Consider the following 57671-nt stretch of genomic DNA (forward strand, 5'->3'; position numbering starts at 1 on the left):
GGGGGGGAGGACGAGGCCGGTCTCCACGCCGAGCCGGTCGACGACCACCCCGGTGCCTGCGGAGGCGAGCGCCTGGCCGACGACGACGGCGGAGCCGAGCATCGTCATGGTGGTCGCCGATCGGCCGGCCGGGCTGAGCTGCGCGGCGAGGCTGTAGAGGGTGACCAGGGTCGGGCCGATGCCGAGCCCGAGGACCGCCAGGGCGACGACGAGGCCGGTGACCGACCGCGCGGACGCGAAGGCGATCGCGGCGGCGAGGAGCACCGTGCCGAAGATCAGCCAGCGGGCGCGGAGGGTGAACCGGACCGGGAGGGCGGCCGAGCCGAGCGCGAGCACGGCCGAGCCGATGCCCATGACGCCGTAGAGCAGGCCGGCGCGGTCGCCGTCGCCGTCGGCGGCGAGGAAGCCGGTGAGGCTCGTCAGCGTGGCACCGAAGAAGAGGCCGACGCCGAGCGTGCCGACGACGACGGTGGCGAGCGGGAGGCGGACGAGCTCGCGGACCGGGGCCTGGGGTGCTTGTGGCTGGTCGGTGGGCGGCTGGACCCGGCCGGTGGGGTGCAGGGCGAAGGCGGTGACGAAGACGAAGGTGAGGGCGGCGGCGCCGGCGATGGCCACCCACGGGGCGATGGCGCTGGCGAGGAGGCCGACGAGGAACGGGCCGACGATGAAGACGGTCTCGTCGGCGGCGGACTCGTAGGCCATGGTGCCGCTGAGCGTCTTCTCCTGGCGGTCCCGGTCGATGTGCCGCCGGATGAGGGCGACGAGCCGGGTGCGGGACATGGGCCCCACCTGAGGTGCCAAGGCCCCGAGAAATACGGACATGGTGAGAACGGTGGCGTCAGCGGCCGAACTAATGACGACGAGGGGAAAGACTCCCAACAAGACTGCGTGTATCAGCCCAAGGGGAACGAGCACCCGACGCTGTCCCAAGCGGTCGGCCGCGGCGCCGATGAGTGGTCCACCCAGCGCCGTACCGATGCCTGCTGCCGCAGAGTTGAGTCCGCCGAACGTGACCGATCCTCGTTCGACGACAACGAGCGTCAAGACACCAACAGTCACCATCGCGTAAGGCATGCGCGCCAGGAAGGTGGTGGGGAAGTACGTGGGTCCGGCGTACCGGAGGAGCGAGCTGTCGGTGCGGAACATGACCTCGGTGCATCTGCGGATCAGGCGTGCCGCCTTGATCCGCCGGCGAGGCCGACAGCAGGTAGATGCACGAGACGTCTCGGAACGGCTGTGGACTCTACCGGGAACGGTGCGCGGCCAGAGGCGGCTTGCCTGACACTTCTGAGAGGGCTGGCGGCTGCTGCTACTGCCGTGTCGCGAGGGATGAGACAAGCGCGAAGTCAGCCGAGCGGCACCCACGTAGTTCCGATACGCGCGCATACCGTCCCCGCCGTGGCTGACGACGCGCAGTACGAGTACACGTCCGTGCAGGCGATCCGGGGCACCGAGGCGAAGGTCATCGCGAAGTGGGTGAGGGACGGCTGGGAGGTCGACAGCCGGGACCAGGGATTGTTGCGGACCGCGCTGACCCTCCGTCGCGTGAAGCCGACGACGCTCGCCTCCCGCGCCTTGGCGGCCTTCCGCAGCCTGGAGCCGAAGGTGCAGCGGGGCGTCCTGGCGGGGACGGGTGCGTTCGTCGTGCTCGTGATCGCCGGCGGTGTCGTTGCCGGTATGCAGGCAGGGGGCGGCGTTCCTGCAGCGGCCGCGGTGGCGACCGACCCTGTCGCTGAGGCCGCGCCGAGCGAGAAGCCGTCGGAAGACGCTGCTCAGATGTCAGAAGCGACCACGGCGGCACCCGTCGCTACGTCACCCGCCGTCGAGGAGATTCTGACGGTGGAGAACAACGCTGATCTCGCAGCGCTGGTGGTGCTCACGGATCCGGGCGCAGCCGCCGTCGGGAAGTTTGCGGCCGAGTACCGGGGCCGGACCATCGAGTTCGACGGGAACATCGCCTACATGAACACCCATGGCGGTTACACGACGAGGTACGACCTGCTGATCGGCACCGGCGATTACAGCGAGACGACTTCGCCAGGGCCCAACTTCCAGTTCCAGGACGTCAACATCACCAACGACCTGCACCTCGCCGGTCCGAACATCCCGGACACCATCGGCATCGGAGACAACCTCCGCGTCGTTGCACGCGTCGGCGACTACAACGGCACGCAGGCGCTCCTCTTCCTCGAGCCGGTGCGCACCGAGGTGCGCTAATCGGAGCGGCGGTGACCGAGGCCGCCACACTTCGCGCGGTCACCCGACCGGGGGATCCGGATCCGGAACATGTCACTAGCGTCCGGTCTGATCCGCGTCGAGGCCGCCGGGGCGCCTCCACGGACGACGGAGGATGCAGGCGATGCAGCGACTCGACGGGCGGCTGGTGCTCAGCCCGACCGACCTCACCGCCCACCAGGAGTGCCGGCACCTGACCCGCCTCGACCTGGGCGTTGCCGCGGGGGAGTGGACCGCGCCGGCCGAGGCGACCGCGCCCGAGGTGCAGTTCGTCTTCGATCGGGGCCTGGAGCACGAGCGGAAGTACCTCGCGTCGCTGGTGGCCGCCGGTCTTTCCGTCACCGAGATCGCGGGCGGCTCCGGGCTCGAGGGACGACGGCGGGCGGAGGTCGAGACGGTCGAGGCGATGCGCAGCGGCGTCGACGTCGTCTACCAGGGGACGTTCTTCGACGGCGCCTGGGGCGGGCAGGCCGATTTCCTGCTGCGCGTCGAGACGCCGTCCCCGGTGTTCGGCGACTGGTCGTACGAGATCGCCGACACCAAGCTCGCCCGGAAGCTCAAGGTGGCGGCACTGCTGCAGATGGCCACCTACGCCGAGCGGCTGACGCTTCTGCAGGGGGTGCAGCCGGCATTCGTGCACGTGGTCACCGGCGACGGCGAGTCGCGGCCGTGGCGGCTGGTCGACGTCGCCGCGTACGCCCGGCGGGCGCGGGCCCGGCTGGAGGGCTTCGTCGCCGCGCCGCCGCAGACCGGGCCCTCGCCGATCAGCCACTGCGAGCAGTGCCGCTGGGCCGAGCGGTGCAACGCCGAGCTGCGGGAGTCCGACGACCTCGGCCTGGTCGCCGGCATGCGCGGCGACCATCGCGACGCGCTGCGGGCGGTCGGCATCCCGACGATGGCCGCACTGGCGGCTGCCTCACCGGAGCTGCTGCGGGAGTCGGGCATCGGCGTCGACGCGCGGGCCCGACTGCAGCAGCAGGCCGCCGAGCAGCTGAAGGAGAGGCAGTCCGGGCAGCCGTCGCGGACGCTGCTCCCGCCGGTCGACGGGCTCGGGCTGCTGCGGCTGCCGCCGCCGAGCCCCGGCGACCAGTACCTCGACTTCGAGGGCGACCCGTGGTTCGAGGACGGCACGGGGCTGGAGTACCTCGCCGGGCTCGGCGACCGGTCGGGTGCGTTCACCGCGCTGTGGGCGCACGACCGGCCGGCGGAGAAGCAGATGGTCGCCGAGCTGATCGACCGGCTGGTGGCCGCGGCTGCGAGCGACCCGGGCATGCACGTCTACCACTACGCGCCCTACGAGGTCACCGCGCTCAAGAAGCTGGCCGGCGGCTACGGCGTGCGCGAGGCGGAGCTCGACCAGCTGCTGCGCGAGGAGCGGTTCGTCGACCTCTATCCCGTCGTCCGGCAGTCGATGCGGATCAGCAAGGAGTCGTACTCGATCAAGAAGGTCGAGGCGTTGTACGGCCGGGAGCACGGGGGAGAGGTGGCCAGCGCGCTGGGCAGCGTCCTGGAGTACGAGGCCTGGCTGGCCGACGGCGACGACGCCCGGCTGGCCGCGATCGAGTCGTACAACAAGGACGACGTCGACTCCACGCGGGAGCTGCACGACTGGCTGGAGGCCCAGCGCGCGGAGCTCGAGGCAATGCACGGGGTGCTGCCGCGGCCGTCGTGGGTGACCGCCGAGCCGGACCCCGCGGTCACCGACGCGCAGGCCGCCGAGCTGGAGCTCGCCGACCGCTTGCACGACGCCGGGCACGGGCTGCTGGGCGACCTAGTCGGCTGGCACCGGCGCGAGGACAAGCCGGCCTGGTGGGAAGTCTTCCGGTTGCGGACGCTGGACCGAGAGGCGCTCATCGACGACGGCTCTGCGCTGGGCGGGCTGTCCTTCGAGCGGTACGTGGGTCCGGACAAGCGCAGCCACCTGTACGAGTACGCGTTCCCGGTGCAGGACACCAAGCTCTCGGTCGGCGACGAGGCGCTGGACGTGGACACCGCGAAGAAGGCCGGAACGGTGTTCGACCTCGACATCGCCACTTGTCGACTTGTCCTCAAGACGACGTCGGCCGAGCCGCCGCAGCCGCGCGGGCTGGGACCAGGCGGGCCGTTGAACACTCGCGGTCTCCGGGAGGCGATCGCGGCGACCGGCGACGACGTGCTGGCCGGCCGGGGCTGCCTGGGGCAGGCGCTGGTCGAGCGGCGCGTTCCCGCGGGAACCCCGCTGCGCGAGGGCGAGTCGACGACCGACGCCATCGTGCGGCTCGGGCTGGCGCTGGACGGCGAGGTGCTGGCCATCCAGGGCCCGCCCGGGAGCGGCAAGACGACGGCGGCGGCCGCGCTGATCCGGGCGCTGCTGGACGCCGGCAAGAAGGTCGGCGTCACGGCGACCTCCCACGCCGTCATCGGCAACCTGCTGAAGGCGGTCGGGCGGCCGGCGCTCCAGAAGTGCACCGAGGACCAGCACTGCGGCGCGGCCGGTGTGGCGTGGTCTGCGGACAACGACGTCGTCACGCGGGCGCTGGTGGACGGCGATGTGAACCTGGTGGGTGGAACGGCGTGGTTCTGGACGCGGGCCGACGTCGCCGAGGCCGTGGACGTGGACGTGCTGGTGGTCGACGAGGCCGGGCAGTTCTCGCTGGCCAATGCGGTGGCGGTGGCGCGGGGTGCGCGGTCGATGGTGCTGCTGGGCGACCCGCAGCAGCTCGCGCAGCCGTCGCAGGCGGTGCACCCGGGGGCGTCGGGTGCCTCGGCGCTGGAGCACCTGCTCGACGGGCAGGCGACCATCCCGGCCGACCGCGGCGTCTTCCTAGACCGGTCGTACCGGATGCACCCGGGCCTGACGGCGTTCGTGTCGGAGCTGGCCTACGAGGGCCGGCTGCGGTCGGCCGACGGTCGGGACCGGGTGGCGGTGCTGGGGGAGGGGCCGCTGTCGGGAAGTGGGATGCGGGTGCTGCCAGTGGCGCACGAGCGGACCTGCGCGGACAAGAGCCAGCAGGAGGCCGACGCCGTGGCGCGGCTGTGGCACTCGGTCCAGGGCTCGACGTGGCGGAACCACGAGGGGGAGGAGGCACCCATCGGGCCGACCGACGTGCTCGTGATGGCGCCGTACAACGCCCAGGTGGCGCTAATCAAGGCGGCGCTGCCGGACGGCGCTCGGGTCGGGACCGTGGACAAGTTCCAGGGCCAGGAGGCGCCGGTGGTCCTGTACTCGATGACGAGCAGCAGCGCTGACGATGCGCCGCGCGGTGTGTCGTTCCTGTACGACCTGCACCGGCTCAACGTGGCGATGTCGCGGGCGCAGGCGCTCGCGTGCGTGGTGCTGAGCCCGGAGCTGCTGGACGCGCCGGTGCGGACGCCGGACCAGCTGCGGAAGGTGAACGCGCTGTGCCGGCTGGTGGAGTCGGCGAGCGAGGTGGCGCTGAGCTGACCGCGTCGCGCGGGCCTGTGGGGCGCGTGGTCTGATGCGTGACAGAGGTTGGTGGCCGGCGTCAGGGCTTGGCCGCTCGGTTGGAAGGTGGGCTCGTGGCCGGATCCGGTGAAGTGCTGCTCGAGGTGGACGGCGGCGTCGCGATCGTGACGCTGAACGCTCCGGACCGGCGCAACGCGCTGACCCCTGGGATGGCCGACGAGCTGATCGCGACGTTCGACGAGGTGGACACCAAGTCCGAAGTCGGTGCGCTGGTCATCCGCGGCGTCGGCAAGTCCTTCTGCGCCGGCGGCGATGTCGCGACGCTGACGAACGCCGGCAAGGACCCGGCCGCGGCCGACGCCTACGAGGGCATGGGGAAGATCTACGACTCCTTCTACCGGCTGGGCCAGGTGCGCGTGCCCACCGTGGCGGCGGTGCGCGGTTCCGCGGTGGGCGCCGGCATGAACATGCTGCTGGCCGCCGACCTGCGGATCGTGGCCAAGGACGTGCGGCTGCTGGCCGGCTTCCTGCGGCGGGGGATGCACCCGGGCGGCGGGCACTTCGTCATCCTCTCCCGGCTGATCGGCCGCGAAGCCGCGGCGGCGATGGCGCTGTTCGGCGAGGAGATTAACGGCGACAAGGCCGTCGAGCTCGGGCTGGCCTGGGAGGCGCTGGATGACGCCGCGGTCGAGGACCGCGCGATCGAGCTGGCTCAGCGCGTCGCTGCCGACCCGGAGCTGGCGCGAGTGGCGGTCGGCAACTTCCGTAAGGAAGTCGTCAACGGAGCAATCCCCTGGGACGTTGCTATGCAGTCCGAGCGCCCCGCCCAGATGTGGTCGATGCGCCGCTCGGCTCAGTAGCCGGGCAGCCATCGACGCAGCTCGCCGTCCACCGCGACGGTGGCGTTCAGCGAGCAGAGGACGCCGACCAGCCCGGCGGCCACCCGCTGCAGCAGCAGGTAGTGCGGGGGGATCGACAGCTTCCGCTGGGTGCGCTGGGCGGCGGCGAGCGGGTCGGAGGCTCGCCGGGTCAGCTCCTGCAGCCAGCCGCGGGTGAACGTGTACCGCTGCGCAGCGGCTGCAGGTACGGGTCGAGCAGCGTGAGCAGGGCGGCCGGCGTCACGTCGTCCGGTCGCAGCAGGTGGGCCGAGGCGGCGATGCGGTGCAGTTCCGCGGCGTCGCCGTCCCGCCCGGCGGCGAGCAGCGGGCCGAACCGGGGCGGCCAGCCGCGCGGCATGGGCTGGTTCGACCCGAAGTCGAGGACGGCGAGCCGGCCGTCGTCCATCAGCCGGAAGTTGCCGGGGTGCGGGTCGCCGTGCAGGCGATGGGCAAGCGCCGGGCCAGAGGTGAACAGGTGCACGAGGGCCGTGCCGCAGCGGTCGCGGTCCTCCTGGGTGCCGTGGGCGATGGCGCGGGACACGGGAGTGCCGTCGATCCACCGGGTCACGAGCACCTCGCCCTCGACGGCCAGCACTTCCGGCACGAGCACGTCGGGGTCGCCGCGGTAGGCGTCGGCGAAGACGGTCTGGGCCTCTGCTTCGCGGGCGTAGTCGACCTCCTCGACGAACCGTGCGCGCAGCTCGGTGAAGAACTCGCGGACGTCGAGGTGGGGGACCGCGGCCTTCATGATCGGTGAGAGCCCCTGCAGCATGCCGAGGTCGGCAACCAGCGCCTCGGCGGCGCCCGGGTACTGGACCTTGACGGCCACCGGCGTGCCGTCGGCCCAGGTGGCGCGGTGGACCTGCCCGATGCTGGCGGCCGCGGCGGGCCGGTCGTCGAAGTCGCGGAAGCGTTCTCGCCACTGCGGACCGAACGACGCTTCGAGCTGCTCGTGGACGCGCGCGGCCGGCATGGGCGGCGCCGCCTACTGCAGCCGGACGAGCGTCTCGCGGTAGGAGCCGGCCAGCTGCTCGGGCAGGGCGGCCTCCATGGCGGAGAGCGCCTGGCCCATCTTCATGGCACCGCCCTTGAGGTGGCCGAGGGTGGCGAACAGCTGCTCGGCGGTGCGTCGCTGGACCTGCTCGGCGACGAGTTCCGCCGGGCGGCCGCCGAGGCGCTTGCCGAGACCGAGAGCCGTGCGGCCGGCGTAGGCGGCCGGAAGTGCGGCGAGACGCGCCGTCCGGGCGAGGCGGCCTCGCGCCGGCGTCCCCTCGTCCCGACCGGCATGGCTACCAGGGGGTGGTCGGTTGGAGCACGGCCTTGGTGAGCGCCTGGGTCCGCAGGTGGGTGACCTCCTGGTACTCGGGGTCGGCGATCATGCGGCTGAACGCCTCGTGGGAGGGATAGCGGACGAGCAGGACGACGTCCCAGTCCTGGCCCTGCTCGGTGACGAGCGGCGTGCCGCCGTCCCCGGCGTAGGGAACCTCGCCGCCGTAGCGGGAAAGGAAGGTCTCGGAGAGGGCCTTGGCGTACTGGTCGTAGGACTCGCGGCCGCCCTCGGCGAAGCGGAGCAGGTTGAGCATGACCACGGGACCGCCCGGGTCCTCGTGGAGATAGCGCTTGAGGTCCGCACCGCGGGGGTCGATCGCCATGCGCCGACGCTACGGCGCTCCTCCTGAGTCCGTCAGACCGTTTCCGGGACCCGCAGATGGGCGACGGCGAGGTCCATCTCGGCGATGTCGGTGATGCGGGCTCCCATGGCCTGGGCGAACTGCTCGCGCAGGCCTGCTTGCGGACCAGCGCGAGGGCGTCGCGGGTGTCGAAGGCGTTGACGCTGACCGTGCGACCGGTGCGCCGGTCGACCAGCATGCTCAGGCTGTTGAAGCCCATCAGGTCCTGCAGCCGCGGCATCAGGTTGTGCCGGTAGGCATCGAGGAGCTCGTTCAGGTGGTTCGGTGGGATGCGGGCCCAGGTGACCTGGGCGCCGGCGCCGTCCCCGGCCGGTCGTTCCCGGTGCAGGACGGCGATCTCCCACTCCTGGATGTCCAGGCCCTGGGCGCCGAGGGCCTGCATGAGCCGGATGGGGTGGACGTCCTCGGTGGCCGCGCGCATGGCGTCGGCGTCGGCCCAGGACGTCGTGACGATGCAGCGGCCGCTCTCGCGGTCGGTGAGCATCGACAGGCCGATGCAGCCGTCGGTCTGCTGGATGGCCGGCATTACCTCGTCACGCGTGAAGGCGATGCCGGCGTCGAGGTTGTCGGGGTCGGCCTCGATGGTGGTGGATCGAGCGTGCATGCCGCCGCACCTTCCGCTCGTGGCGGCGCCCCGGTGGCCTCGCCACTGGGGGCACACCTTGGCGGTGATCGACGTCGGCCGCAATGCCGTGACGGCCGGAGTTGGGCGCGCCGGTCATCGTGATGCGCGGTTCGGACACGGGCGTCACCTAGGGTTGGTGCCGCGTCCTTCCCCGTCTTCCGGCGCGCTCTGGCAGGTCCTTCGGTCGTTCTCGACCGGTGAGGACGGCGCCCGGCAGCAGCATGCGGTGGGGACGCCGAAACCGTCGTCCTGAGCTGAGGAGTTGCGCAGCGTTGTCCGGCATGCCGTCCAGTGGGATCTCCCACCCGATGACCACCGGCAACCTGATGGCCGACTGCGAACGCTGGTGCCGGGACAACCTGCGCCGCCGCGAGGTGTCGGCTGAGAGTGGGGCGACGCTCCGCCTGGTCGCCGCTCCGGCAGCCCCGCCGGCCTCAAGCCGCACCTTCCGCCCCGGTCCTGGTTGGCAGGTCATCCCGATCGCGCGCACCGGCACCTGAATCGAACCGCTGCCGCAGTCGCTGGACCCACCGCGACGTCTGATTGCCGCGCCCCAACTGTCCGGCCACGGACGCGGCGCCGCGCCTGGCGTCGGGGCGGGTCCGCTCGGCAGGAAGGCGGGCCCGTCGCCGAGTCCGACGAACTGCGTAGCGAATTGGACGGCGGCGTCGCGAGCGTGGCGCTGAACGCCCCAGACCGGCGCAGAGTTGACGCCTGGAGCGCGACGAGTCAATCGCAACCTTGGACGCAGATGTGGTCATGCGTCGATCGGTGCACTAAGGACCCGCCCTCGTCAGGCCTTCCATCCGCAGCCATCAAACACTGCTAGGACAGTCGGGCCTACCGCCTCGCCGTCTGCGCAGCCCAGGTACAGGACAAACTCGGTGGCGCCCTATTCTTCGGGATTGCGCGTACCTGCAGTTGCCCCACTCAGCCGTTGAATTCGGCGAGTGCCCGAAGGATCGCGGACGACCCTCGTGAGTTTACAAGGACGGTCGGAAGCGCTCCGCGGTGATCGGCGATGAAGGTGGTCGCAGCATGTTTCGCCGACGCCGTGACCACAACAAACACATCGGCGCTTTTGCTTAACTGGGCGAGTTGAGGACTGCCATCGTGTTCGCTGTTGGTCCTTACGTCGATGCTTGGCACGAACCGGCGCAAAACCTGCGACGCACGCACAATTGCCGTCTCGGTTAGGGAGTGTAGGACAACCCTTCTGCCGTCGAGGTACTGGTACGCGGCGGCTGGGTCGACGACGGCATCGGTCTTGTCCGGACGGAAGCCCGGAGGAACTTCCGTCCCAAGTTCGGCAGCAACAACATCAAGCGTTTCGATGTCGGTGCCATCGAGTGCTGTTCGGTAGGGGCGGAGACCTTCGATCGCGCTGAAGTAGAATGCGAGCGCTGCGTCGGTAGCGCCAGGTGCGGGGATAGACGTAAGCGCGATTAAGAGGTCGCACGCCCACGAGACCGTCGTTGACGCGACGTTGGTAGTCAGAATCTCAGCCGACCATTCGAGGAACTCCTCGTAAGAGTCGAGCCCGATGCCAGCAGTGCCGAGGGACTCCGCGAGTGCGAGTGTCTGGACTCGGACGCCTGCTGACGCCTTACCGCCGAGCGCAATAGCGGCAACGAGTCGAAGTGCAACAACCGAAGCCTCAGACGAGTCGAAGAGTTCGCTGTGCGCGGCAAGGAACTGGCCGCCGTTGTCGCCGAGCCTGGCAAGAGTGCTCTCGGAGGCATTCGACACCAGGGTTACAAATTGGGATGACGACAGAGGCTCCCACGACTGGATGGCGCTACTTGTGAGTTGCGGTGGCTCCGAGTCGGAACGGTTGAGCATCTCGAACCACTCGCTCCACCCACGTGCCGGTGCATCGCGCGTGATGGACTCGAGCCACTGAACATCGGCCTGAAACACCGGCGTCGTGGCAGAAACTTGCTCCCTCAGGCCACTCCTGTCGAGGTACGCGATGACCTTGGCTGCCCACTCGACACTCGAGAGTTGCCGGGCTGCGTGCACGAGTGCGCGACCTGCCTCCACGGACGGCTCGCCTGCAATGCCCAGTTCGATACAGGCAGCGAACTGGCCCTGGAGCATGAGAGCGACGATCCGTGCCGCCAGATCGGATGAGGATTGGTTGGGCGGGAATCGGACGGCGGACTCGGACGCCTGTGCTTCCGGAGCAAATGCTTCGACGATGCGGCGCAGGTGCTCGTCCAACCCCGGCTGGATCGTGGCCGCGACACCTATGAGATCGTCGACCGCTGGGTCATCTGTCGACGCGGTTGCGAGCAGACGGCAGACCAGTTCGACGACTGCTTCTGCGCGGGACTGTGGCGGAGCGCCGGTATAGAGGTCCCGAAGTGCGGGCTCGAGTGTTTCGGCGGACGCACGGAGGCTGGATTCCGCCCCTGCTTGATCGAGACCGCCGAATCGCTCGAAGTACAGCGCTGCTTGGATAGCTCGGGTGACACCCAAGGGGCGTCGCATCGCGAGCACGTGTTCCAGGGCCGGGTCGGCGAAGATCGCATGCCAGTCGCGCATGCCACCATGGACGCGGATGCGGAGGAAAGCCAGGTTCGCTTCGTCGAGGTCAGCCGACTGTTCGATTTCAGCCATGCATGCGGCCGCGAGTGCGCCGTCCCGGGCGGCGATCGCATAGCCGAGGTCGTCGAGGATTTCGACCGTTGTCCTGGGTGCATCGAACTGAGATGGCGGACGTCCGTTGGCAAGACGAGTGAGCATCGTCAGCGCGTTTCGGACCGCAATCTTGGCTTTTGTCGAGTCTGGCAGTGTTCGCGGCAGGACCTCGAACCGAATTGGTGGCACCTCAGCGTTGGCTAGCGTGGCATCAAAGCCGTCGGCGGGGTCGAGTTCACCTCGCCGCAGGGCGAGGTCGCTGTAGGTCGGACCGATCCACGCGTCGAGGAGTCCAAGCAGTTCCCGGCGCTGTCGCAGTGATGGGGCGAATGCGTACCAGTACGTGCTTCGTTGCCGGCCTCGCGGGAGGAACCCGATACCGCCTGCTCGGATGGTTGCCTGCCAACCGTCAAGCAGTGCTTGCATCGTGTGATCGACATCGGCCGGTTTGATGTCATTTCCTGGCCCGAAGAAATTGTCAAGAAGGCCACTCACGGGACGTGGTATCTCCTCTGGTAATCCAGGCGTGCGCGGGCTATGGCGTCAAGATCAGAGGTCACTGTGAGGCCCTCCTCGTTGACCGCCTGGCCAAAGTACGTGAAGTTCATGGAACCGTGGACGTGAAAGCGGTCGCTCAAGAGGCCCTTGTCATGGAGGTTGTCGCGAACGATGATCTCCGGGCGAGGGTCTGATGAGGGCAACTCGCTGATCCGGGAGCGAACGGGCGCATTCTTCTCATCGTCCCGGATGATGATCCGAACCCTGGTCCCGCGTCGAGCGAGCCCAGTAAGCACTTCCGTGAAACGAATGGGGCGCGCAGGCATGCCAGGGAGGACACTCCTGAACTGACCCGCGGAGTTGTCGATAACTACGATGTCGGAGATCCATGGTGACAGTACGAGCAGTTCGCCCGACGGGTCGAGCAACTCGGAAATTAGGAGCGTCTGAAGTAGATCGTTGACGAGTCGCGTCTGCCCGCCGCCGCGTGTTGCAATCCTCCGTGTACTCATAGTGCCAACTCCGCAAGTTCGAGAGATACCACTGCAGTGCCGGTAGGCAGATGCCGAATTTCAGTGATTCGCGGGTAGACCTGCAGGAAGTCTGTATCGATCGCCCTCGTTGTGAGCCCGACTAGAAGATCAGCAAGTTGCGCCGAGTGCTGCGGTCGGGCTGTCAGATGCGCCGATCCATGATGAGCGAGCAAATCGCGGACCTGACGGTCTGCGTCGTGCGACGCCACGTCAATCGCCCCGGCGTGAGCTGGGACCATCGAGCGGAGCAGGTCAGGTGCGGACGGGAGGGCGGACGCGTAGGGGTTGTAGGACTCCAGTTCGGTTGCCCGCAGTGTCCAACCCCGGGGCCAGAGGAGGCTCTGCATCGCGTCGATCCGATGCTGTTCACTCGCCGCAGCCCCAATCTGAAGCCCCGCGTCCAGGTCGGTTCGCTGACGCATGAGATATGTCCAGGCGCGCGACGGGATCTCGAAACCGACACGCTCCTCCTCTGCGCGCCATTCGTGCACGATCGTCTGAAGAGCCTGGTCCGTTGCTGTGGTCGATCCTGGCCGAAGGAGACGGTTTGCCAGGCACGACACGACGGACTGTTCGGCGCCGTACACGCCGGCCTTCCTCATCATCGCGACGACGCGCCCAAGGGTTGCGACGCGTTGCTCCTGAGTCTGAGCAGAGCGGTAGTCCGCGACGATCGATCCCCAGTCTGATGAAGAGTTGATCAGACGGACCAGTCGTTGCATGTGCGCGTCGACGAGTTCGTTCGAGGCAGGCTCCAACGCGCGAGCGACGAGGCGCAAGAATCGTCGCGGGTCGGGGCGGACTCGCGTAGCCAACGCTTCGATGAAGCCGCCGCCACCGATGGACGTCTCGGTCAGCCACACCTCGCCACTGCGCGCGTGGCCCTGCGCGTCGAGGCCGGGCTCAACATCGACATGAAGGCCCTCGGGATCATGCTCGGGACACATCTCGCGCGCTGCCCAGAGCATGGCTTGTCCGAATGTGCACGACACCCGCCGGTGCAGCCACGCCTGGAAGGGCTCGAGATCGGGCTCCCAGACCTGTCCAACGAGCTCGTCTAGGCGGGCTGCAACCGCCGGTTCGTGGAGCAACTGCGTGAGTCGTCGGCCGAGTCGGCTGACCGTCCCGTGGCCGTTCTGGTCGATGTCCGAGCTGCGGAACATCACTTCGAGGGTCGTTTGGAGGTTCTCGGAGAAGTTGGCACGCACTTCGCTGTACGCAGATTCGAGAGAGCACTGCTTCTCTACAGACGTCGTGAGCAACATGGCCTCAAGGGCTTCGAAGAGCCACGTCAGTTGGAAGGTGTTGACCTGCTCCAGGAGTTTGGCATCGGTGGTGATGAGGTGGCGGAACCATGCGCTCTTGAGACCGGGGGCGATGTCGGCTGGAACGTCGATTAAGGCCGGGAGTTCGAGGCGCACAGACATCGCATCCACGTCATAGGTTGCTCCCAGAGCGACGCGCTGTCCGTCGAGCGTGAATCGCGTCCGTACGCGTCGTTCCTCGCCGTTCTCCATCATCACGGCGGCTTCGGATTCGAGAGCTGCCCGTCGCGCCTCGACGTGCGCGTTCTGGGCATGCAAGAAGAACTGCGCTTCTGCGATGAAGCGGCCGATCGGGTCGCCCGTTGGGACTCGTATCGCGAGGCCCGGTCCGGTCTCAGTGAGTTGCGTCAACCAAGTCAGAACCGCGTTTGACGAGTCCCTGACATCATCGGGGACCAGGGCAACTTCGAGTCTGTCGGGTCTGATCAGACTAAGCGTCGACGGGGACCCCTCTATCTCGCCGAGAACGTCCGAGTCCCGGCTAAAAGCAGGGAGGATCGTTTCGATGTCGATAGCGGTTTGGCGGAGATGGGTTGGAATCGGGATCCAGTGGCGATGGCTGAGGTCGCGGGTGGCGAAGCGTCGAGAGACGCGGCCTGGTGCGAACTCGCGCAGCATCTGGGCCATACCCATCGCGTGCACTTCAGGGTCGGTTGCGTCGCGGCGCTGGGGCGGCACGAGGACGTATCCCTCAGGGAGCGCAAGGTCACTGAACAGGTTCTGTGGAAAGAAGTCGGGAAGGGGAGTCCCTCCCAACTTGTCCTTGCCCTGAATGAACCCATCCGTTGTGGCAACCGCCCACTCGGCCTTAAGCCGGCGTGCGAGTGTCGGTGCGGCAGCGAGAAGGACAGCGCGGGGTGGGTGCCAGAGGATCTCGTCGACCACGTTTATAGGCAGGAGGAGTGCGCTTGCGATCCACTGGCGAAGGCTGCGCTGTAGCAAGGGGTCGCGCAACACTTTGTCGAGCACGTTCGCGGTCGCGCGCTGAACCTCCAGTTGGTTCTGGCGAAACTTCCCGGTTCCGATGCTAGACAGGTCGCGCCAGACGTTGGCATACGGCTTCTGGGGGCGAACCTGATCTGCCAGCCAGTCCATCATCGCCAGCGCCGCCTGCATCCGAAGTACGGCGCGGTTCCGGATTGGCAGGACGAGTTGTGGCAGCACTGGGTCGAAGAGCGCATCCCAGGCTTCATACGTCGACCTGTCGCGCCCGTAGTCGGAGAGAACGACCGTTGTGTAAGGGCGCATGCCACGGGAGCGGCCCGCCCGACCCTTGCGCTGAAGGAAGGCTGCAACACCGCGTGGAGCCTTGTGCTGCAGTACGGCGCCGACGTCGGGGTCGTCGAAGCCCACTTCGAGCGAGGCGGTTGCCACGATCAACTGAGAGTCGACATCGACGCCAGCATCCTGCGACGTGGTTCGGCTCACCTTCAGTCCAGCAGTCTGGAACTGATGGCCAAGGGTGAGGGGAAGGTCCCAACTCTGGCCGGCCCGCCGCTGTGCCGCGACATCGCCGTTGATGGGTAGGCGCATGGAGGCAAGCGGTGGCTTCACTTGCCTGGCCTGCCGCCCGGAGTACCGCTGCCCTTCGGCATCGAGCAGATTGGAGAAGAGTCGGTTGGTCACGTCTAGGTCATCGGTGAAAACGAAGGCCTTGGTGCCGAGCAATCCCTGAGAAGTTCGTGCAGTGGGCGCGTCGAGGGTTCGCGGAAGCAGCATCGACGTCTGGATGGTCGTGGAAAGAACGCTGGCACCGCTTGTGGGATCGCTTCGCACCGCGATCATGTACTCGGCGCCCTCGTACTCCAGCTCGTCGGGCGCCGGCTCGATGCTCGCCACGTGTTCGTCGTCAACGCCCGTCAGATCACCGAAGTGACGGACGGCGTTGGCCAGTGTTGCCGACAGCCCGACGAAGCAGACGGGTGCCTGAACGCCGTGGTGCCAGCGGCGGATCGTCATGGCGGCCTGCGCGCCAGTGACCCCTTCGTAGGTGTGGATCTCGTCGAGAAGCATCAGGCGCGGCTTCTTCGCGGCTCCGACCCCGAGCACATGCCGCATCTCTAGGTTGCTGAGGTTGCGGTTGAGCATCTCGGTTGTGGTGAAGAGCAGGTCGGGCGGCGACTCACTCATCCGCTTACGCGTCAGCACGATGACGGATGAGTCGAACTGTCGACCGCATGTCCCGCAGACCAACCGTTCTGTCCCGCGGTCGGCGTCTGCTTCAGGCCAGTAGAGAGTGCCCCGGCACACAGTCGCTCCGTCGCCCGGGCAGGTCAGCATCGGGCAGCGATAGCCCTGCGCCTGCTTGGCCCACGTTGAGTACGGCCCCTTGAGCCATGCGGGTGTAGTAGGGGTGTTGGCGTTGAGGACGCCCATCGTGAGTGGCCGGGAGTTGGCCTTGACAGCAACGTGGTCAAGTCTGCGGCCGTTGGCGAACGCGTTGGAGAACTGGTCGCGGAGTAGTTCATTGCGTGGGTACACCGCGACGGCACGAGTCCACGTGCTGGAGTCCTCAAGCGCGGTGAGGTACGCGAAAGCAGGCAGGTAGAACGCGAGGGTCTTGCCACTACCTGTGCCCGCGCCCACGACGGTGGCCGAGGTGGCCTGCGCGCTGAGTGCAGTCAGGATGCGTCGGGTTGCCCGTATTTGGAAGCCGGCAAGGTCAAAATTGCCCTCGCCCCGCTCGCGTGGCATCGACGTTAAGAGTCCGAGTACCTCTCTATACGTCGGTTGGCCGAGATCGCCGGTGAGAGCGGTGTCCCATTGCTGGTCTCGTTTGGGATATGCGCGTGGCCGCCTTGCGTATCGGAAGTCCGCCACGAGTTGAGCGCCGTGACGCCAGGCTGCCGTCGGAGTCCGCGAGAGAAAAATCTGTCGCAACCGCGCTAGCAGTCGCAGGGTCTCGCCGTTGCGCGTCCGCCAAAGCCCAGGGGAGGCGGAGTCGTCGTAGACGAGGAGGCCCTGCTGCTGGAGGATCTCCGCCAGGTCATCGGGCGTATCGAACTCGCCTGCGTCAAGGATCACTCTGTCGAGCACCTGGATGAGTTCGTCGTCCGTCAGACCGCCGTCCACCACGCCCCAACAGAGCAGGGGGTCCTCCAGCGATTCGAGTGCGTCGAGGGCGCTTGAGATCGTTGACTGCTTCACTTCAGTACGACCCGGAACCTTTCCAGGATGCCGAGCCTGCGAAGCTCGGCGACTACGTTACCGTTCAACTCTTCATACGGGACGCCATCGCTTTGCGCCCGGATTACGATGTCGGCGATCGCAGGATCGACCAGTCTGCCGATGCGTTCGCCACTGGAACTCAGGACGCGGATCGCTTCCTGCAATCTGTTCCAGTCACCTCTTTCGGGAACCATTTTGTTGCTGAGTGTGACTAGTGCCCCCTGTGCACGTTCGATATCGAGGCGGATCGCTTCGACATCCACCCCGCCCTGGTCAAGTGCGTCGAGGAGGTCCTCCTCGACGGAGGGTTGCTCGGAGGGCAGGGTGCCGGCCCAGGAATCGGCAACCCACTTCGCGGAGTTCTTGAAGAAGGACTCTAGAGTGCTGGTCTGCATTTTCACCGCGTCGAGTTTCGCGTCCACGGCCAGGTTTTCGACCGTATTGACCAAGTCTCCAACTATTGCAAGTGCGGAGGTGCGGTTCTGTTCATAGTCGCTCTGCTCGATGCCCGCCGATCGGAGTTCACCCCGGCCGACTATGACACGGGGGGCGTTCGACGCCGCGCTCTGAATACGATCTCGGAGTGACGTGAACTCGCCGGCCCGACTCCGAATTTTGTCCTCGTCGTCTGCCGCGATCGCGCGAAGTTGCAGTTGGTTGATTCGATCAATGAAGGTCATCCCGCGCCTTCCGATTCGTCAGTTGAGGAGAGGAACCCTTCAACGCTCCGCAGAGTGGTTACGAGCGCACCCCTGGCCTCGTCGTACTCGAGTTGGGCAGCCGTATTGGCACCGCCTCCGAATTTTGCCTCCAACGCCTGCACAGCGCGCGTTGCGAGCGCAAGCCACTGTCGGACGCGAGCAGCAGAGCCGTCCCAATCATCCGTGAGTAAGCGGACTCGGTCGTCCGCTGACAACTGATCCCAGGTGTCTAGCTTGGCTCGGACGCCATCGACGCGACCTTGATCACCCGGCTTGATCGCCCTACCCGCCGCCGTGAGGTCAGCCTTGACAATCGCGCCAGGCAACTGCCCGGAGTTGGCTCGCTCAGCGACAAGCCCCTCGAGTCTCTTGATGACATCCGGAAGATCGCCACCCAGGTCACTGAGATCGGGGATCAATGCGGTTGCTTCATCCTTGGCATCGGACAGAGTTGCGAGTCGGGCCTGGACAGTCGTAGCCGTCTCCAGCAGGAGACCGGTCGAGGCCGGTAGGTCACTGCCGGCGTCCCTCCCGCGGAGCGCCTTGGTGACGCGAGGCAGGTCGAGCGCGAGCGGACTTCCCGTGGTGCCTTGGGTGAAGGACGCGAGCCTAAGCACCCGTTGCTGCAGGTGAGTGCGTGTGAGCCGTTGCGTGTCCGCCGAGATTCGCTGCTGCCACTGCTGGAGCTTTGGGCGCGACGCGTTCACGTCGGCCGACGCTGGAGCGAACAGCGCTCGAGTCCGGCTCAGAGCATCATCTTTGAATGCGTCCGCAATCCCGAGGGCCTTGCTCATCGCGAGCAGCGTGTGGGCAGCCACGACGAGTTCGGGATCGTCGCGCTTTTCCCGAGCAGGCACCAGCGCTTCGCTAACCCTTGCCGCCCAAGCACCGACCCGTTCCTCTGCGATGCGCTGGAGCACCTCGCCGTTCTCGACTGCACGCCAAGTTCCCGCTGAGTCCACCCAGGCAAGCGCTCGAAGGGCCCGGACGTCTTCCTTGCTGTCCCTTTCGATCGTGATGAGCGTGCCAGCACCTGCTTGGTCACCTATCGCAATGGCGGTCTGGGCCTCGAACGTTCTGTCCCACTGTCTCCCCGAGTTTGTCCACATCGAGCTACCGCCGAGTCCGTCCTCCAGGGCGAGTCGAGCCAGCACGGCGCCGTGGACGATCTGGCGCAATTGATTGCGTGGGCCCTGGCGGAGCAGTCCAGTTCCGCGCCAGCCGTCAATCGCTTGGACGAGCGCCGGCGCCTCAGCCTTCGTGACCGGGGATCGCGGCTTGGGGCGAGGCGAGGAAGTAGGTGCCGAGTCGGGTCGCAGGCCGGGTGCCGGACGCCGGGCTTCGTCCTCGAACGGGAGTGCCTCGATCGGCGGGATCCCGAATGCATCGTGGATCGTCGAATGGACATTCTGGGGACCCGAACCGTCGGCGCCCCAATAGCGGACGAGAACAACGCGGCGCTCCGAGAGTCCAGGGTCGCCGGCTGTAGCAAGGCGCTGTTCGTCCTCGATACTGTCCAGGTTCCCGATGGCACCAGCACGGAACGCATTGTCGAAACTAGTATTCGGGAACGCGCCCTCGTCAATTTCGTCATGCTGATTGAAAAGCACTGGGCGCAGTACGCGGGTCAGGAAGTCGCGAACGCTCAGTCGGTCGTCGACGAGTTTGCTCCGCACGGCCTTATCGAGCGCATGTCTATTGAAGGGAAAGAGGCCATAGCCGTCGACAGCGCCGAATGCGGTATGGCATGCGTCGTTGACGGGGCACTGCTCGCACGCGTTCGGGGTTTCGCGGCCATTGCGATGGGCTTCCTCGAGGGCTAGGTTGCCCGTGCGAATAGCATTCATGTAGCGCGAGGCAACAGCATCCGGGGCAAACGATACTCGAGGATTCGGGTCGTCCAGGTCGAAAACCTTGTAGACCCTTGTGTAAACAGTGTCAGGCATTTGATTAATGAAGTAGCCGGAGGTCACCGCCATCACCACGCGCATCGCGCAGACGCCGTTGTCCTGAGTGGGAATCAATGTGATGGCGTCGAGGAGTCCGCCCTGGATTCCCTGAAAGATCGAGAAGTCCTCGATAAGCAGGAGTAGCTCAAGGTTCAGCCTCCTGAGTTCGACACGAACTTCAACGAGAAGATCTTTAAGGTCGTCACCGCCCAGTCCGAACACCTGACTGACTGCAGGGTTTAGTTGCTCATTGAGCATCTTCGCGGCCAGTTCGCGCAACGATGGGTCACTCAGGGCAGAAGCAACGCTCGCTGCCGCCTCGCTTGCGCGTCTTGTGTCGTCGATAGTCATCGCGAGGTCGTCGGCGGTGAAGCCGAAGGCTTCTTCTTTGTCCTCTGCGCCCTTACCAGAGAGCTTCTCTCGTGCTAGGCGACTGATCGGACTTTGGATGTCGAAGATGCGGTTGCGGAAGACCGGGTCGCTCAGCAGTGCCGGGAGACCTTCACTCGAAGCGAGCCACTCACGCAACTCCTGCTCTTCAGCCGAGACGTCGGTCCGCATCCCTCGGGTCTCGATAAGGACCGCAAGTTCGCTTCTCAGCCGAAGTTTGGCTTCCTCCTCATCGGCGATACCGTCGACTGCCTTAGCGACCTTCTGACGCAGTTCCGTTGCATGTTCACTTGTGGCGCGATCGAGGATGAGGTCGAGGATGCCGCGCAATGACATCCGGTGTTTTGGTACAAAGATGACACGACGCGTGTCCGTCTCGGGTAGGCGTGCCCTCAACCACCGCACGAGGTGAGACTTGCCGGTACCCGAGCGACCGAGAATGGGTAGGACCGGTTGATCCGGCGGTTGCTCAAGGACCGCTGCCAGCAGTCCGTTCTCGTCAGTCCTCGTGATGCGCTTGGCGTTGGTGACAACGTCGCGCTGGAACACCGGTATGGAACTGTGGGTGGCCAGGAAGACGGCGTCGGTAGGGGTCTCCGCCTCGACTGGGATGACCTTCGTCGTTTCCTCCGCCGTCCAGCAGGCGGCCGGCATGGAACCTCGCCAACTCATCTCTTCTTGCCGCCCTTCAGAATGACGTGAGTAGTGCGCGCCTGGTCGGAGGTGGACAGGGGGACACCGTCGGCGTCGGCGAGACTTTCGAAGCCAAGTCGCCCGCGTGCCTCGAGTATGCGCAGTGCCTGTGCGACGGAGGAGTCGACTGCGTGGGCCTGAATGCCAGGGTCTGGGTCTGCCCCGAGGCGTGCAACGAGTCCGTTCCGAATAACTCCGCCAGGGAGTACCGGCAACTTTCGTGCCAAAACAGTGAGGAACTGGCGAATGGGCATACGAGCGTCGGCCCACTCCTCGAGCGCATCAGTAATAGCGAGTGTGGGAAGTGGAACAAGGCCCGCCTTCGAGCGTACGACCGAAGGGACCGCAAGGCCCAACGCGGGAGCCCACCGCGCGAAGGGATTCCACCGGGTGTCATTAATTAGGGCCCACTGATCGTTTTGATTAGTGGCAAATTGATCCGCCTGCAATCGCTCAACATTGTCCGCCCAGCGGAGGGGTTCTCCGAGCGCATCCTGTGCCAAGAACCATGACAGCGCACGGGAGAGATCGCGCGCGCCGCCCGTCTTCGCTTCGCCCTCTGCGATCGACCAAGGGTCGCCGTCCCGGTCGAGATCGAACACATGCTTTAGCATCAGTTGACGAAACCCGGAGCGGTCGAAGGCCCGACCGGAAGTCGTGACACTGCTGGCAACCGTCGTGCTACCCCCCGCACCGCTCTCAAGAATGCCGATTGCCCGGAAAGCGCTGATGGTGTTCCTCACACCGTCGGCGGCGCCGCCGTCCTCGTTGACGCCGGCGGGCTTGAACGTATCCACGAGTCCGGCTTCATCCCATGAGTTGCGATTCTCGATGAGGAAGTTGACGATCGACCTGCCGAGTCCCGGGATCACTCGCGGCGGATTCAAGACGGCCATGATCAGATCCTCCTTAGGAAGTCGTCGAGGTCCCAACTTGGTGCGCGATATTCCTTGATCCTTTGTCCGGGCTTCTCTGGGTCGACAAGGTCCTCAGGAACGACGACGACACGAAGTGGCCCCGTCGATGGGTTGACCCAGGAGAGACGGGCCGTGTCCCCGTGATCCAGCACGATAAGCGTCGGCACGGGAAACGCGATCTGCGGCACACGAGGGTTGACAGTGTCAACCATCACGAACCCCTCGGGTGATGTCTGGGCAGCAGTAGCGACTGCCTGAGCGCCCGCGAACGCTGGACTCGCCAGAATCCCGCGGATTCCGTGGGAGATGCATCGCTGAACGAGGCTCTGCAACTTTAGGCGCAGCCGACCTGGGTAGGCGACGATCACGACGTTGCCGCCGGCCGCGAGGCTGTTGAGCGAGCGGCTGACGTCTCTTGATAGCCGCGGCATCGCAGCCTCCGCGACGACGGGCTTGGCCGCGTCGTAGCGTGGACGATGCCTGTGCCCTTCCGCGGGGCACCCTGAGCAGGCAGGTGCGACTGAGAGCGTCGCGTCCATGGGTCCCGCACCGTCGAGGCTGTACTCGGCAGCGATTAAGTCAGCCCAGCACTCGGAGCGCGCTAGGAGTGCGTCGATCCGCTGCTGTGAGGCGCGCTCGGTGGCGCGGATGTCCGTGCGCAGTTGACCTAGCCGCCTTTCGAACGTGCCTCGGTCGAGGTTGACGTCGCCGGCGACACGAACCTGGATGTGCGTGTTGAAGTAATCCCACGCCTCCGAGCGGCGACGCTCGAACACCGCCTCTTCCTCGCCCGGGGAACGCTCAATGCGCGGTGGGGGCGGGGGCTGAACGGCTATGAGTCCAGCGCGCTCCATCAGCGTAAGCGTGTTGCGATTCCAGAGGCGGTTCTTGTCCGAGGAGTAGGTGAGGGTGGGGGGCACCACCGTTATATCCAGTGCGAATGACCCGTCGTCGGGTTGGTGCTTCACCGAATGCCGGTACATGGACTCCCAGCGGAGCCAGGCCTTCTCGTCGCCGATGAGAGTAGCCCCCTCGATTCTCCGCCCGTCGTAAAGATCGCCTGGAGTCGTCAGCCAGATTGCGACGGCCGCATGGCCGTCTCGCCCTGCGCGGCCGACCTCTTGGTAGTAGCGATCGAGTGATGCCGGCACGCACGCGTGGACAACTGCGCGGACGTCGCTCTGATCAACACCCAAGCCGAAGGCACTGGTGCCCACCACGATGTCTGATTCGGTCGGTCCATCCGACCCCGACCAACGATGGAGGACTCGGAGACGCTCGGAGCCCTGGATGTCGCCGTGGAACACGTCAGTTCGGGAGAACCCGGCCTCGCGAAGTCGTCTGGCGATCTCTTCGACGTCTGACTTACGGGTGGCGTACACGATGGCGGGCCTGGGCAGGTGATGCACCGTCTCCACGAGGCGATCGAGTCGCTCTTCGGGGGTTTGACTCGCACCCATGAGGTAGCGGAGTTCGGTGCGAAGGAACGTCGAGCCAACGAACAGCGACTCGCTCGTTCCATGAAAGAGTGCGTCGTTGAGTTCGAGGCCCTCCTCGGCAAGTGTTGCAGTGAGCAGGATGACGTGGGGTTCGAGGTGTCCGGATGCGGACGCGATGGCACGAAGTTCGCCGACAAGCGCCCCGACCAGCTGGAATTCGGGGCGGAAATCGAGCCCCCATGACCGGACAAGGTGTGCCTCATCGATCACAACGCTGGTGAGTCCCCCTCGGGTCGCCAACGCGTGAAGAGCGTCAGCGAGGCCGCTCACCATCGCCTCGGGTGACGTGAACAACACCCTTTGGGTCCCCGCCCGAAGGCGATGCAGGATCAGTTCTTTGCCGCCGTCCGTGCGGTCTCCGTAAAACGCAAGTTCGGCGGGCAATCCAGCAGTGGGGAATCGCTCATGGAGTGTGCGTTCTTGGTCGAGAGCCAAGGCGATTGTCGGCACCACTACGATGGTGTTCCCGCCGGCACGAAGTAGGCCCGGTGCGAGGCCGACGAGGGACTTGCCAGTTCCGGTCGGCAACACGACGTGGAGCGTTGACTTCGGATCCGCGAGCGCTGCGGTGCGGACCGCGCTTGCTTGTGTCTTCGACCGGTACTGGGTTAGCCCGGAAGCCACTGCACTCAGTGCGGGATCGATATCAACCGGCATGTCCGGACGTGCGTAGGTGGTCACCTCCTCGGACGTGCCGCCAAGGAATGGTCCAGGACTCGCGCAGGCGACGTCGATCCATCGCGGATCACCGTGGAGCCACTCAGGAGTCCAGTTTTCCCCCAGCGTGACGGAGTGCTCGGTCAAGCCGAAACGCGTGCAGTTGAGATTGCTCCGGGCGAGGAGAGTCGTGGCGATCCCGCGATCGTCCAAACCGAGTCGGATTCGCGGCGCGGGGACCGACGCAACATCCCTTTCATGCCTAAGTACCTGAGAAATGAGGGCTGCGACGTCGCCGGCAATCGCGGGGCCTGACTGGTCAGACAACCAGGCATCGACGAGACGACGATGTGGCCCGGTGAGTCTGTCGCGCGCGGCGAGGTCGCCGTTGATTGCCCTTTGGGCGATCTCGAACTGGATCGTCATGCGCCGTCGTCCAACTCCAGTTCGTCACCCGAGAGCACGACGACGCCCGTCCCGTCGAGTCGAAGCCTGGGCGCCTCAATCGCCACAGCAAGGGTTTGCCCCGCCTCCTTCTCGTATGCCGCCTCCTCCTCGAGGGCCCTGCCTTCGCCAACCGAAGAGCGAACAGCACGGAGTTTCAGTTGCCGAACACGCCTTTCCGAGTCGATTCGAGCATTTGCTAGACCTGTCGCGATAGCGTTCTTGACCTCCGGGAGGCTCAAGGCGGACTTCGCTGCAACACCCTCCGCAGAGCGCCACCTCTGTGACCACTCGGCGGCGGGAGTGACCTTGTAAGCCGCTCCGATGCGCTTGCGGCTTAGAGAAAAGTCGCCTCCAGGTGACCCGTTCCCCGGCTTGATGTACGGCGACTCCAGTGTTTCGAGCAATTTAGCGTCTGCGATCTGGTGGCCGTGCTGGTCGACCCACACCGTGACGATAAGAGGCGGGAACAATCCGTCGGCGCGGTGCATCAGTGTGGCGCGTGCGGCCGTGCTGCGTTCGCCACTGGTGGGCCGTGCCTCAACGGCGTAGTCGAAGCGATAGGCGATCATGAGGCCACGCTCCCAGTCGGGTATCCATCGCCACATCCCGAACGCGCGTCCGCGGTCGTCGTGCCGTAGGAAATCCGACACCGCGTCAATGAACGTGTCGCCATAGCGGTACAGATGGGTGTCTGGCTGCTGCACAGCGATTCGGCGGAGGAAGGTGCCGCGTTGGTCGCGGATGGGAAGGAAGTCACGCTCAAGTCGCTCTACAGAGACGAGTGGGATCTGGAGTTGCTTACCGGGAAGGCGCGTCAGCGCGTCATAGCCACCGACGCCGGATCTCGGGTCCGAAATCACTCGAAATCGAAGGTTGCCGGGCGCGGAGTTTGCGGCGAGCAACGCGTGAGTCAGGTCGCCGAACCCGGCTTCCCCAGACTCGAAGCTTTGTAGTTGGCGGTAGATCGCTCCGCGCTGCCCTCCGGACTCGATGCTATCGAGAGCATCCTGTTCCCGGACACGGTCCAGTTCGGCCTCTAGCGAGGCTCGGACTTCGGTGATGATGGAGTCGCATGCCATGACGCCATCGCGGACGAGCCTCTGCCAGGCGCGGTGAGTTGCCGCCTCGACGGCGAACTGCAAACTCGCAATAGAGGAGGTGAAAACGCCGAAGCCCTCCTCGAGGATGCGCGTCCAAGCGCCGGTGAAGGAGCCCTCCGAGTCCGGTTCAGTAACTAACAGCGAGCGCCACTGGCCCGAAGCGTCATGGATCTGCCAGCGATCGCAACGCCCGATTCGCTGCTCCAACCGGTTCGCGTCGGCCGGTAGTCCCACGTGGACAAGGAGATCTGCGAACTGGAAATTGCGGCCTTCCTCGGCCGACGAATCTGCGACCAGGATGGCAGTTCCCCGTGCGCCTTCGAACTTCCGAATCGCCGACTCGATCTGCCCGGGTAGATCCGACGTCCGATGCACGACCACCGACGAACTCCCCAGGAGGTTTCCGAGTTCGTCGGCGAGGTCAGTAACAAGGTCCGGGGTCGCGCAGAAGACGACCACCTTGTCCTTGGCCTTGAAATGATAGGTCAGTGCGTCCGCGATCGGGCGTGCGACTCCATCTCGACGGTCCCGGAACGCCAGGTCTTGCACCATGCGGTCGAGTGCAGTTTGCTCGCCCAGTGTCGCTGCCGTCCGGCACTGTGCCCATTGCCCAAGGGCCTCGGGGTCGAAAGCAAGGTTTACGGCCTTCGCAAATGCCCAGGCGACGTCGTCCAAGGTCGACGGGTCATCCTCGTGCGCTGCAAGTGCCTCCTGACGCCAGGCCTCTAAGAGCCTCGTTGTTTCCGTGAGGAGGTCCGACTGGATGACGAGCGGCTCCGCCGCTCGTCGCCCCGTGACCTGATAGGTCGCCTCGAGCGCAGAGGTGCGACGGGTGCGCAACATGCGTCGATGGACGCGATACACCTCGGCAACATGCATTCTGAGACCGTCGATCCTCGTCTTGAGCGCTTCACGATCCCCGGAGTCCAAGGCGCTTGAAGCCGCGCTGAGAAGAAGCTCGACATCGGCGTCGCCGGGCAGTTCCTCGCCGAGTTCGGCCAGCCTTTTGCGAAGGAGAACGGCGGGGAGACCAGGCTGGAGACCAAGAAAGATTCGGCCGAGCCCGGCCCGCGCCGCGAGACGTCCACGCAGTTGTTTTACGGATACGTCGGCGTAGATGGCAGGGTCGAGCAGTCTCAGCATCTCGAGGAACACCGGTTCGTTGTTGAGTGCTGGCGTTGCAGACAGCAAGAGCACCTTCGGCGTCTTGCTCGCGATCTGCGCCAGGCCCACGAAACGCGCCGCGAGGTCCGGTCGGTCGCTGTTGGCAAGGCCCGCGAGGTTGTGGGCCTCGTCGATGATCAGAAGGTCGGCTGCACTCCACGACTCCGGCTCATCGTTACGGGCAAATCGAACGTCAGCATCAGGGAAGTCCTTGAGGAAGAACTTGTCTTCGAGTTCGTGTCTCCACTGGCCGATGAGGAACGGCGGTAGAACAAGTTGAACCGAAAGTTCCGGGTTGTCGAGAAGTAGTTGGCGCAACACGATACCGGCCTCGATCGTCTTGCCAAGGCCCACCTCGTCCGCGAGAAGATAGCGCTGCACAGGGTCCTGCAAGATGCGCCACGCAGTCTCAAGTTGATGATCGTGGAGTTCGATCGCACTCGATAACGCGCCTCGCATTCCGCGGGCGGCAGCGCGTTGGCGAAGTATCGCCTGGAGGAACGGCCTCCGCATGTCTGCGAGAAGGGGCGACTCAAGCAGACCGCCGGCCCCGAAACCGACAGGGTCCAGCAACGGCCGGTGCCAGCGCACGAACAACCGGTCTTCGGGGACGAAGCCCTCCCAGTCGCCTCCGGTCTCCCGCACCGATATATCCCTGTGCTGGGTCATCTCGATCACGCGACCAGATCGCCAACGGTCACCGGTTTGCCAGAACACTCGTGTTTCAGGCTTCAGTTCGACGCGCCGCAGACCCGTACGGGGAACGGACATCCGGACGCGGTCCTCAGTCCTCTGCTCGGGAGTGTCAAAGTACTCAAGAACCAAGTTGTCACCATCCGCGGAAATCGCCTTCCCCGGGCCGAAGTGGTTGACCGACGAGGCCAACAGATCGCCCCGCCGAATAGGGCTCTTTCCGGCACGACCGCTGGCGCGGGCAGCTTTAGTCGCCGTCTCGGCTGCACTCGTTCGAGTGGACGTCTTGGGCGCCCTCTTTGCAGGGGGCTGAGGAACCGACCCATCAAGGCTTCGAGATCCCTTGCAGGCGGGGAACCTCACGCACCCCCAAAACTCGGACCCGGCGTTTGGGCCACGCCGAGCGCTGCGCAATGTCATATGCGTTCCGCATAACGGGCAGCGAACCTCTGCAATCATCCGTTCGTCCTGTCCGGCGAGACCGCGCATTTCCATCCTGCAGTCCCGACAATGAATCGTCGGATGTTCGTCGGGTCGGCCGAATGCCGGCCCGCTATGGGATGCGCTGTTGACTCATGCTGGCCGAGTCGACTTCCGCACCCGTAGATTCCGCCCCCGCGCGCCGCACTTGCAACCCCTGGATGGACGACCATTGTCCCTACGCTGAGTCCTGCCCTCGCTGGCAAGGCCGCCTCCAGTTCCGACGTTGTGACGTCCGAAACCTAGCCTGCGACTCGCACAGCACGGGGACGCCCCGCGCACGCGTCGCTCCTGAGGGTGACGGAGGGCGTGGTGGGGTGATCGAGGAGCGCGTGGCGGCGTCGTAGCCGATCCAGGGATCGGCGTCGGGTGAACGGACAGGCGCCGCGAAAGGACTACCGACGTTTAGACCGCTGCGTCCACTCTGTTGATCAGATGGCTCGTTAGCAGGCGGATGTCATTCGGAGTGTTCTGGATCTGGTTCCATCGACGGACACCGGTGGGGAAGTCCCACTCGCCCGATGACCACGGAGCGTCGCTCAGTTTGCTGATGCGTGCGCACGCCTTCCCGAGGTCTCCGAGTGGCACACCCTCCGTCAGGTGATCCATGAGGTAACCGAGCGCTGCGATTCCGGCTCCGTGGGAGAGGCGCGAGCGTCGAGGCGGCAAACCCCAGGCCGTCGGAAAAGTTGCCTTGACCGTTGCCCAGAAGGTGATGAGGTGCGTGAGCATCTTGGCGACGTCGCCGTCCCCGGTATCGGCATGTCGGTACGCGTAGAGGGCACCGTTGTAGATGCTGTTCTCCACCATCCTCAGAACGGCGTTGTCCTTGATGACGCCGTCCGGTTGAGTCGGAGTCGCGATTAGTCCGGCGAAGGGCGAGTCCGGGTCGACATTCAGCCGATACAGGACCTCTGCCGCGAGTCGCCGACGCATCAGCGGAAGCGGCAGTTCGTCCTGCGTGGCCGGGAGGAGTTCGTGGATTAGGCCCTTGGGAAGTGGGCGGGTGTTGTTCACGAGGATGAACTGAGCTCGCTGCTCCTCCTCGCTGGCGATGAACGACACGACGCACACCGGGAACTCGTCGACCCTGGCCTCCCGAATCGCGGCGGTGCGCTGCTGCCCGTCCACAATCCAACCCGGCTTGTCGCCGTCTGCCTGCGCCTCGTCGATGGGCACCACCAACGTGCCTGCGGTGGCATAGCCGACCTCCGACGCATCGGACGTGATGGGCTCGAAGTGCACGCGGTCGTCGAAGGCTACGACGATGGCATTGGGCAGTAGAGCCCCAGGCTTCTCCAGGTAGCGCTGGATGCCCCGGATGTGCTTGAGAACCTCGGGTCGCTGGTACCCCTGCAGGCCGGCGTCTTCGTCCCTTCCGACCCGGGCCACGGCGGCGAACCTGCCCAACTGCTTTCCGTCGACGGCGAAGGAGAAGAGTTCGCGTTGGCCCTGCATGACCCGAAGGCAGGGCAGGCGCAGCTCGTAGCGGTCGGCCATCAGTCGGTTTCCTTCGTCGTCTGGGGTAGGGCGTGGACTCGGTCGCGCAGGACGGCGAGGTTGTGGAAGCCGCGGCTCTTGTTTCGTTCGGTGCCGCGGAAGATCGTGATCTGTATGCCGTGCCTCCGGCAGAGGCTGCACTCGCAGTGCTCCCAGGGGCGGTCCAGCAGCGTGCGCCGGTAATCGCCGAGATAGCTGCGCTTGACCGCGAGCAGTCCCTCGTACACGGCGAGCGCTGCGAGGGCCTCCTCGTTGTGCCGAGGATCTTCACCGGCGGCGCGGAGGCTTTCGAGGCAGTCTCGTTCGGCCTTGAGGCACTCACGCTGGTCCAGTTGGCCGGCCAACACGCGCCGCTTGACGGATGGGTTGGCGTCGACCTGGGGGACCCTGATGGCGACGTAGTGTTCGCCGTTCGGGACCTGGTAGTTGTCGCGGTCATCCATGAACGCTTGGCGGAACGGTGCGGTGCTGTCGAAGCTCGTGACTCCGTAATCCGCAAAGCGAGGCATCGCGTCCAGGCGACTGATGCCGAGCAGATGCAGTTCGACGTTGGGCTTGCGAACCTCGGCGACGGCTTCTAGGGACGCCAGGATGTCGGGTGTCTTGAGGGGGACCATGCCGCCGAGGGCGATGCGGGTGTAGCCCATCGACTGCAGTTGATCGACGCTGTCGGCGTAACTGGTCGGGTCCCAACCCTGGGCCGCCCCCACCGGCTCGAACGGATTTCCGCGCTGACGGCACTCGTCCAGGAAATCCTCGGCGTAGCGCAGTGAGATGAGGCGGCGCTCACGCCAGTCCTCGTGTCCGTTGCTCAGGTCCAGGCGCTTGTCGTAGGCCAACACCACGTGGTCAACGGAGACTCCCGCCTGGAAGCCGACCCTCTGGTAAAAGTCTGCAACCTCGGCGACGCTGTACGGCGGCACCGGTTCGTTGACGTAATTGAACGCGCCGCAATCTCCGAGGGTGTGTGTCCCTTCCGGTAGGCGGAAGAACTCGTCTGCTCCGTAGCGGTAGAGGCGCGAGCGCTGCGGTTCCGAATACTTGCCCGCCCCGCGAGTGCTTCCGTCCACCATGGCCTTGCTGACCAGGATTCCGTCGTACGGTGTTGGGTCCAGCACTTCATGGGCATATCGATCGTCGCGCTGCCTAACTCGGTACGGCGAGTACTCCTCGGTCACGAAGTCGTAGGAGGGGCTGACCTGGTCCTGGCTGTCGGGGAAGTAAAACCTCACGCGGATGCCGTCCGTTGGGACTGCTGGATGTAGAGGCGTACCAGGTAGTTGCTCAGCATGCGGATGTCCTTCTGCACGTTCTGCAGGGCGTCCCATGCGACACCCAACTCGTCCCACTCTCCTTCGGTCCACCGACAGAACGGGGCGATCTTGGCGAGTTCACGCCGGACGCGATCCTCGGCGTCCTTCTGGTCGGGGTCCACCGTGAGCATGACTCGATCCATCAGGCGCGCCATCGCCCGAAGGCCTGCGCCGTGCATCAAGCGTGACTCGGTCGGTGGCAGCCCCCAGGCGTCTGGGAACACCGAGCGAACTGCTCGCCAGTAGCAGAGCAAGAGGCGATAGATGCCGTCGACGTCGGTCTGGGCCGTTGCCATGTTGCGGTACGGGTAGAGGGCGCCCGCCGACGAGTTGAGGCTCTCCTCGATGGCGCTGACGAGGACGGTGTCGGTGACGACCGCCAGAGGTCGCTCGCTCTCCGGGGTGGAGGCGCGCTTGATCAAACCGTGGAACGGCGAAGCCGGTTGCCGATTCAGCAGGTCGACCAACGCACTCGGGATGCGCTTCGCGCTCATCTTGGGAGACAGCGAGGTCCACACCTCCGGCAGCAGTTCGGTAACGAGGCCGCGGGGGAGTGGCTGCACGTTGTTGACGCGCAGGAACTGGTCTCTCTGCACCTCGATGTCATCGGCGATGAACGCGGTTACAGGAACCGGGAGGTCCTGCCGCTTGGTTCGAGCAAGTGCGAGCGCGCGCTGCTGCCCATCGACGAGCCAACCAGGGCGTGGTTCCCCAGGCTTCGGCAGAGGGATCTCGAGAGTCCCGGCAGCTGCCAGACCGTCGTGCGTCCCTGGCCCGCGACTCTGCCGGAACTTGACGGTCGAAGGGAGCGCGAGGATCACGGCGTGCGGGAACAGCACCGAATCGCCGTCGAGGTAGTCAACGATCTGGTTGACGTGGCGACGGACCTCGGGGCGCTGATAGCCGATCAACTGACCTTCCTCGTCGCGCGAAATGCGGCTGATGTCCGCGACCTCGAGCAACTCCGCCGCGGTCACCGTGAACAGGTACACCGGCGTACCTGAAGGCTGCTGCACGGAGAGGGCGCGCCGCTGGAGCACGTTCTCGGGAGCCGTCACTGCTCCTCCTGGACTTCTCGATAAAGGCGTGCGAAGCGGGACTGCTCGCACGCCGATCCGGACCGCCGCAGTTCGGTCAGCAAAGGCGTCCGGGATGACTTGCGGATGGCCAGGCTCTGGCGGATGAAGGTCCGCACCTCGTCGTCGGTCAACGCCGGTCGGGCAGCCGGCTCGGACAGTCGGTTGCCTTCCGACCAGTGCGTCCACCGCTCGTGAGCGCTAGCGCTACCGATGGGTGCGCCGTCCGTCAACTCCAGGTACTTGGCGGCGGCGCGCGCGTTCAAAGTCACCTGAGTACCACCCAGTCGTTGACGCAGACCCCGACTGGACACAGGGGAGGTCTCCGTCGGCCGATGGCTCGACACCACCGCGACTCTTTCGTCGTCGGCCAGGCGCACGAGTTGGTCACGCAGCGGATCCAAGTAGTTCGGGGACAGGGCGAGCAGGACCTGGTCCGCTTGCTCTCGGATGGCGCGAAGATCGACCGTCGGTCGGTCGAGGAAGTCGGTCGCACGCAAGTCGTTCCACCACGACCGCCGTCCGAGCCGATCCTCGGCCACCTGGTCGGGACCGGCGGAGAAGCTGGCCTCGTAGGCGGGGGCTAGGTGGTCGGCCGGTGTCAAACCAAGGCCCGCCGAGGCGACCCAGAGATCGACGGCGTAGCCGAGATTGCCCGCTCGCGACTCGAGTTCCAGGGCGGACTGCCACATTGGCCCCCCGTACAACGTCCGCAAGGGGAGGCGCTGCTCTTCCGGCAGGCGGTTGAGCTTGCTCGCCCACTCCTGCACCCTGAGAGGCCCAGGCGACAGGTGGCGCACCATGGCGTCCCTGGTGGCCGGTCGCCGCTTCGTTGCCGTGCACGAGACCACAACTGCCAGTCGCTTCCCGCCGCGATGAGGCTGCAGTTGTCGCACGGAGGTCAACCTACCGGAGTTGCAGTTATCGCGGATGGCCCGTCCCCAGCTGGCGTGTCAACTGCAGACCTTGGCATGCTGTTGGCCTAGGGTCTGATCGACCAAGGAGGTGTGCATGGGCAAGCCGGCGGTGGTCCTGCTCAGCGGAGGACTTGACTCGACGACAGTTCTCGCGATGGCGCAGGACCGAGGCTTCGAGCCTTCCGCGCTGAGCTTCGACTACGGGCAGCGGCACGAGGTCGAACTGGCTTCGGCCCGGGCGGTTGCGACTGCGATGGGTGTCAAGCGGCACGAGGTGCTCCATGTCGGCCTCGACGTCTTCGGCGGAAGTTCGCTGACCGACGACGCGATGGACGTTCCGGTCGGACGGAGCCACGACGACATCGGCGAGGGCATCCCCTCGACATACGTCCCGGCCCGCAACACCGTGTTCCTCGCCTGCGCCTTGGCGTTCGCCGAGGTGATCTATGCCGAAGACATCTTCATCGGTGTCAACGCGCTCGACTACAGCGGCTACCCGGACTGTCGGCCCGAGTTCATCGAGGCGTTCGAGCGCCTGGCGAACCTGGCGACCGCCGCAGCCGTCGAGGGACGCCAGGGGGTCACGGTGCACGCGCCGCTCATGCAGATGACAAAGGCGGACATCGTCCGCGAGGGGACACGACTGGGGGTGGACTACTCAAGGACGGTCAGTTGCTATCGCGCCGATGGCCACGGGTCCTGCGGCGAGTGTGACTCCTGCTCTCTGCGTCTCAAGGGCTTCGCCGAGGCGGGCCTGACAGATCCCGCGCCCTATCGCTCCCGATGAGGACGTACTTCGTCAAAGAGATCTTCTACACGCTCCAGGGTGAGGGCGCCCACGCCGGCAGGCCCGCGGTCTTCTGCCGTTTCTCGCGGTGCAATCTTTGGACCGGGCTGGAGAAGGATCGCCAGCGCGCCGTCTGCCAGTTCTGCGACACGGACTTCGTCGGCGTAGATGGCGTGGGTGGTGGCAAGTACCGGGGAGCCGACGCTCTTGCCGACGCGGTCGCGTCCCATTGGCCTGGTGGCGGCCGCCCGTACGTGGTCTGCACGGGCGGAGAACCACTGCTTCAACTCGACGAACCGGCGATCGATGCCTTGCACGGTCGAGGGTTCGAGGTGGCCGTCGAAACAAATGGAACCCAGCCGGCCCCGGCCGGGCTGGACTGGATCTGTGTGAGTCCGAAGGCCGGCGCGCCGCTCGTCTTGACCAAGGGTGACGAACTGAAGCTCGTCTATCCGCAGCCTGGTGCGCCCCCGGAGAGGTTTGCCGGTCTGGAGTTCGACTCCTTCCGCATCCAACCCCTGGACGACGCCTGCGGTGAAGAGCACACCGCTCAGGCCGTCGAGTTTTGTCTCAAGCATCCGCAATGGTCGCTGAGCCTGCAGACCCACAAATACCTGAGGATTCCATGACCGAGATCTGGCGAACCTTTTCCTTCGACGCCGCGCACTACCTCCCGAAGGTGCCGGCCGGCCACAAGTGCGGCGGGATGCACGGGCACACGTACAGCGTCGAGGTGCGTCTACGCGGTGAGGTCGACGCGGTCACCGGTTGGGTTCGGGACTTCGGTGACCTAAAGGAGGCATTCCGGCCGCTCGAGCAGGAACTGGACCACAAAGTTCTCAACGACGTTCCGGGACTCGACAACCCGACCAGCGAACTGCTCGCGCGCTGGCTGTGGCAGCGGCTGCGTCCGACTCTGCCTGAGTTGTACAGCGTGACCGTAAGCGAGACGCCGACCTCTGGCGTCGTCTACCGCGACGCCGACTGACAGCTTTTGTCGCCTGACGCCGCTGCGACTTGTCGTACGCGTCCGCGAGCCTTTACTCCGACAGCACAATCGAAAAGCTCCCCATGAACCGCCGCATCCTTGCCCCAGTCCTCGCTGTGGCTCTGCTGAGCACAGTCGTCGTAGCCAACTGGTTGGTCGCGAGGTTCGGGCTGGTCACGGCCGGTTTCGGGCTGCTGGTCCCCGCCGGAACCTACGCGGCTGGGCTCGCTTTAGGCCTGCGCGACGGCCTAGACCGCGTCGGCGGTCTCCGCTGGGTGCTCGGGGCCATTGCCGCTGGCATCGTTCTCTCGGCGGTGCTCGCCTCGCCGACGGTGGCCCTCGCCTCGGCCGTGGCGTTCGGGCTGGGTGAGTTGGCGGACCTCCTGGTGTGGCGGCGACTTCGGGCGGCGGGTTGGCGTCGGGCTCTGTTGGCGTCAAACGCAGTCGGCGCCCTCGTCGACACCTGTGTCTTCCTGCCAATGGCGGGCTTCCCTCTCACCGTCGCTAGCGGCGGGGGCCAATTTCTCGTGAAGGCGGTTTACCTGACGGTGGCTGCTCTTCTCATAGTCGAGGGGGTCGGGCGCGCCATGCGTGCACGGACGTCCAAGGAGTTTGTGACCGCCTGACCGGGCATCCAACAGGCACCACCACGGCGCTGATGGATCAAGGGCGACGGAGTCCTGGGCTTATCGCGCCACCGCGTGCGGCGTGGCACACGTCCGCAGGAAGAGCGTCGGTGCACCGAGGTTGCCGTCGCGGCTTCCGTCTCGCGTAGGAACAGGTGCACCGAGCCATCGGGTTCACGGTGGTTTTGATGCACGGGCGACTCCAGTCTCGGGCCGTGTCATGTTGGGACTCCCACTGCAGCAGCGTGGGGAAAGCGAGCCCGTCGAGTTCAGATGTAGCCATCGAGTAGCCGCTCGCGCGCTCCACAACCGAGAATCCCGCCGTGGCTGCTCACGTCTTCGTCGTCCCCGGCACCCTCGACTCGTTGCACTGTGACGATGTGGTCGTGTCCACCGACCGCCGCGGGGCCGCGGGTGTCGGACCGCAGTGGTGGCCGGCGTTGGAATGGACGGATGACCGCGGCCGAGACGAACGGGAGAACGCCGAGCGGCTCACCGACGACCGCCGGTACCTGCATCTGTACCCCGACGGGCCCGCGAACGGCGGTCGGTCTCGCTGGCTGCTGCATGTCGGAGCGAAACCGGGCGACGGCGTGGCCTGGCTGCGCGAGGGGGTCCGCCAGGTGCTGCAGGCCGTTGCCAAGTCCGCTCCATCGCCGGCGGGACGGCCGAGGCGCGTCGCGCTCCCGGTCATGGGAGTCAGCGGGGGAGGGTTCGGGCGGCAGCGCGGGGCGGTGGTGCGTGCGCTGCTGGAAGAGGCGACTGCCGCCCCGGACGAGCTGGACGTGGTGATTGTCGCCCACAGCCGTGCGGACTACGCCGCGCTGCAGTCCCAGCGTCGGGCGCTCGGAATGGGCCGCCTGCACGACCCTGGGTTGAACCGCGCGGCCCGAAAGTTGGCCGATCGTGCGCGGGCCGGCCAGTTGGCGATCTTCATGGGGGCGGGAACCGGTGTTGCTGCCGGGCTGCCTACATGGGCGGAACTGCTCAAGCGGCTCGCCGAACGACTGCGCGTTCCCGGGGGTGCGGAAGCGCTGGCCCGACTGAGCCCTCTGGACGCGGCCGAGGTGCTCCGGCGCAGCGCCGATGTGCGCGAATCAAGCGGCGGACGACGGACCAGGCACATGACCCTGGGCGACCACGTCGCCGGCGTTCTCGACCGTGGGCAGCGGTACGCCCTCGGGCACGTCCTGCTCGCCGCGTTAGGGGCCGAGCAGGTCATCACCACAAACTTCGACGACCTGTACGAGCGCGCGGTCAAGGCCGTCACTGGTCGCGATATCCCGGTCGTCCTGCCGGACCGCGACCCCGAGGACGATCTGCGACGTGGCAAGGGTTGGCTGCTGAAGTTGCACGGTGACGCAGCCCGCCCCACCTCGATTGTGCTCGACCGGCGATCTTTCGTCCGCTATGACGCCACCCAGCGACCCCTGGCGAGCGTGCTTCAAGCCACGTTGCTCACCAAGCATCTGCTCGTCGTCGGCGCGTCCATGACAGACGACAATGTCATCCGCCTGGTCCACGAGGTCGCCTCGCTCAACGAGGACCACAACCGCCGCAGGACAATGGGCACGCTGCTGACCTTGGAGGAGCAGCCACTGACCGCCCGGCTGTGGAAGCCGGAGTTCACGACGCTGCATATGGGGCCGCAGGTGCCGGCGGACGAGACCGACGAAGGGCGCTCCGCCTGTCTTACCGCCGCCGGTCGGGAACTCGAGATCTTCCTGGACCGCATTGCCATGCTGGCCTCACGGGACTCGGCGCACGTGCTCGACAGCCGGTACGCCGACCTGCTCGACGACCGTGAGTCCGCGCTTGCGCAACAGTTATCCGACGCGGCCGATGCCATCCGTCGGTTCGGAGGGACGACGAGGCGAGCAGGGGAGTGGCAGGAGGTGCTCGTCCAGTTGGAGGCCTGGGGAGCGCGCAAGAGGTGATCCCGTGCCCGGTGCCATTCCGTTAGCCTCGCTCGATTAAGTGGCGGACCGGCATGGCGGTAGGGATGTCTGTTCTTTCCGCGCCGGTCGCGGCGGCAGGCGCTTCGACTGCGCGGTGAAGTGCGCGAGGGATCGAACTGCTGGAGAGCTGTTCGGCGACCGCCCGCTCGACGCTCGCGTAGTACCAGGCCAGCTCCTCTGCGCGGGCGTAAGAAGTCTCCAAAAGTCCTGCCTATACCGGACGCATGGGTGGCGGCCGGTTGAGACGGGGCTCAACGGCTCGGGCGGCCGCAAGGGCGCGTGGCAGGAGCGCAAGCAGGCGTACGTCAACGGGCTGCCGCACGACCGTCATCGTGCGTAAGGCCGCGCAGATGGCCGCCCCGATCCCGATGACAGATGTCAGCCCTTCGCGGGACCTAACCGCTCGAGGGCAGCAGTGAAGCTGGCGTTCCAGAGACCCAGGTGCGGCCAGCGCTCGGCGACGTGCGCCGTCGCCTCGTCGGCGGTCATCCCCTCGGTGCGCATCAGCCAGGCGCGCAGCACCAGGCCGGTGCGTGACGCACCGCCGTGGCAGTGCACCAGCAGCCGGTGGCCCTCGGCGCGCAGCGCGGCCATGTCCTCGAGGACGTCGGCCAGCACCACGTCCAGGTCGCTGTTGTGCTCGTTGTCCGCGACGTAGGCCATCCGCTGCAGCTCGTGCTCGAACGGCTCGCCCAGTCGGCACAGCGAGATGACCGCGAAGTCCTTCTCGCTGTACCGCGCCCCGTCCAGGTTGGCCGCCCAGATGCCCGGCAGCACCTCCGCCGGCCCGATCCGCGGGATCACGCCCGGGTCGTAGCTCTGCTGCGCCGCGCCGTCCAGGGTCGCCGCCAGCTGCTGCAGATCGGCCAGCCGCCACAGCTTGTCTGCGAACCCCGGCACCCGCCCGTGCACCACCGACGCCCACCGGCTCGGGATCCCACCCATCCCGAATACCGCGCCCGCCAGCCCGCCCGCGACGCATGCCACCGTGTCGGTGTCCCCGCCCAGGTCGATGACCAGCCGCAGCGCCTCGGCGAAGTCGCGCCCGTTGCGCAAGGCCCACACCGCCTGGCCGAGCGTCGGCCACACCGCGCCGTTCGACTCCGTGGCGTCGTCCGGGGTCCAGTCCTCGGCCAGCACGGAAGCCCACCGCTCGCGGTGCTCGTCGGCGACCAGTTCCAGGGCCGGCTCGACGGCCGCGAGCGGATCGCCGCCGTCCAGCGCCACCCGCATCAACTCGGAGAAGATCGCGCAGCCCTCGCCGGCCGCCGGGTCGCCGTGGGTCAGCGCCGAGATCCGCCGTGCGGCGTCCATCGACGCCGACGTGCCGAAGCGGGAGAACCAGATCGCCGACGGGGTGCTGCGCATCAGCGAGCCGTTGCCGGCCGCGTGCCCGGACGAGGCGAAGTGCGCGGCAGCCGCCTCATCCCACGGCAGCCCCGAGCTCAGCACGGCGCGCGTCTGGTTGCCGATGTCCGGCGGCCCGGCGGCCGCCCACTGCGAGAACCGGTCGAACACGTCCGCCAGGTCCAGCCCGCCGGCGGACACCAGCGACGACGCCACCATCAGCGCCATCTGGGTGTCGTCGGTGAACTCGCCCGGCTCCCAGTCCAGCGACCCGCCGCCGCACATCTCCGTCTTCGACCCGCGCGCGGGCACGGGGAAGCGGGCGGAGAACTGCCCGGGCGGGCCGAACTCGAACGGCGCCCCGAGCGCGTCACCGACGGCCGAGCCGACCAACGCGCCGGCGACGCGGTGGCTGCGGTGCATGGACTGCGGCACGGACACTCCTCGAGAACGGTGGACCCGCCACAGCATCCCCCGGCCGGTCTCCCGGCAGCGCCGGCGCGACACGGATCGGCACAGGAGTCACGTCCGTCCCAGCCGACGTGGGCGTTCCCCGGAGGTCCGACGGAAAGCGCCGATCCGTTCGTACGCTGGCGCCAACCTCCACGGAAGGACGACGGCGTGAGCAAGCACCTGCTGGACGAGACGGCTGAATTCAAGATGCCCGGCGCGGGCCGGCACTCCACCCCGGACACCGGCGAGCTCGAGGTGACCCAGCGGATGGAGCCCCTCGACCAGCCGCACCGGGCGCACCGCCCCCGACCAGACGCCGCCCGGGGCCGCTGACCGTCGATACCCAGCGCGACGCCGTCCGCCCGGAGCGGGGGACGGCGTCGCGGTGCACCGGTCCCGTCCGGCTGATGCGCGGAGGTGACGGGCCCACGGTCGATGAGCCGGTGACCGCCGTCACAGGAGCGTCAGGGTCGCGTGCGAGCATCGCCGGGTGGCCGACCCCTCCCGCCTGCTGATCGCCAACCGCGGCGAGATCGCCGTCCGCATCGCTCGCGCCGCGGCGGCCGAGGGCATCACGACCGTGGCCGTCTGCGCGGCCGACGAGCCCGACGCCGCCCACCTCGCCGCCGCCGACGTGCGCCACGTCCTCCCCGGCAGCGGCCCGGCCGCCTACCTCGACGGCGCTGCGCTCGCGCAAGCAGCCATCGACACCGGCTGCGACCTGCTCCACCCCGGCTACGGCTTCCTCTCCGAGAGCCCCGACCTCGCCCAGGCGTGCGAGTACGCCGGGCAGCGGCGCGGCAGCCCACTCGTCTTCGTCGGACCCAGCGCTTCGGGCCTGGCGACGCTCGGCGACAAGGTGCTCGCGCGCGGGCTCGCGGAGAAGGCGGGCATCCCCGTCCTGCCCGGCCTCGGGGCCGGGGTGGACGTCGACGCCGTCACGGGCCTGCTGGCCGAGACCGGCGCCGTCATGCTCAAGCCCCGCTTCGGCGGGGGCGGCCGCGGCACTCGCATCGTCCGCCGGGGCGACGACGTCGGGGCGGCGATCCGCAGCGCCGGCGCGGAGGCGCGCGCCGCATCCGGTGACGCCACGCTCCTCGCCGAGGCCTTCCTCGACCCGGCGCGGCACATCGAGGTCCAGATCCTCGGCGACGCCCGGGGGAACGTCGTCGTCCACGGTGACCGGGACTGCTCGCTCCAGCGCTCCCGCCAGAAGATCATCGAGATCGCGCCCGCGCCCTTCCTGCCCGACGACGTGCGCGCCCGGCTGCACGACGCGGCCGCCCGGCTGACCGCGGAGGTCGGGCTCCGCGGCCTCGCCACCGTCGAGTTCCTCGTCTCCGCCGACGACCCCGAGCGCTACGTCTTCCTGGAGTGCAATCCGCGCCTGCAGGTAGAGCACACCGTCACCGAGGAGACCTCGGGCCTCGATCTGGTCCGGCTGCAGCTGCGCGTCGCCACCGGCGCGACCCTCACCGACCTGGGCCTCGCCGCCGGAGCGCCCCGGCCGCTCGGCTGGGCGGTCCAGGCCCGCGTCAACGCCGAGACCGTCGCCGCCGACGGCACCCTGCTCCCGTCCGCGGGCACCATCACCTCGCTCGCCCTCCCCGGCGGCCCCGGCGTCCGGGTCGACACCGCGGCCCGGCCCGGCGCCGCGCACAGCCCCCGCTACGACTCGCTGCTGGCCAAGGTGGTCGTCTCCGAGCGGCAGGGGAATCTCGCCGATGCCCTGCGCCACCTCGGTCGCGCACTGACCGAGGTCGACGTCCGCGGCGTCGCCACGAACACCGGCTTCCTCCGCGCCCTGCTCGCCGACCCCGACGTCCTGGCCGGCCGGGCCACCACCACGCTCGTCGATGGCCGCGTCGCCGAGCTGGTCGCCGCCGCCGAGCAGCACGCCGGGCACAACGCGGAAGCGGAGACCCAGCCCCGTCCGGAGCAGCTCCACCTCGACCCTGACGAGGACGCCCTCCGCGCGCCGGTCCCCGGCACCGTCGTCGCCGTCGAGGCGCCGGCCGGCACGGCGGTCGTGCCCGGGGGAGTGGTCCTCGTCCTGGAGGCCATGAAGATGGAGCACGTCGTCGCGCTCCCCGCCGGCGGCACCGTCCACCGCATCGCCGTCCGCGTGGGGGACACGGTGCGGCAGGGCGACGTGCTCGCCACCGTCGAGCACTCCGACGGCGACGTCGCCGAGGCGACCGGCCTGCCCGAGGATCTCGACGCCGAGCGCGCCGACCTGACCGAGGTGCGACGGCGCCACGAGCAGGGCCTGGACTCCCACCGCACCGAGGCGGTGGCCAAGCGGCACGCCCGGGGCCGCCGCACTGCCCGGGAGAACCTCGCCGATCTGGTCGACGAGGGCAGCTTCCTCGAGTACGGGCCGCTGGTCTTCGCCGCCCAGGAGCGCCGCCGTAGCCGGGAGGAACTGCAGGAACGCACCCCGGCCGACGGCGTCGTCGGCGGACTGGCCGACGTCAACGGCGCCCTGGTCGGACGGGAGCGCAGCGCGGCGATCGTCGTCTCCTACGACTACACCGTGCTCGCCGGCACCCAGGGCCATCGCGGCCACCTCAAGAAGGACCGGCTGTTCGAGCTGGCGGAGAAGCGGCGGCTGCCCGTCGTCCTCTTCGCCGAGGGGGGTGGCGGCCGGCCCGGCGACGTCGACCACCCGGTCGTCTCCGCGCTCGACACCGCGGCGTTCGCGCTGTTCGGCCGGCTCTCCGGACTCGTCCCGATCGTCGGCATCGGCAGCGGTCGCTGCTTCGCGGGCAACGCCGCGCTGCTCGGCACCTGCGACGTCGTGATCGCCACCGAGGACTCCAACATCGGCATGGGCGGCCCGGCGATGATCGAGGGCGGCGGTCTGGGCGTGGTCGCACCGGAGGAGATCGGGCCGATCGACGTCCAGCACGCCAACGGCGTGGTCGACATCCGGGTCGCCGACGACGCGGCCGCCGTCGCCGCTGCGAGGAAGTACCTCGGCTACTTCCAGGGGCCGGTGGCCGACTGGACGGCGCCCGACCCGCGCGTGCTCCGGCACCTGGTCCCGGAGAACCGCAAGCGGGTCTACGACATGCGCGCCGTGCTGTACGCCCTGGCCGACGTCGACTCGGTGCTCGAACTCCGCGACGGCTGGGGTGCGGGGATGATCACCGCGCTGGCCCGGGTCGAGGGCGCACCGATCGGCGTTATCGCCAACGTGCCGACCCACCTCGGCGGCGCCATCGATGCCGACGCCGCCGACAAGGCCGCCCGCTTCCTCCAGCTCTGCGACGCCCACGGGCTGCCGGTCGTCTCGCTCTGCGACACCCCGGGCTTCATGGTCGGCGTCGAGTCGGAGAAGACGGCCACCGTCCGCCACTTCTCCCGGCTGTTCGTCATCGGCGCCAACCTGTCGGTCCCGATCGGGACGGTGGTCGTGCGCAAGGCGTACGGCCTCGGCGCGCAGGCCATGGCGGGTGGCAGCACCAAGGTGCCGCGGTTCACCGTCGGCTGGCCGTCGAGCGAGTTCGGCCCGATGGGCCTGGAGGGCGCGGTGCGCCTCGGCATGCGCCGGGAGCTGGAGGCCATCGAGGACGACGCCGAGCGGCAGGCCGCGTTCGACGCCGCCGTCGCCGCTTCCTACGAGCGGGGACACGGCCTGAACGTGGCCGCCCACTGGGAGATCGACGACGTCATCGACCCCGCCGACACCCGTCGCTGGATCACCACGCTGACCCGCGAGGTGGCGGCCACCCCGCGGCCACCGGGGCGTGTCCGGCCCAACGTCGACACCTGGTGACGCCTTAGCCGGACCGGCCGCACGCCCGCGAGCTACTCCGCGCCGCCGGTGCGTACGACCGCTGACGTGGCGGCGCTGTTCGATGGGTCCACGGCGGGTCCGGTCAGTCGTCGGCCGGGTTCGTCAGCGACTCGCCGAGCAGCTCGACCGGGTCGGAGGGCTGGACGCCGGTGGCCTTGCCCTCCATCCACGAGACCACGTCCAGCACGCGGAGGGCCGACACCTCCGGGCCCAGCCCTGCCTGCTGGTGCAGCTCGAGCAGCCGCTCCTGCAGGCCGTCCGTGCGGAGCGCCTGCCGCACCGGCTCCCAGTGGGTCCGGCCCACCCCGTTCACACGGCCGATCACGGAGTCGTAGATGGGAACCAGCCGCGGGCGCTTGCGGGCGAACAGCTTCGTGCCGATGGTGCGTCCGACGCCGGGGAGGTCGCGAATAGCCCGGTACAACACCGATGCGGGCTGCTCGTCGGTGACGGGCTCGTCCTGACTCGCGAGATCGCGGTCGGGCCCGACCGCCGTGAGCAGGGCGGCGAACCCCGCAGCCTTCGTGTCCAGCAGTTGGCGGGCGGCGTGTGGGGGCACCACCACGGACAGGAAGCTCACCGCGATCAGGTCGTCGGCGGTGAAGCGATTCGGGTCGTTCCCCGCCGGCGCCCAGGTGTCGAAGTAGGCGCCCGTGTAGGGCCGGCCGTAGTAGGTCTGCAGGTGATCGAGCGCCTGCTTGTCACCGGATGTCTGCAGACACTGCGGAAGTCGGAAGCTCATCGGCACATCCTGGGACCACGGCGCACTCATGAGCGGCAACGCCGCGGCGCCGGCCCGGCGACGTGCTCCCGCAGCGACGTCGTTTCGCGACGCGGACGGTGGGCAGGTGCCTGGAATGAGCCGACCGGACGTGGACTCGTGACGGTGCGCAGCCTGTTCGAACGGGCTCTCAAGTCCGTCGAGCGCTGGGAGGTCCTCGACGCGCCCAGCTACCCGATCGAGCACGGCGTCTCCCTGACCTTCCTGCTCACCGGCCGCTACGCCCGCCCGCTGCAGGATCTGCTGCACGGCGTCTGGCTCGGGCATCCGCTGCACCCCGCTCTGGTGACCGTGCCGATCGGCTCCTGGAGCGCCGCCCTCGCCTTCGACGTTCTCGACGCGACCGGCCGCAGCACGGCCGCGAGCGACGCCGCCCGCACCGCCATCACGGTCGGCGTCGCCGGTGCCGTCGCATCCGCGGCGACCGGGCTCACCGACTGGCAGCACGCCCACGACCAGGCGCGCCGCGTCGGCCTGGTGCATGCCGGCCTGAACAGCACCGCGCTCGGGCTCTACACCTGGTCGCTCGCCGACCGAGCCCGCGGCAAGGCCGTCCGCGCCCGCGTCACCGCCGCCGCCGGATACACGATCACACTGGCCAGCGCGTGGCTCGGCGGCGCCCTCTCCTACCGGCACGGGATGGGCACCGACCACGCCGCCCGCAGCTACGAGCCGCGGCAGTTCGTGGACGTCGCCGCCCTGGCCGACCTGCCCGAGGGCGAGCCGGTGCCGGTCGACGCGGACGGCATGCCGGTCGTGCTCGTCGCCACCGGTGGGGCGGTCCAGGCCGTGGGCGGCCGCTGCCCGCACCAGGCCGGCCCCCTCGGCGAGGGCTGGCTGCACCGCGGGGAGCTGGTCTGCCCCTGGCACGGCTCGCGCTTCGACCTCGCCACCGGCGAACCCACCCAGGGCCCGTCCACCGCACCGCTGCCCTGCTTCGACGCCCGCATCCGCGACGGCCGCGTCGAGGTCCGCCGCCGCGCCGACTGGCGCTCGCCCACCGCGGTCACCACGGTCCAGGAGGCATCCCGATGAAGGCCGACGAGGTCCTGACCGCCCACCACGACGTCCTCCGCGGCCTGCTCCGCGACCTGGCCGAGACCACCGACGACCAGGTCGGCCGGCGCGAGGAGCTCCGCGACCGGCTCGTGCGCGAACTGGAGATCCACACCCAGATCGAGGACGAGCTGTTCTACCCCGCCGTCGTCGACGTCTCGCCGTTGCTCTCCCTGGCGCACGCCGAGCACCGCCAGATCGACGACCAGCTCGCCACCGTCATGCGCACCGCACCCGACGACCCGGAGTTCACCACCGAGGTCCGCATGCTGGAGAAGACGCTGCGCCACCACACGATGGAGGAGGAGCAGCGCATGTTCCCCCAGTCGCACGCGCTCGGCGAGGACCGGCTGGAGGAACTCGGCCGCCAGCTGCAGGAGCGGCAGCGGGAGCTGGCCGACAGCGGCGGCATGCGGCTGATCGTCCGGCTCAAGCGGGCGGTGCTCCGCCTCGTCTGAGCCGGCCCGCGTCAGTCCCCGGGGACGACGACGGCGCGGCCGCGGATGGTGCCCTCGTGCAACCGGCGGTAGGCCTCCGGCGCCTGGTCCAGCGTGAACCGCTCCACCTCCACGTGGATCGCCCCGCACCGCGCCAGGTCCAGCACCTCGAGCAGCTCCGCCCGCGTGCCCCAGTACGGCGCACGGACCGTCGCGCCGTACGGCGTCGAGAAGAAGCCGGTGGCCAGCGTCCCGCCGCCGATGCCGACGATCTCGATGCGGCCGTCCATGGCCACCGACTGCCGCGCGATCTCCAGCGTCGGCGGCGCACCCACGAAGTCGAACACCGCCTGCGCGCCCACCCCGCCGGTGAGCTCCCGGATGGAGGCGGCGGCGGACTCGTCCGACTTCAGCGCACGGTGCGCCCCCACCGAACGGGCCAGCTGGAGCTTCTCCTCGCTGACGTCGAGCGCGATCACGGTCGCGCCGGTGATCGCCCGGAGGATCTGGATGCCCACGTGCCCGAGCCCGCCCACACCGATCACCACGGCGGTCGAACCGGCCGGCAGCGCGCCGAGCGAGGAGACGATCGCGTGATACGGCGTCAGGCCCGCGTCGGTCAGCGAGACCGCGGCCACCGGGTCCAGGTCGCCCAGCGGCACCAGGTGCCGGACGTCGTCGACGATCAGGTATTCGGCCAGCGCGCCGGGCGCACCGAGTCCCGGCGGCTGGATGCCCAGCGCCGAGGCCCGCGGGCAGTAGTTCTCCGCACCCTTCGAGCAGGCGTGGCACTGCCCGCACCCCCACGCGCCGTAGACGGCCATCGAGTCACCGACCGACACCCCGGTCGCGCCCGGCCCCAGCGCGTCGACCACGCCCACGCCCTCGTGCCCCAGCGTCATCGGCAGCGGGAACGCACCCTCCGGCAGGCTCATCACGAACTCGTCGGAGTGGCACAGTCCCGCGGCGGTCACCTTCAGCCGCACCTGACCCGGGCCCGGCTCCGGCGTCGGGATCTCGACCACCTCGGGCTCGCTGCCGACGGACCGGTACTGGACTGCGCGCATGCGAACTCCTCCGAGACGACGTCCCCCCGACCCTAGGACCCCGCGCCGGGAGGCAGACCGGCGGAACCCGCGAAGCGGAGTGGGCGGTGGGCCTGCGTGGTTGGTTCAGCCGATGGCGGAGAGCGTCGTCGCCGATCGGACTCGCAGCCAGCCGTCGGTGGTCTCGCCGTTGATGGTCGCTTCGACCGCCTCGAGGACCAGCTGCACCCTCGTGCCGTCCCGCCAGCCGTCGGCAACCGACTCGTCGACGAAAACCTGCAGGTCCTGCCTTCCACCCTGGGCCACCAGGTTGACGACATAGTCCCCGGACGCGCCGGTTCCCCACATGTCAGACCCGAACAGCTCAGCAGTGACTTGGAACCGGTCTCCGGTCGTGACCCCGCCCGAGCTGCCCGCATTCAGCCTGTCGAGCAGCTCGTCGACCGAGGTGTCGACGACCGGAGCCGGTGGTACGTCCGGCTGCGTGCTGGGCTCGGGCGTCGGCGCACTGTTGACTTGCCCGGAAGCCTCGGCGGTCTCAGTTTCCGGCGCATGGTTGGACTGCTCGGTCGAGGCAGCTGACGGCGGCGTCGCTCGGTCGTCCTCGCCATCGCCGTCCTCGAGCAGGGCTCCGACGGTGATGACGCCGGCGAGGAGGAGCGCAACGGCTGCGCCGATCGCGATCTGGCGCGTGGGCAGGGGCGGCTTCGGTCGCCGGAAGTTGAGCGTCGTCTGCAGAGTCCCGGCGCTCTGGTCGACGAACTCCCAACCTTGGTTCTGCCACTTCGCGATCGACCTGCTCTCGGTCCCGCGAAGGGTCTTCACGCTCTTGGACTCGTATCGCACCCTGGTCTCCGCCATGCCTCGCCCCCGCTTGCCCCTCGGACCTCCGCCTTGGGGTCGACGCGACAGTAGGGCCTGACCGACGAGAAGCTGGTCGTCCGCGGAGTGTGGTGGAGGCGTCCAGGAACGCCCAGCATCAGTGGTGCTTGTGCGTCTCCGGCGTACCAACGACGGTCCGGGTCGACCTGGCTACTGTCCCCAACGTTCGCCGTCCCGAGGCGTCACAGCAGGAGGACCAGTGCCCGACTCGCAGCCGCTCCCGCGCCCGGTCCGCCTGGCCGCCGCCGCGCTCGGCCGCCGGTGGAAGCTGCCCGCCCCGCTCAACCGGGTGCAGGTGCTGCGCGGGGTCGACATCCCGATGCGCGACGGCACACCCCTGCGCGCCGACGTCTACCTGCCCGTCGCGGGCGGTCCGCACCCGACGGTGCTGATCCGCTCCCCGTACGGCCGCGGCGCCGGGTTCGCCCTCACCACGGCGGTGCCGTACGCCGAGCGCGGCTACGCGGTGGTGCTGCAGAGCGTCCGCGGAACGTTCGGCTCCGGCGGCGAGTTCACCCCCGTCGTCCACGAGGAGCACGACGGGCAGGACACCGTCGCCTGGCTGCGGGACCAGCCGTGGTTCGACGGCCGGCTGGGCACCCTCGGCCCCAGCTACCTCGGCTACACGCAGTGGGCGCTGGCCCTCGACGCGCCCCCCGAGCTCCAGGCGATGGTGCTGCACATCGGCCCGCACGACCTCGCCCAGGCCGGGATGATCGACGGCGCCTTCCAGCTCACCAACCTCGCGATCTGGACCGACCTCGTCGCCCACCAGGAGCAGGACGGCTTGCTCCGCGGTCTCGTCCGGCTGTCCACAGCGGAGCGGCGGCTGAGCCCCTACCTCGGGGAGCTCCCGTTGCAGGGCCTGGCCGAGCGCTTCGGCGGCACCCCGGCGCCGTGGTTCGACGAGTGGCTGGACCACCCCGACCTCACCGACCCCTACTGGGACCGCTACCGCGCCACCCCCGGCCGTCCACACGAGCACCGTGCCCACGATGCTCATCGGCGGCTGGCAGGATTGGTTCGTCGAGCAGACGCTCTACCAGTACGCCGCGCTGCGCGAGCGCGGCGTCGACGTCGCGCTCACCCTCGGCCCGTGGGCGCACCTCACGATCGACCCCGCGGTGACCACGCCGGAGAGCCTGGCCTGGCTGAACACCCACCTGCCCGTCGAGGGCGCCGAGCCCGCCCCGCCGCGGCCGGCACCCGTGCGGGTGCACGTCAGCGGCGCCCGCACCTGGCGGACGATGCCCGACTGGCCACCGGCCACCACCGACCGCACCTTCCACCTGGCCGCCGACGGCCGGCTGGCCGACGACATCCCCGCGCAGCCGGGCGCGACGTCCTTCACCTACGACCCGCTCGACCCGACGCCGTCCGTCGGCGGCCGGGTACTCGCGGGCAGTGCCGGCCAGCGGGACAACCGGGCGCTCGAGGCGCGCGACGACGTCCGCACCTTCACCACCGCGCCGCTGCGGCAGCCCGTCGAGGTGCAGGGCGGGGCGCGCGTCCGGCTCGTCGTCGAGTCGGACAACCCGTACGCCGACCTGTTCGTCCGCCTGTGCGACGTCGAGCCGAACGGCCGGTCGCTCAACGTCACCGACCGGCTGGTGCGGCTCGACCCGGCACCGGGGGAGGAGCCGGCAACCGGGCAGCGGACGGTCGAGCTCACCCTGGTCGAGGCGGCGCACCGCTTCCGCGCCGGGCACCGCATCCGGCTGCAGGTGTCCGGCGGCGCCCACCCGCGCTACGCCCGCAACCTCGGCACCGGGGAGCCACTGGGCGAGGCGACGACGGGCGTTCCGGTCACCCACCGGATCTGCCTCGGCGGCCCCTCGCCGTCGTCGCTCACCCTGCCGACCGGCTGACCGGCGGCCTCCTGGTACGCGTGTGCATCGCGCTGCGTGGGGTCTCCGGGCACCCGTGGGCCGGGTGTGACGACGCCGACCGCGAACGGGCACAAACCGATACTCGACGGTCTCTCGTGTGACACATTCCGGTCGTGCCCGGACGACCGTCCGGGCACGGACTTCTCCGGCCGAGTGCGGGAGCGATCACCAACGGGGATGTACATGAGTCAGCCGCCTTTCGGACCCTCGCCGTCGGGGGCGCCCGCGCCCTGCCAGCGGCAGTCAGGTGCTCCGGTCGACATGCCGTTCCGCAAGCGTTCGCCTGCCCTCGTCGTGGCCGGCCTGTTCCTCGTCGGCGCGTTCGGTAGCGCATGCGCCGCCGAGGCGGAGCCGGACTCGGCCGCAGCTGCCAGCAGCTCTCCCGTCGAGGAGACGAGCACCGCTCCGCTGCAGCAGTCGCAGAGCGCCGTCCCTGCGCCCCCTGCGCCGACGACTCCCACGACACCCGCGGTGCCGGCCGTCGACTTCGCCATGCCGGATGTCGTCGGCATGGACCTGCAGAGCGCACAGAACCTCGTCCAGACGCACAACGTGTGGCTGAGCGTGTCCCACGACCTGCTCGGCAGCCGCAATCAGGTGCTCGATTCGGGCTGGATCGTCTGCGACCAGAACATCGCGCCCGGTCAGCGGGTCACCGGGGACGTCGAGGGCGCCATCGACTTCGGCGTCGTGAAGCGTGGGGAAGTCTGTCCGTAGCAGTGCCCGCACGGCGTCGAGGGCCCGATCTGCTCCGGGTTCGGGCCCTCGACGGCTCGTAGGGACTGCTACTGCCCCAAGGTCACCCGGGCGAGTATGTGTAACGCCGTGACGCACTCAAGCCGGGCGCCCGATCTGCCGACGACCTCCAGGTGAGCAGGTCCGCGGCGCCCGAGGTGGCGACGACGCGCGTCATGGCGCGGATCCTGGCGACCTTCTTCGCCTTCGGCGGTTCGGCCGGCCTGCTCATGACGCTCGACGTCGAGCCCGGCGTCCGTCGCTGGATGCTGGTCGGCCTGAGCTGCGTGGCGCTCGTGTCGGCGCTCGTCGTCGGCCGGTGGGGTGCCCGCTGGCCGCGGGCGTTCTTCCACGGCGCGGTGGGCGGGGCCACGGTGCTCATCGTCAGCGCGGTGGCCCTCGCACCGGACCCCGTGACGGCGCTGGCCGCCGCCACCCTCATCACCTTCGTCGTCGTCGACGCGCACTTCTTCTTCTCCGCGCGACAGGCGCTCACCCACCTGGGCCTGGCGGTCGTCGGCATCACCGCGGCCCTCGTCGCCGGCGACGTCGGCGTGGGCACCGCGCTGGGCCTGGACCTGATCCTCGTCAGCGTCGGCACGGTCATCCGTCACCTGGTGTCCCTCGCCTCGGACGCCAGCCGCGACCCGCTGACCGGCCTCAGCAACCGGCGCGGCTTCGACCGGGCGCTCGACGAGCTGATGTCCGAGGCGGCCCGCAGCGGCGAGCCGCTGTCCGCGGTGCTCATCGACGTCGACCACTTCAAGGCGGTCAACGACACCTACGGCCACGAGGAGGGCGACCGGGTGCTGCGCCGGGTCGCCGACGTGTGGCGGCGCGAGGTGCCGGACCGGGCGTTCCTGGCCCGGCACGGCGGCGACGAGTTCTCCCTGCTGCTGCCCGGCACGCGTGGCCCGGCGGCGCTCGCCCTCGTCCGCCGGATCTGCGCCGTCGACGCGACGGTCTCGCTCTCCTGCGGCGTGGCCCAGTACCGCACCGGCGACAGCGCGTCCCAGCTGATGCGCAGCGCCGACCGTGCGCTCTACGACGCCAAGATCCTCGGGCGCGGCCGGGCCGAGCTGGTCACGGACGCCTCCGCGACCCGCACGGACGGCGCGACCTCGTGGTCGCCTCCGCCCTCCTGAGCGTCAGTCGGTCCCTTCGGCGGCGATGAGCTCGGCGATCTCGTCCGGCCGGGTGGTGCAGTCATCGCCCGACGGTTCCTGGTCGCTCGCCGAGCCGGTGATGCCGATGTCCTCGACGGGCTGGGTGCCGAGCCGGTCCAGGTGCCGCGGCACCCGCGCCTCCGCGTTGAGCACGTGCGACCGGGACAGCCAGCCCATGCCGTCGGCCACCTCGAAGTCCATGCCGCCGCCGGGCGCGCGCTGCACGTGCCCGGGGGAGGGCAGCAGGCCGACGATCCGCACGGCCTGCGCCTGGGACAGGTCCCGCGGCGCGACGTCGAAGTAGTACCAGGAGGCCGCGCAGACGCCGTAGATCGTCGGGCCGAACTGCGCGTAGTTGACGTAGAGCTCCAGCATCCGGCGGTCGTCGATCAGCGCGGCCACCTCCACCGACATCAGCGCCTCGACGCCCTTGCGGAACGCGCTCAGCTCCTGGTTGAGGAAGAGGTTCTTGGTCACCTGCTGCGGGATCGTGGAGCCCGACGGGTCGTCCTCACCGGCCAGGTGCGCCTGCGCCCGGCCCCACAGGTCGGACCACTCGAAGGCGCCGGAACGAGTGGGCAGTGCCGAGTCCTCGTGCGCGATGACCGCCGCCAGGAAGGTGCGGGAGACGTGCTCGACCGGCACCGACTGCTGGATGGCGCCGTCGGGGTTGGCCGCCATGAAGGCCGTCGTCGGCGGGTCCACCCAGCGCAGCGAGAGGACGACCAGCGCCTGGACGACTGCGAGCACCACCAGCACGCGCGCCACCCGGCGCACGATCCGGCGGCGCGGGCGGCCGGTGCGGGCCCGCCGGCCGCGGCGACCGGACTCCGGCGCAGGCCCGTCGGGCGGGAAGGGCCGGTCGGGCGGGAACGGCCTCGCGGGCGGGGCGCCGTACCGGTCGCCCACCGGAGGGGCGCCGTACCGGTCGCCTACGGGAGGAGCGCCGTACCAGTCGTTCCCCGACGGCGGCGGCCGGTCGAACCGCGGCCGGCGCACGGGCCGGCCGTACTCGTCGTACCGGTCGTGCTCGGACGGCGCGTACCGGTCGTACCGGTCGTCCTCGGGCGGCGGTGCGTACCCGGACCTTCCCGGGCCGGCGGGGCCGCGGCGGAACCGGCGGGTCGGTGGGGGATCCGGCTCGTAGGAGCCCATGAGGTGCTGCTCCTCTGGTCGGTGTCGGTCGCGAGGGTAGGTCGGCGACCTGTGAGCCGGTTCCCGCGCGAGGTCGCGCGGAGCTCCCGGACTGTCAGCCGGCGGTGCCCAGCCAGGCCTCGATCCGGTCGAGCTCGGCGTGGGTGAGCCCGCGCGTGTAGTGCGGTGCCACGACCAGCACCTGGCCGTTCGCGGCCAGCCAGTCGCGGGTGTCCTCGGCCTGGTCGGCGAGGTCGTCGTCGATCCAGACGATGCGCCGGCCGGGTTCGGCCTCGGCGACGGCCTGCGCCGCCGCCAGCTTCCACCACCCGGCGACGCCGCCGAGCGCGCCACCGAACCCGGTGGGCAGGAGGTCCCGGCTGTGCGTGCGCAGTCCGCGGGGCAGCCCCAGCGGCTCGGCCAGCAGCCGGTCGGCCATCTCGGTCCAGGTGGTCAGCCACTGCAGTTCGACCCGGCCGGACTCGTGCAGCTCCCGCAGCCGGGCGACGACGGCGGGGTCCCAGGACAGCACGTAGCCGTTGAAGCGTCCGCGCTGCCAGCCCTCGGGGAGGTCCGGGCGCACCGCGTTCAGCACGCCGTCGACGTCGAGCAGCAGGACGGGCGGGGGAGAGGTCACCCCGTCGTCCTACCCCGAACGGGCCGGGGAGTCGCGACCACGCGTCAGGCGGTGATGGCGTCCCGGCGCTGCAGGCGCAGCCGCCGGCGCTCGCGCTCGGACAGCCCGCCCCAGATGCCGAAGCGCTCGTCGTTGGTCAGCGCGAACTCCAGGCACTCGGCCCGCACCTCGCACCCGGTGCAGACGCGCTTGGCGTCGCGGGTGGAGCCGCCCTTCTCCGGGAAGAAGGCCTCCGGGTCGGTCTCGCCGCACAGCGCCGACAGCCGCCACGACTCGTCGCCGCCGGCCGGCGCCGCTGCCCACGGCTCCGACCACGACTCCGCGGCCGGCTCGGACCACGGCTGCGGCCAGGCCGACTCGTCAGCGGCCGGAGAGGTGTCGGGGACCAGCGAGAGGAAGGGGCGGAACGAGGACACGGAGCACTCCAGGGGAAGCGGGGTGGTGACGGACCAGTACGGGCCGATCTCTCTCCGTAACGCTAACGCCGTCGAACCTCTCCGGCTCCGGCGTAAGCACCCCGAAACCGGGCCGTCCGTTTGGCGCTTTGTGTCGACTTGTCGGCACATCGACGTGTCGCCCCGTCGACGAACCGCCGGCCGGGTCCGCCCCCCGTGCGGGGGGCGCACCCGGCCGGGCGAGACGGATCAGACGACCCGGCGGGCGGTGTTGTAGCCCGGCACCGAGCTCACCGGCACGATCGAGACCGGCTTGCCGTAGGTCGAGGAGTGCACCATCACGCCGTAGCCCAGGTAGATGCCGACGTGGCCCACCGGGGAGTAGAAGAAGATCAGGTCACCGGCCCGCAGGTCGGCGCGGCTGACGTAGTGCCCCGCCGTCGACTGGGCGCGGGAGGTGCGCGGCAGGTGGACGCCGACCGCCTGGAAGGACGAGTAGACGAGCCCGGAGCAGTCGAAGCCGCCGGGGCCCGTGCCGCCCCAGCGGTACGGCTTGCCCTGCTGGCCCATCGCCACGTGCGCCGCGGCCAGCGCCGTGTCGTACGACGACCATCCGTTGATGGCCGGGACCGCGGTGAGGGCCGGCGCCGATGCCTGGGACGGCAGCGAGGCGACGGCGCCGGGGGCGGGGCTCGCCGAGGCGGCCATCGGAGAGAGCGCGATTCCCGCGCCGGTGAGGAGGGCGAGCGCTGCCCCGCGGAAGGAGCGGCGGGTGATCGTGGACGTGCGAGTAGTCGTCATGGACGACGCGTTCTCCTGTTCTCCATCAACCGCCTACCGAGTTAGCTGACGGGTTCGGACGGGGAGATCGCCCGGCGCCACCGGCGGAGCCGGATCGCGCTTCACCCCAGTACTGCGGTGGGTCCCCGGCCCGGCGCCGAGAAGAGTCCGGCGCCGGTTCGGCGGTGTCCGACCGGGTGTCACCTGGGGCGGTGACGAACGGGGCCTCGGCCGGACCGCGACGACGCTAGGTCGGTCATCCGGCCGTCACAAAGTGACGGACGTGCGTCTCTGCGAGCGACTACCGGACCACCGCGGACCCGCTCCGGACGGGCGACTCGCGAGCCGACCACGGGGGACGCCGACGGTGCTCCGGGCGTGGCGGCACACGTGCCTAGCGGAACGCAACCGGCCGCTTACTTCGGTCCGGCGGCGTGGCGCAACGCACCGTCTCCGCCCGCTCGCGAGATCACTCCGCTGCGGACCGGTCCCGGCGAGATCAGGACCCTCGCCTCACGACGTCGGGACACCTCCCGCTCGACCGTGGTCCTCGCCCGGGCGGGAGGGACCCGCCAGGCGTTGGAGGTGGATCCCATGACCGCTGAGCCCGTGACCCCGGCTCCCGCGCGACCCGCGCCGCACGACCCGCCGGCCCCACGGCCGGCACCCTTCGGACGGCGCACCGCCATCGTCTGCCTGACCGTCGGCGCCGCGCTCAACCTCTCCGAGGCGCTGATCGGCAGGGTCGTCGGCCAGGGCGAATCGGTCGCCGGCAGCCTGGACGCCTGGGCCGAGCGCCCGACGCTCGCCACGGTCGGGCTGGTCGTCGGCACGATCGCCGTTCCGTTCCTGCTGCTGGGCCTGGTCGCCATGGCGCAACTCGTCCGACCGCGCATGCCGCGGCTGGGCACCACCGCCATGGTCCTCGGCTTCGTCGGCGCGCTCGGCTTCGTCGGCATCCACGCCGTCTCGATCATCGACCGCGCCGCCGTCGACCAGCCCGACCGTGCGGCGATGGTCGCCCTGATCGAGGACGCACAGACCAGCGCCCTCGCCGCGCTGATCCTGGTGCCGTTCCTGGTCGGCATGGCCGGCTCGGTGCTGCTCACCTCGATCGGCTACCTCCGCACCCGCGTGGTGCCGATCTGGATCCCCGTCGTCCTGCTGGTGTTCCTGGTCCTCGACTTCGGCGGGTTCCCGACCGGACCCGTCGACCCGCATTGGCTCTTCGCCGCTGCCTCTCTCGGCCTGGCCGTCACGATCGCGCAGCGGACCGATCTCCAGTGGTGGACCGGTCGCACCGACGAGACAACCCCCTGACCAGGAGCCATCAGGTCGGTTAGCGTCGCCCGCGAGGTGGACGAGCCCGTGGTCGAGGAGCGCGCGACGCAGAAGGGCCGGGCCGCCACGACGGCGGCCCGGCTCTCCGCCGCGGCCGCGATCGGCTACCTGGTCGTCGGGCTGGGGGCGCGTCTGGCCACCCCGGCGTCGGACCAGGTGGACCTCTTCGCGTCGCCGGAGCCGGTGGTCGGTCCGGCCATGGCGATCGTCGGCGCCGCGCTGCTCGGCCGTGTGCCGGGCCACCGGGTGCTGCAGCTCATGACCCTCATCGGCTGCTTCGCCTGCATCTACGCCGGGTCCGTCGGCCTCGCCGTCCACGGCTTCAGCGCCGGCGACGACCCGGCGCTGGTCTTTCGGGTGGCCGCCTGGCTCACCCTCTGGACCTGGGTGCCGTCGTTCGTCGCCTTCGCCACCCTGCTCCCGCTGATCTTCCCGGACGGGCGGCTGCCGTCGCGCCACTGGCGCCCGGTCGCGATCACCGCGGTCGCGCTCATCGCCACGATGTCGGTCCTCACCGCCTTCACCGACGTCCAGCCCGAGGGCGACCAGCCGGCGAACCCCGTCGCGATCGCGGTTCCCGACGCGTTCCTCGACGGGGTGCAGACGCTGCTCGACCCCCTCGTCCCGGCGCTCGCCCTGCTCGGGCTGGTCAGCCTGGTCCTGCGCTTCCGGCGGGCCGACCCACAGGGCCGCCGGCAGATCGCCTGGGTCGGCTACGCGTTGGCGCTGGCCGTGCTGGCGGCGTTCGTCGCCCCGGCGCCGATCAACGTCGTGGTCACCCTCGCGGTGCCGCTCGCGATCGGCGTCGCGGTGGTGCGCTACCGGCTGTTCGGCATCGACGTCGTCGTCAACCGCACCCTGGTCGGGACGGCGCTGCTGGCCTGCTCGGCGCTGGTGTACGTCGCCGTCGTCGGCTGGCTCGGCGGGCTCGCCGGCAGCCGCGACTCCCTCGTCGGTTTCGTGGGCGCGGTCGCCGTCGCCGCCGTCTTCCACCCGCTGTACGTGCGCATCCAGCGCGCCGTCGACCGGCTGCTGCACGGCTCCCGCGGCGACCCGTACCGGGTGCTCGGCCGGGTGACCGAGACCCTGCGGATCGCCGGCTCCCCCCGCCAGGCGCTGACCCGGGCCGGCACCGCGATCGCTGCGGAGCTCAAACTGCCCGCCGTCTCGGTCCAGATCGACCGGCCCGGCGCCGCGCCGGTGGTCGAGTCGGTGGGGGACGAGGAGCTCGCCGTCCACGCCTTCCCGCTGCGGTGGCACGACGGCGTCGTCGGCACCCTCCGGGTCGGCCACCGCGCCGGCACCGACGGCCTCGACCCGCTCGACGAGTCGCTGCTCGCCGACGTCGCCGCCCAGCTCGCCGCCGTCGGGTTCGCGCTGCGGCTGGCCACCGATCTGGAGCGCTCCCGCGACCGGCTGGTGACCGCCCGCGAGGAGGAGCGGCGCCGGATCCGCCGCGACCTGCACGACGGCCTCGGCCCGCAGCTCGCGGCGGCGGTCATGGCCCTGGACGTCGCCAACCGGGCGCTCGGGCAGGAACCTGTCCGCGCCGTGCCCCTGGTGGCCACGGCGCGCGACCAGCTGCAGGTCGCCGTCGCGGACGTGCGCCGCATCGTCCACGGTCTCCGCCCGCCGGCCCTCGACGACCTCGGGTTGCTCGGCGCGCTGCAGGCCGGCGGTCCCGGCCTGCTCGCCGGGAGCAACGGTGCGCCGGACATCCGGATCGAGGGCAGCGGGAACCTGGCGGGCCTTCCGGCCGCCGTCGAGGTGGCCGCCTTCCGGATCACCCAGGAGGCGCTGACCAACGCCGTCCGGCACGCGGGCGCCGGGCACATCGCGGTGCACCTGGCCGGGGACCCGGACGCCGTGCGCATCGCCGTCGTCGACGACGGCCGCGGGTGCTCCGACGACGCCGCGGCCGGGCTCGGTCTGCAGTCGATGTGCGACCGGGCCGCGGAGCTCGGGGGCGCCTGCCGCGTCTCGGCCGAGCCCGGCGGCGGCACCCGGGTGGCCGCGGTCCTGCCGCGAGGAGGACACCCGTGATCCGGGTCGTGCTCGCCGACGACCACCCTGCCTTCCGCACCGGACTGCGCATGCTGCTGCAGGACAGCGGGCTCGACGTCGTGGCCGAGGCCGCGGACGGGCCGGGTGTCGTCGACGTCGTCGTGGCGACCGACCCCGACGTCGCGCTGCTCGATCTGCAGATGCCAGGCCTGACCGGGGTCGAGGTGACCCGGCACCTGCAGGACGTCGCGCCGCGGACCCGGGTCCTCGTCCTGACGATGATCGAGGCCGACGAGACGGTGCTGGCCGCCATCCGCGCCGGAGCCTGGGGCTACCTGCTCAAGGGCGCGGGGCAGGCCGAGATCGAACGCGCCGTCCGTTCGGTCGCGGACGGGCAGGTCGTCTACGGAACGGGCGTCGCCGAGCGGGTGCGGGGCTTCTTCGTCGCCGGAGCCGGCGCTGCGGTGGAGCCGTTCCCGCAGCTGTCCGAGCGGGAGCGCGAGGTCCTGCGGCTGGCCGCCGAGGGCCGGGCCAACGCGGAGATCGCCCGCCGGCTCTTCCTGTCGGAGAAGACGGTGCGGAACCACGTGTCCAGCATCTTCACCAAGCTGGGCGTCTCCGATCGTGCCCAGGCCGTCGCGCGGGCCCGGGACGCGGGGCTGGGCGGGTAGTGGCCACGCCGCTTCGATCGGCTCACAGCTCCGAGGCCGCGGTTGGCGGATGCTCCGACGGGGCAGTGAGTCCCTCAGTCGACAACGAGGAGGCGACCATGGCCGGGATGATCCGGAAGATGGTGATGTCCGGGATCGCCGCGAAGGTGTTCCAGGAAGCCAAGAAGCCGCAGAACCAGGCGAAGCTCAAGAAGATGCTCGCCGACTTCCAGAACAAGAACTCCGGCGGCAAGCGCCGCTGATCGAGTCGTGGGAGAC

At 68.8% G+C, this 57671-nt stretch carries 43 protein-coding genes, 2 pseudogenes and 1 riboswitch; of the genes and pseudogenes, 22 read left to right on the top strand and 23 right to left on the bottom strand.

Features of this window, described 5'->3' with window-relative positions; genetic code table 11:
• Nucleotides 1-1386 (bottom strand): MFS transporter (locus ACI793_RS13120; RefSeq protein ID WP_456606812.1); only part of this gene is annotated, 1386 nt, incomplete at its 3' end.
• Between the two features lie 12 nt (nucleotides 1387-1398).
• Between ACI793_RS13120 and ACI793_RS13125 the strand changes: the two genes are divergently transcribed.
• The 3 genes from ACI793_RS13125 to ACI793_RS13135 all read left to right on the top strand — a co-directional run bounded on the left by ACI793_RS13125 (nucleotide 1399) and on the right by ACI793_RS13135 (nucleotide 6501).
• Complete coding sequence (locus ACI793_RS13125) at nucleotides 1399-2217, top strand: DUF4839 domain-containing protein (protein WP_456606813.1); 819 nt, start codon at nucleotides 1399-1401, stop codon at nucleotides 2215-2217.
• A 142-nt stretch (nucleotides 2218-2359) separates the two neighbouring features.
• Nucleotides 2360-5659 (top strand): TM0106 family RecB-like putative nuclease, encoded by a 3300-nt coding sequence (locus tag ACI793_RS13130; protein WP_456606814.1) that lies wholly within the window; start codon nucleotides 2360-2362, stop codon nucleotides 5657-5659.
• A 95-nt stretch (nucleotides 5660-5754) separates the two neighbouring features.
• Nucleotides 5755-6501, top strand: a complete 747-nt coding sequence (locus ACI793_RS13135; RefSeq protein WP_456606815.1) for an enoyl-CoA hydratase/isomerase family protein — start codon at nucleotides 5755-5757, stop codon at nucleotides 6499-6501.
• Nucleotides 6502-6670: 169 nt separating this feature from the next.
• Here ACI793_RS13135 and ACI793_RS13140 read toward each other — a convergent pair whose 3' ends face one another.
• Complete coding sequence (locus ACI793_RS13140; RefSeq protein ID WP_456606816.1) at nucleotides 6671-7492, bottom strand: ABC1 kinase family protein; 822 nt, start codon at nucleotides 7490-7492, stop codon at nucleotides 6671-6673.
• Between the two features lie 316 nt (nucleotides 7493-7808).
• Nucleotides 7809-8171 carry a DUF1330 domain-containing protein gene (locus ACI793_RS13145; RefSeq protein ID WP_456606817.1) on the bottom strand — a complete coding sequence of 121 codons (363 nt, stop codon included), beginning with the start codon at nucleotides 8169-8171 and terminating at the stop codon, nucleotides 7809-7811.
• Nucleotides 8172-8436: 265 nt separating this feature from the next.
• Here ACI793_RS13145 and ACI793_RS13150 point away from each other — a divergent pair, with 265 nt between their 5' ends.
• Both ACI793_RS13150 and ACI793_RS13155 read left to right on the top strand, forming a co-directional pair.
• A complete protein-coding gene (locus ACI793_RS13150) occupies nucleotides 8437-8937 on the top strand; it encodes a hypothetical protein (RefSeq protein WP_456606818.1) in 501 nt (166 codons plus the stop codon).
• 179 nt (nucleotides 8938-9116) lie between these two features.
• Nucleotides 9117-9335, top strand: coding sequence for a hypothetical protein (locus tag ACI793_RS13155; protein WP_456606819.1), 219 nt, complete (start codon nucleotides 9117-9119; stop codon nucleotides 9333-9335).
• A gap of 430 nt (nucleotides 9336-9765) precedes the next feature.
• On the opposite strand, the gene dpdD is transcribed toward ACI793_RS13155, so the two are convergent.
• The 12 genes from dpdD to ACI793_RS13215 all read right to left on the bottom strand — a co-directional run bounded on the left by dpdD (nucleotide 9766) and on the right by ACI793_RS13215 (nucleotide 32477).
• Complete coding sequence (gene dpdD, locus ACI793_RS13160) at nucleotides 9766-11973, bottom strand: protein DpdD (protein ID WP_456606820.1); 2208 nt, start codon at nucleotides 11971-11973, stop codon at nucleotides 9766-9768.
• Nucleotides 11970-12488 carry a phospholipase D-like domain-containing protein DpdK gene (dpdK, locus tag ACI793_RS13165; protein ID WP_456606821.1) on the bottom strand — a complete coding sequence of 173 codons (519 nt, stop codon included), beginning with the start codon at nucleotides 12486-12488 and terminating at the stop codon, nucleotides 11970-11972. The genes dpdD and dpdK overlap by 4 nt, the downstream gene beginning before the upstream one ends.
• Nucleotides 12485-16981 carry a protein DpdJ gene (dpdJ, locus tag ACI793_RS13170; protein ID WP_456606822.1) on the bottom strand — a complete coding sequence of 1499 codons (4497 nt, stop codon included), beginning with the start codon at nucleotides 16979-16981 and terminating at the stop codon, nucleotides 12485-12487. The genes dpdK and dpdJ overlap by 4 nt, the downstream gene beginning before the upstream one ends.
• A complete protein-coding gene (locus ACI793_RS13175) occupies nucleotides 16978-17682 on the bottom strand; it encodes a hypothetical protein (RefSeq protein WP_456606823.1) in 705 nt (234 codons plus the stop codon). The genes dpdJ and ACI793_RS13175 overlap by 4 nt, the downstream gene beginning before the upstream one ends.
• A complete protein-coding gene (dpdH, locus tag ACI793_RS13180; RefSeq protein ID WP_456606824.1) occupies nucleotides 17679-20696 on the bottom strand; it encodes a protein DpdH in 3018 nt (1005 codons plus the stop codon). The genes ACI793_RS13175 and dpdH overlap by 4 nt, the downstream gene beginning before the upstream one ends.
• 14 nt (nucleotides 20697-20710) lie before the next feature.
• Nucleotides 20711-21631, bottom strand: coding sequence for a protein DpdG (gene dpdG, locus ACI793_RS13185; protein ID WP_456606825.1), 921 nt, complete (start codon nucleotides 21629-21631; stop codon nucleotides 20711-20713).
• A gap of 2 nt (nucleotides 21632-21633) precedes the next feature.
• Nucleotides 21634-24234 (bottom strand): protein DpdF, encoded by a 2601-nt coding sequence (gene dpdF / locus ACI793_RS13190; protein ID WP_456606826.1) that lies wholly within the window; start codon nucleotides 24232-24234, stop codon nucleotides 21634-21636.
• Nucleotides 24231-27707, bottom strand: coding sequence for a protein DpdE (gene dpdE / locus ACI793_RS13195; protein WP_456606827.1), 3477 nt, complete (start codon nucleotides 27705-27707; stop codon nucleotides 24231-24233). Before dpdE ends, dpdF begins: the two co-directional genes overlap by 4 nt.
• 390 nt (nucleotides 27708-28097) lie before the next feature.
• Entirely contained in the window at nucleotides 28098-29192 is a 1095-nt protein-coding gene (gene dbpB / locus ACI793_RS13200; RefSeq protein ID WP_456606828.1) for a DGQHR domain-containing protein DpdB, read from the bottom strand.
• Nucleotides 29192-30424 (bottom strand): tRNA-guanine transglycosylase DpdA, encoded by a 1233-nt coding sequence (dpdA, locus tag ACI793_RS13205; protein WP_456606829.1) that lies wholly within the window; start codon nucleotides 30422-30424, stop codon nucleotides 29192-29194. The genes dbpB (ACI793_RS13200) and dpdA overlap by 1 nt, the downstream gene beginning before the upstream one ends.
• Complete coding sequence (gene dbpB / locus ACI793_RS13210) at nucleotides 30421-31563, bottom strand: DGQHR domain-containing protein DpdB (RefSeq protein ID WP_456606830.1); 1143 nt, start codon at nucleotides 31561-31563, stop codon at nucleotides 30421-30423. The genes dpdA and dbpB (ACI793_RS13210) overlap by 4 nt, the downstream gene beginning before the upstream one ends.
• A complete protein-coding gene (locus ACI793_RS13215) occupies nucleotides 31560-32477 on the bottom strand; it encodes a hypothetical protein (protein ID WP_456606831.1) in 918 nt (305 codons plus the stop codon). The genes dbpB (ACI793_RS13210) and ACI793_RS13215 overlap by 4 nt, the downstream gene beginning before the upstream one ends.
• 115 nt (nucleotides 32478-32592) lie before the next feature.
• Here ACI793_RS13215 and queC point away from each other — a divergent pair, with 115 nt between their 5' ends.
• From queC to ACI793_RS13240, 5 genes are all read left to right on the top strand, one after another.
• On the top strand, nucleotides 32593-33285 hold the full coding sequence (gene queC / locus ACI793_RS13220) for a 7-cyano-7-deazaguanine synthase QueC (protein ID WP_456606832.1): 693 nt from the start codon (nucleotides 32593-32595) through the stop codon (nucleotides 33283-33285).
• Complete coding sequence (gene queE / locus ACI793_RS13225; RefSeq protein WP_456606833.1) at nucleotides 33282-33914, top strand: 7-carboxy-7-deazaguanine synthase; 633 nt, start codon at nucleotides 33282-33284, stop codon at nucleotides 33912-33914. The genes queC and queE overlap by 4 nt, the downstream gene beginning before the upstream one ends.
• Nucleotides 33911-34273, top strand: coding sequence for a 6-carboxytetrahydropterin synthase QueD (gene queD, locus ACI793_RS13230; protein WP_456606834.1), 363 nt, complete (start codon nucleotides 33911-33913; stop codon nucleotides 34271-34273). The genes queE and queD overlap by 4 nt, the downstream gene beginning before the upstream one ends.
• A gap of 83 nt (nucleotides 34274-34356) precedes the next feature.
• Nucleotides 34357-34899 carry a VUT family protein gene (locus ACI793_RS13235; protein WP_456606835.1) on the top strand — a complete coding sequence of 181 codons (543 nt, stop codon included), beginning with the start codon at nucleotides 34357-34359 and terminating at the stop codon, nucleotides 34897-34899.
• 323 nt (nucleotides 34900-35222) lie between these two features.
• On the top strand, nucleotides 35223-36836 hold the full coding sequence (locus ACI793_RS13240) for an SIR2 family protein (protein WP_456606836.1): 1614 nt from the start codon (nucleotides 35223-35225) through the stop codon (nucleotides 36834-36836).
• Nucleotides 36837-37235: 399 nt separating this feature from the next.
• Here the strand turns inward: ACI793_RS13240 and ACI793_RS13245 are convergent, their stop codons facing one another.
• Nucleotides 37236-38639 carry an ADP-ribosylglycohydrolase family protein gene (locus tag ACI793_RS13245; protein ID WP_456606837.1) on the bottom strand — a complete coding sequence of 468 codons (1404 nt, stop codon included), beginning with the start codon at nucleotides 38637-38639 and terminating at the stop codon, nucleotides 37236-37238.
• A gap of 186 nt (nucleotides 38640-38825) precedes the next feature.
• Between ACI793_RS13245 and ACI793_RS13250 the strand changes: the two genes are divergently transcribed.
• Complete coding sequence (locus tag ACI793_RS13250; RefSeq protein WP_456606838.1) at nucleotides 38826-38990, top strand: hypothetical protein; 165 nt, start codon at nucleotides 38826-38828, stop codon at nucleotides 38988-38990.
• Nucleotides 38991-39147: 157 nt separating this feature from the next.
• Nucleotides 39148-42438, top strand: a complete 3291-nt coding sequence (locus ACI793_RS13255) for a carboxyl transferase domain-containing protein (RefSeq protein ID WP_456606839.1) — start codon at nucleotides 39148-39150, stop codon at nucleotides 42436-42438.
• Between the two features lie 103 nt (nucleotides 42439-42541).
• On the opposite strand, the gene ACI793_RS13260 is transcribed toward ACI793_RS13255, so the two are convergent.
• Complete coding sequence (locus tag ACI793_RS13260) at nucleotides 42542-43201, bottom strand: DUF6308 family protein (protein ID WP_456606840.1); 660 nt, start codon at nucleotides 43199-43201, stop codon at nucleotides 42542-42544.
• 138 nt (nucleotides 43202-43339) lie between these two features.
• On the opposite strand from ACI793_RS13260, the gene ACI793_RS13265 reads away from it, so the two are divergent.
• Both ACI793_RS13265 and ACI793_RS13270 read left to right on the top strand, forming a co-directional pair.
• Nucleotides 43340-44275, top strand: coding sequence for a Rieske 2Fe-2S domain-containing protein (locus ACI793_RS13265; RefSeq protein WP_456606841.1), 936 nt, complete (start codon nucleotides 43340-43342; stop codon nucleotides 44273-44275).
• Nucleotides 44272-44754 (top strand): hemerythrin domain-containing protein, encoded by a 483-nt coding sequence (locus ACI793_RS13270; protein ID WP_456606842.1) that lies wholly within the window; start codon nucleotides 44272-44274, stop codon nucleotides 44752-44754. Before ACI793_RS13265 ends, ACI793_RS13270 begins: the two co-directional genes overlap by 4 nt.
• Nucleotides 44755-44765: 11 nt before the next feature.
• On the opposite strand, the gene ACI793_RS13275 is transcribed toward ACI793_RS13270, so the two are convergent.
• Together ACI793_RS13275 and ACI793_RS13280 are read right to left on the bottom strand one after the other, a co-directional pair.
• The gene (locus ACI793_RS13275) at nucleotides 44766-45800 is read right to left on the bottom strand and encodes an NAD(P)-dependent alcohol dehydrogenase (protein ID WP_456606843.1); all 1035 of its coding nucleotides are present in this window, start codon (nucleotides 45798-45800) and stop codon (nucleotides 44766-44768) included.
• 105 nt (nucleotides 45801-45905) lie between these two features.
• Nucleotides 45906-46604, bottom strand: a complete 699-nt coding sequence (locus ACI793_RS13280; protein WP_456606844.1) for a hypothetical protein — start codon at nucleotides 46602-46604, stop codon at nucleotides 45906-45908.
• Nucleotides 46605-46980: 376 nt separating this feature from the next.
• Between ACI793_RS13280 and ACI793_RS13285 the strand changes: the two are divergent.
• The 4 genes and pseudogenes from ACI793_RS13285 to ACI793_RS13300 form a co-directional block, all read left to right on the top strand.
• Nucleotides 46981-47562, top strand: a pseudogene (locus ACI793_RS13285) (CocE/NonD family hydrolase); the annotation flags it as partial.
• Nucleotides 47563-47587: 25 nt separating this feature from the next.
• Nucleotides 47588-48529 (top strand): annotated as a pseudogene (locus ACI793_RS13290) (CocE/NonD family hydrolase); the annotation flags it as partial.
• Between the two features lie 282 nt (nucleotides 48530-48811).
• Nucleotides 48812-49267, top strand: coding sequence for a hypothetical protein (locus ACI793_RS13295; RefSeq protein WP_456606845.1), 456 nt, complete (start codon nucleotides 48812-48814; stop codon nucleotides 49265-49267).
• 152 nt (nucleotides 49268-49419) lie between these two features.
• Nucleotides 49420-50430 (top strand): GGDEF domain-containing protein, encoded by a 1011-nt coding sequence (locus ACI793_RS13300; protein WP_456606846.1) that lies wholly within the window; start codon nucleotides 49420-49422, stop codon nucleotides 50428-50430.
• A gap of 3 nt (nucleotides 50431-50433) precedes the next feature.
• Here the strand turns inward: ACI793_RS13300 and ACI793_RS13305 are convergent, their stop codons facing one another.
• From ACI793_RS13305 to ACI793_RS13320, 4 genes are all read right to left on the bottom strand, one after another.
• A complete protein-coding gene (locus ACI793_RS13305; RefSeq protein WP_456606847.1) occupies nucleotides 50434-51606 on the bottom strand; it encodes a transglycosylase domain-containing protein in 1173 nt (390 codons plus the stop codon).
• A gap of 94 nt (nucleotides 51607-51700) precedes the next feature.
• A complete protein-coding gene (locus ACI793_RS13310; protein WP_456606848.1) occupies nucleotides 51701-52222 on the bottom strand; it encodes an HAD domain-containing protein in 522 nt (173 codons plus the stop codon).
• A 44-nt stretch (nucleotides 52223-52266) separates the two neighbouring features.
• Nucleotides 52267-52638 (bottom strand): WhiB family transcriptional regulator, encoded by a 372-nt coding sequence (locus ACI793_RS13315; protein ID WP_456606849.1) that lies wholly within the window; start codon nucleotides 52636-52638, stop codon nucleotides 52267-52269.
• Nucleotides 52639-52866: 228 nt separating this feature from the next.
• Nucleotides 52867-53418: a C40 family peptidase gene (locus ACI793_RS13320; protein WP_456606850.1), complete on the bottom strand. Its 552-nt coding sequence runs from the start codon at nucleotides 53416-53418 to the stop codon at nucleotides 52867-52869.
• Between the two features lie 15 nt (nucleotides 53419-53433).
• Nucleotides 53434-53592: riboswitch (cyclic di-AMP (ydaO/yuaA leader) on the bottom strand.
• Between the two features lie 399 nt (nucleotides 53593-53991).
• Here ACI793_RS13320 and ACI793_RS13325 point away from each other — a divergent pair.
• The 4 genes from ACI793_RS13325 to ACI793_RS13340 all read left to right on the top strand — a co-directional run bounded on the left by ACI793_RS13325 (nucleotide 53992) and on the right by ACI793_RS13340 (nucleotide 57655).
• A complete protein-coding gene (locus ACI793_RS13325) occupies nucleotides 53992-54717 on the top strand; it encodes a hypothetical protein (RefSeq protein WP_456606851.1) in 726 nt (241 codons plus the stop codon).
• A gap of 36 nt (nucleotides 54718-54753) precedes the next feature.
• Nucleotides 54754-56781 (top strand): sensor histidine kinase, encoded by a 2028-nt coding sequence (locus ACI793_RS13330; protein ID WP_456606852.1) that lies wholly within the window; start codon nucleotides 54754-54756, stop codon nucleotides 56779-56781.
• Nucleotides 56778-57413 carry a response regulator gene (locus ACI793_RS13335; RefSeq protein ID WP_456606853.1) on the top strand — a complete coding sequence of 212 codons (636 nt, stop codon included), beginning with the start codon at nucleotides 56778-56780 and terminating at the stop codon, nucleotides 57411-57413. Before ACI793_RS13330 ends, ACI793_RS13335 begins: the two co-directional genes overlap by 4 nt.
• Before the next feature lie 65 nt (nucleotides 57414-57478).
• Nucleotides 57479-57655: a hypothetical protein gene (locus ACI793_RS13340; protein ID WP_456606854.1), complete on the top strand. Its 177-nt coding sequence runs from the start codon at nucleotides 57479-57481 to the stop codon at nucleotides 57653-57655.
• Nucleotides 57656-57671 lie beyond the last annotated feature (16 nt).

It is taken from the genome of Blastococcus sp. SYSU DS0617 (assembly GCF_054051075.1).

What these genes read in the sequence shown, in the direction of transcription:
- ACI793_RS13155 (WP_456606819.1), top strand. Translation starts at nt 9,117, where the DNA reads ATGCCGTCCAGTGGGATCTCCCACCCGATGACCACCGGCAACCTGATG.
- queE (WP_456606833.1), top strand. Translation starts at nt 33,282, where the DNA reads ATGAGGACGTACTTCGTCAAAGAGATCTTCTACACGCTCCAGGGTGAG.
- ACI793_RS13275 (WP_456606843.1), bottom strand. Translation starts at nt 45,800, where the DNA reads ATGCGCGCAGTCCAGTACCGGTCCGTCGGCAGCGAGCCCGAGGTGGTC.
- ACI793_RS13295 (WP_456606845.1), top strand. Translation starts at nt 48,812, where the DNA reads ATGCCGTTCCGCAAGCGTTCGCCTGCCCTCGTCGTGGCCGGCCTGTTC.
- dpdE (WP_456606827.1), bottom strand. Translation starts at nt 27,707, where the DNA reads ATGGAAATGCGCGGTCTCGCCGGACAGGACGAACGGATGATTGCAGAG.
- dpdF (WP_456606826.1), bottom strand. Translation starts at nt 24,234, where the DNA reads ATGACGATCCAGTTCGAGATCGCCCAAAGGGCAATCAACGGCGACCTC.
- dbpB (WP_456606828.1), bottom strand. Translation starts at nt 29,192, where the DNA reads ATGGCCGACCGCTACGAGCTGCGCCTGCCCTGCCTTCGGGTCATGCAG.
- dpdG (WP_456606825.1), bottom strand. Translation starts at nt 21,631, where the DNA reads ATGGCCGTCTTGAATCCGCCGCGAGTGATCCCGGGACTCGGCAGGTCG.
- ACI793_RS13270 (WP_456606842.1), top strand. Translation starts at nt 44,272, where the DNA reads ATGAAGGCCGACGAGGTCCTGACCGCCCACCACGACGTCCTCCGCGGC.
- queD (WP_456606834.1), top strand. Translation starts at nt 33,911, where the DNA reads ATGACCGAGATCTGGCGAACCTTTTCCTTCGACGCCGCGCACTACCTC.
- queC (WP_456606832.1), top strand. Translation starts at nt 32,593, where the DNA reads ATGGGCAAGCCGGCGGTGGTCCTGCTCAGCGGAGGACTTGACTCGACG.
- ACI793_RS13130 (WP_456606814.1), top strand. Translation starts at nt 2,360, where the DNA reads ATGCAGCGACTCGACGGGCGGCTGGTGCTCAGCCCGACCGACCTCACC.
- dpdH (WP_456606824.1), bottom strand. Translation starts at nt 20,696, where the DNA reads ATGCCGGCCGCCTGCTGGACGGCGGAGGAAACGACGAAGGTCATCCCA.
- ACI793_RS13325 (WP_456606851.1), top strand. Translation starts at nt 53,992, where the DNA reads ATGACCGCTGAGCCCGTGACCCCGGCTCCCGCGCGACCCGCGCCGCAC.
- ACI793_RS13145 (WP_456606817.1), bottom strand. Translation starts at nt 8,171, where the DNA reads ATGGCGATCGACCCCCGCGGTGCGGACCTCAAGCGCTATCTCCACGAG.
- ACI793_RS13320 (WP_456606850.1), bottom strand. Translation starts at nt 53,418, where the DNA reads ATGACGACTACTCGCACGTCCACGATCACCCGCCGCTCCTTCCGCGGG.
- ACI793_RS13175 (WP_456606823.1), bottom strand. Translation starts at nt 17,682, where the DNA reads ATGACCTTCATTGATCGAATCAACCAACTGCAACTTCGCGCGATCGCG.
- dpdK (WP_456606821.1), bottom strand. Translation starts at nt 12,488, where the DNA reads ATGAGTACACGGAGGATTGCAACACGCGGCGGCGGGCAGACGCGACTC.
- ACI793_RS13235 (WP_456606835.1), top strand. Translation starts at nt 34,357, where the DNA reads ATGAACCGCCGCATCCTTGCCCCAGTCCTCGCTGTGGCTCTGCTGAGC.
- ACI793_RS13260 (WP_456606840.1), bottom strand. Translation starts at nt 43,201, where the DNA reads ATGAGCTTCCGACTTCCGCAGTGTCTGCAGACATCCGGTGACAAGCAG.
- ACI793_RS13305 (WP_456606847.1), bottom strand. Translation starts at nt 51,606, where the DNA reads ATGGGCTCCTACGAGCCGGATCCCCCACCGACCCGCCGGTTCCGCCGC.
- ACI793_RS13140 (WP_456606816.1), bottom strand. Translation starts at nt 7,492, where the DNA reads ATGCCGGCCGCGCGCGTCCACGAGCAGCTCGAAGCGTCGTTCGGTCCG.